The following is a 57671-nucleotide window of genomic DNA, read 5'->3' on the forward strand; positions in this document are numbered from 1 at the left end:
TGAAGGATTAAGAATTTTAAACACAGCAGTGTAATAACATATATAAGAACCGTAGGAACTACGGGGATAGCCTGTGGAGATAATGTAAGACGTGAATTTTGCGCAACTATCTGTGAAACAGGAACCCCGCGACTTTAGTCGTGGGAGGTTCAGAAGGGCTATGATGATTACTTTTCCGCTTACATGGATGCAGATACAATGATTATGAACAGTCCGTTAAAGGGATTGGCTCAGGGAATTATAAAGATGGCTAAGCCATTAGCCGTAAATAATTTAAAAAATGAAATAAATACTTATATAAAAACTGGTAAGTGGGCAAATGAGGAGCAGCCAAAAATAAGTTCGCCAGAACAGCCGTTAATACAAAATGCATCAATAAATGAAAAAATAGGTTTAAAAAATATTAAATTTAAGAATGTTGAATATGTAAAAGAAAATGGTGATACTGCCAATATCGGTCTAAGAATAGCAATGCCTGATGCCAAAAAAGAGATGACAATAGATTTATTAATGAAAAAGTCGGAATCTGGTAATTGGCAGATAGTGCAGATAACTAATGTAAAAGATTATGTAAATAAAATTATTAAATAGTAAAAGGGAATTGAATAGATATGCCGGAAATGCCTGAAGTAGAAACAATAAGAAAAACAATAAATAATAAAATTGCCGGACGCACTATAAAAAACATTGATATATTACTGCCACGGCTTATTAAATATCCTGAGCCGAAAAAATACAAAAAAATGCTTATTGGACAAAAGATAATTGCTATGCAAAGACGTGGTAAATATCTTATAATGAAAATGTCTAATGCAGCTCAAGCTGTTTTTCACTTGCGCATGACAGGCAGGCTTTGTTATAGTAGTAATGATATAAATGAAGATAAATACAAAAGAGTTATTTTCGAACTTGATAATGGTGATAAATTTATTTATGCTGACACCAGAACACTGGGAACACTTCATTGTATAAATAAAGATGAAATCAGTAAAATAAAAGGGTTATATGAATTAGGACCGGAGCCGTTATCAACTGAATTTACCTTAGAATATTTAGAAAAAAAGCTAAAAAATAATAACAGCAAAATCAAATCATTTTTATTAAATCAAAAAAATATTGCTGGTTTAGGTAATATTTATGTTGATGAGGCTTTATTTATAGCTGGTATATATCCGGAAATTAAAGCAAATATGGTGCCTGCTGATAAATTTATTAAATTATACAATGCGGTTAATAAAGTTATTGCTGATGGCATTCGTGATGGGGGGACTACTTTTCGCGATTATGTCGATGGCGATGGCAAAAAGGGTCAGCATCAAAATAATTTATTTGTATATGGCCGGGAAAAAGAAAAATGTCGTAAATGTGGTACAATAATAGAAAAAATTAAAGTGGCTGGACGAGGAACATGTTTTTGTCCTAAATGTCAAAAGTCATAAGATTAAGGATACAGGATGTATAAGATAGGACTTACAGGCGGCATAGCCTGCGGAAAAACAACTATAGGTAAATTTTTACGTGAAGCAGGGGCAGTAATTATTGATGCTGATGCTATTGCCCATGCATTGGCTTTGCCGGGAAAAGCTTTATGGCAGGCTTATTATGAGCACTTTGGACAAAAAATATTATTAAGTGATAATACACTTAATCGGCGAATGATTGGCAATATTGTATTTAATGATAGTAAAGAAAAGGCCTGGATAAATGAAATAAGCCATCCGTTGATTTGGCAGGAAATAGAGCAGCAATTAAAAAATTTACAGCAGCAGGGGGAAAAAATAGTGGTAATAGACGTACCATTATTATTTGAAACCGGCTGGGATAAAAATGTTGATGAAAAATGGGTAGTGTATATAGATAAAAAAACACAGATTAAGCGGTTGCGGCAGAGAAATAATTATACTTATGTTGAAGCCCGTCAGCGTATAAGATCACAGATGTCATTACAGCAAAAAATGCAAATGGCTGATCGGGTAATTGATACAGGAAATGTACTGGCTGTAAACAGAAAAAATACACAAAGATTATGGCGTTCATTAAAAAAACGCTTGGGGTTTTATAATGAATAATAATGTAGAGTCTTCAGTAAGCTATGTGCGGCCTGTAATGCAGGGATTTATTATTCTCATGCTGTTTTTAGCAGTTATTTTTGCAGGAATATATGCTGGATTGCAGACTAAGGTAATAGAATCTATTGAAAAAAAATATTTATACCCTTATCCTTATGCGCAAATAGTCGATAAATATGCTCAAAAATATAATATGGATAATACTTTAGTAGCGGGAATAATTTTAGCTGAAAGTAAATTCGTTCCCAAAGCCAAATCACATCGCGGCGCTATTGGGCTAATGCAGATAATGCCGGAAACAGGTCAATGGATAGCGAAAAATATCAATGATAAATCATATAATGATGCTAAGCTCTATGATCCAGAGACGAATATTCATTATGGTGTATGGTATTTATCCTTTTTAATGAAAGAATTTAATTCTAATGAAATATTAGCAATTGCTGCTTATAATGCCGGTCATGGGCAGATTGAACATTGGCAGGACATATATCATTGGGACAGCAGTTTTAATGACTATAAAAAAATCCCCTATGAGGAAACACGTACTTATGTGCAAAAAGTACTAAAAAATAAGAGCTCTTACAAAAAATTATATGAAAAAGAGCCAAAAGAATAATTTGACAATTAAAGTCTATATGTGCTATTATTTTAGCAACATAATATGACCCTTTAATAAAATCCAGCGAGGTTGAAAGGGAGTTTAAGAGACTTTTTACGGGATAGCTATGCTTTCTTATGCCTTGCGCATGAGAAAGCTTTTTTTGTATATAAAAAAAGAGGAGCGAATAAGTTGGAAAATAAGAATGTTTCGTTGCGAGGAAAAAATATTTTAGGATTAGAATATTTTACACCAGATGAGATTGAACTTGTATTACAAACGGCTAAGGAAATGAAAAATATCATTCATCGTGATATTAAAAAAGTTCCGGCATTACGTGGCAAAGCCATCGTAAACTTATTTTATGAGCCAAGCACCAGAACACGTACTTCCTTTGAATTAGCAGGAAAATACCTTGGTGCTGATGTAATAAATATAACAGCCAGCTCCAGCAGTATTGTTAAAGGTGAAAGCCTGCGCGATACACTTCTAACCGTTGAGGATATGGGAGTAGATGCCATTGTAATGCGCCATAAAGCTGAGGGTGCACCGGAATATGCGTCCAATGTTGTATCACCGGTAATAGTTAATGCTGGTGACGGTGCTCATGCTCATCCTTCGCAGGGATTGCTTAACTTATTTACGATCCAACAGTATAAAGGTAATTTTACAGGTTTAAAATGTGCGATTATCGGTGATGTTTTGCACAGCCGTGTAGCACGCAGCGATATCTGGGGAATGCGAAAAATGGGTATCGAAGTACATTTGGCTGGCCCGCGTACACTTATACCGCGATACCTTTATGAAGAAAAAGGTATTTTCATACATGACCGTATTGAAGATGCTATTGAAAATACTGATGTAATAAATGTACTAAGAATACAGATGGAAAGACAAAAATCAGGCTTATTCCCATCGACAAGAGAATATGCACGCATATTCGGACTTAATGATAAACGACTGGCTCTGGCTAAAAAAGATGTATTGGTAATGCATCCAGGTCCGATGAATAAAGGCTGGGAAATTTCTCCAAGTGTTGCTTACAGCGCTAATTCAGCTATACAGGAACAGGTTAAAAATGGCGTAGCTGTACGAATGGCTCTTTTAACACTTATTTTGACAGGAGGAAAAAATAATGAAATTATTGATTAAAGGCGGACGGATAATTGATCCTGCCAATAAAATGGATAAAGTTGCTGATATATTAATTGAAGATGGTAAAATAAGCAAAATTCGCAAGGATATAAAAGCTGATGATGCCGAAATAATAGATGCTGCCGGAAAAATCGTAACACCAGGACTTATTGATATGCATACGCATATGCGTGAACCTGGTCAGGAAGCCAAAGAAGATTTAGCTTCAGGTTCAAGAGCCGCAGCTGCTGGGGGCTATACTACCATAGCAACTATGCCTAATACCAAACCTGTTATTGATAATGCTATCTTAATAAAAGGTTTACAGGAAAAAGCTAAAGAAGAAGCTGTAGTAAATATAGAAATAATTGGGGCATTAACTAAAGGACAAAAAGGTGAAGAACTGGCTGAAGTAGGCGATATGACTGAGGCTGGAGCCATTGCTTTTTCTGATGATGGTCATTATGTTGATAAAGCTAAAGTATTGCTTAATGGTCTGGATTATTTAAAAACCTTCAATAAAATAATAATTTCTCATGCTGAAGAAACATCGTTAGTAGAAGATGGCGCGATGAATGAAGGTCATAAAAGTGCGATGCTTGGGATGAAGGGTCGTCCGTCCGTTGCCGAAGATATAGCAGTAATGCGTGATATCTTGTTAGCAGAATATGCTCAGGCACCTATCCATATTGCTCATATCAGTACAAAAAATGCCGTTGATTTTGTCCGCCAGGCAAAAAAACGCGGTGTACAGGTGACAGCAGAAGCTACGCCGCATAATTTAACAATGACTGAAGATATGGTTAATTTGGCTGATTCTTCAACTAAAGTAAATCCACCGCTTCGTACTGATAGTGATGTAAATGCTGTACTTAATGGTCTGCTTGATGGAACAATTGATGCGATAGTTACTGACCATGCACCGCATGCAGTTGAAGAAAAAGACCGGGAATATAAATATGCACCAAGTGGTTTTCCGGGACTCGAAACTGCACTGGGCGTGTTATTGACAGATTTATACCATACAGGTAAAGCTGATTTGCCACTTATTATTGAAAAAATGAGCAGTGCGCCGGCTAAGATATTTGGTCTTAACAAGGGAACATTAAGTAAAGATGCTGTTGCTGATATAACGATTATTGACCCTGATTTAGAATGGACAGTGGATAAAGATAAATTTTATACAAAGGGGTCACATTCACCATTTGTCGGCAGAAAATTAAAAGGTAAAGCAATTTCTACAATTGTAGCTGGACGAATAATTATGCAAAATGGTATAATTATAAAATAAAGAAGTAAAAAATATAAATACAGATATAAATTATTATTCATGTACTATATGTTCTTGGTTATGGAGCAGCGAAGCTATATTTATAAAAAGAACAATAGCAAATGAATAGCTAAATCTCGGAGGTGCTCTATTTGAAAGGTAAATTGATTCTGGAAGACGGCAGCGTTTTTACTGGTGAATTATTAGGCGATAGACTGGCTACAGGTGAAGTTGTTTTTAATACAGGCATGACTGGTTATCAGGAAATACTTACAGATCCATCTTATTGCTCACAAATTATAACGCTTACTTATCCGCTTATTGGCAATTATGGTACGGCTGACAAATTTAATCAAAGTCGTAAATGTTTTGCTAATGGTTTTATAATTGGGGAATTATGCGATGTTGGCAGTAATTGGCAAAAAGAAAATGAACTAAGTCAGTTTTTAAATAAAAATGAAATACCATGTCTTTATAATGTTGATACAAGAGCCCTGACTCGTCGCTTGCGCTCAGCTGGCACGATGAAAGGTATTATTGTAGCCGAAGATACCTGTAAGGAAAAATGCGATGAATTAATGGCAGTACCTTTGGATGCCCACACTGTAGCTAAAGTAACTACACCTGAACAATATACAATGGATAATGATGGTTTTCATGTAGTGGCAATGGATTTTGGTGTAAAAAGACATATTTTGGTATCTATGCATGAACGCGGCTGTAAAGTAACAGTAGTTCCGGCAAGCAGCAGTGCGGAAGAAATCATGGCACTTAATCCTGATGGCATCTTTTTATCAAATGGCCCGGGGGATCCTAAGGATGTTCTTGATATAGTAGAAACAATCAAACAATTAATCGGCAAAAAACCTGTATTTGGTATCTGTCTTGGTCATCAGCTTATCGCTTTGGCTAGTGGAGCCGATACTTATAAATTAAAATTCGGTCATCGTGGTTCCAATCAGCCGGTAAAAGATTTACGCAGCGGCCGCGTTTATATATCATCGCAAAATCACGGTTTTGCCGTTGACGAAAAATCGTTGGCAAAATTACCGTTTACGATAACGCATATATCCATGAACGACGAAACAATAGAAGGAATGCACCATAATGAGCTGCCTTTATTTTCAGTGCAGTATCATCCGGAAGCATCACCAGGACCAGATGATAACACCTATTTATTCGATGAATTTATTGCAATGATGAAGAAAGGGGCAAAATAATCGTGCCAAAAAAAGAATATCTAAAAAAAGTAATGGTAATCGGTTCCGGCCCAATAATTATTGGACAGGCGGCAGAATTTGACTATGCCGGTTCACAGGCTTGCCGTGCCCTTAAAGAAGAAGGACTTGAAGTAGTACTCGTAAATAGTAATCCGGCAACAATAATGACAGATACCCATATTGCTGACCGTGTTTATATAGAACCATTGACGGTAAAATTCCTTGAAGAAATCATCAGTAAGGAAAGACCTGATGGTTTATTGGCAACATTAGGCGGACAGGCCGGACTTAATCTGGCTGTGCAGTTACATGAAGCCGGCGTACTCAAAAAATACAATGTGGAATTATTGGGAACACCGCTCGAAGCTATTAAAAAAGCCGAAGACCGTGAATTGTTCAAGGAAACAATGCAAAAACTTGGTGAACCAATTCCTGAAAGTACTATTGTTGAAACTGTAGAAGATGCTGTAAAATTTGCTAATGAAATCGGTTATCCGATAATTGTCAGACCAGCATATACTATGGGCGGAACTGGCGGCGGTATCGCTGATAATGAAGAAGATTTAAGAGAAACAGTTATCCGCGGCTTAAAATACAGTATGATTGGCCAGGTACTTATTGAACGCTCCGTAGCCGGCTGGAAAGAAATTGAATATGAAGTTATGCGTGATGGCAATGATAACTGCATTACTGTCTGCAACATGGAAAACTTTGACCCGGTAGGTGTTCATACCGGTGATAGTATTGTTGTAGCACCATCACAGACACTTACCGACCATGAATACCAAATGCTGCGCTCAGCTTCATTGCGTATTATCAGAGAGCTTGGTATCGAAGGCGGTTGTAATGCCCAATATGCTCTTGATACTAAGACCAATAACTATATAGTTATTGAAGTAAATCCGCGTGTAAGCCGTTCTTCGGCACTTGCTTCTAAGGCCACCGGATATCCAATCGCTAAAGTTTCAGCGAAAATAGCTATCGGCTATACCCTTGATGAAATAACTAATGCGGTAACAGAAAAAACAAAAGCCTGCTTTGAGCCGGCACTTGATTACTGCGTAGTTAAATTCCCACGCTGGCCGTTTGATAAATTTGTATTAGCTGACCATACACTGGGAACCCAGATGAAAGCTACCGGCGAAGTAATGTCAATTGACCGAAATTTTGAAGGGGCAATCTTAAAAGCAATACGCTCTTTGGAAATTGGTGTACATCGTTTATCAATGGAACATATCGACCAGTGGGATAATGAAACAGTAGTAAAAAATCTTGAACTTATAAATGATGAACGTATTTTTGTTATAGCTGAAGCGCTACGCCGTAATATTGCAACGATTGATGAGATAAATACTGTAACTAAAATCGATAAGTGGTTTATCAGAAAGATAAAAAATATAATTGATGTTGAAAATAAATTAAAATCGCAGGAACTTACTAAAAACTTACTGACAGCTGCTAAAAATGTCGGTTTGGCTGACCGTTCAATAGCTGAACTTACCAGTAAGGATATGCTTGATATACGCTATCTGCGCAAATCAATGAAGATACATCCATGCTATAAGATGGTTGATACCTGTGCAGCGGAATTTGAAGCGGCTACACCTTATTATTATTCAACCTTCCATGCGCAGGAAGATGAAGTACAGCCTTCTGATAAAAGAAAAGTAGTAGTACTTGGTTCCGGTCCTATCCGTATCGGGCAAGGGGTAGAATTTGACTACTGTTCGGTACATTCGGTATGGGCTTTGCGTAAAATGGGCATTGAAGCGATTATTATCAATAATAATCCGGAAACAGTAAGTACTGACTTTGATATCTCAGACAGACTTTATTTTGAGCCATTGACACCGGAAGATGTACTTAATATCATCGATAAGGAAAAACCAGAAGGTGTTATTGTCCAGTTTGGTGGTCAGACTGCAATTAATTTAGCCGGAGCATTGCAAAAAGCCGGTGTAAAAATATTAGGTACATCAGTTGATGATATCGACAGAGCTGAAGACAGAGAACGCTTTGATGAATTGCTCGAAGCAACCCATATACCGCGTCCGCGTGGTGAAAGTGTCACCAATGTAGATGCTGCGGTCAAAGCTGGTAATGAAATCGGCTATCCATGTGTAATCCGTCCATCTTATGTATTAGGCGGCCGAGCTATGGAAATTGTCTATAATGAAGATGAACTGCGCGATTATATGGGAAGAGCAGTAAAGGCTTCACCGGAACATCCTGTTCTTATTGACCATTATATGCAGGGACGTGAAGTTGAAGTTGATGCCATCTGTGATGGTACTGATGTAGTAATACCGGGAATCATGGAGCATATTGAACGTGCTGGTATCCATTCCGGTGACAGTATTGCTGTATATCCGCCACAGACTTTATCAGCCCGTGTAATTTATACAATAGTTGATTACACCAAGCGTATGGCTTTGGGACTTAATGTAAAAGGCCTTATGAATGTACAGTATGTAATTGTTGATGAAAAAGTATATGTAATTGAAGTAAATCCACGCTCAAGCCGAACAGTACCATTCTTAAGTAAAGTTACGGATATTAACATGGTAAATGTAGCAACACAGGCAGCATTGGGACATACTTTAAAAGAGATGGGCTACCATTCTGGTCTTGTTACGCCAAAACCATATGTAGCACTTAAAGCGCCGGTATTCTCCTTTGCCAAGATGCAGGATGTTGATATCTCACTCGGACCTGAAATGAAATCAACCGGGGAAGTTATGGGGATTGATTACCATTATTCAAGAGCACTGTATAAAGCAATAACGGGTGCTGGTATGAATATACCAACCGAAGGAACGATATTGTTTACAGTGGCTAATAAAGATAAGGATGAAATGCAGCAATTAGCTAAAGCCTTCTCGGACTTAGGCTTTAAATTGGTAGCAACCAAGGGAACTGCTAAATCCATTGAAAAAATGGGCATTGATGTTGATGTTGTTGGCAAGGTGCATGAAAGTAAGGGCGATATCCTGGAAATGATTAAGGCCGGTCAGATAAATATGGTAATAAATACATTAGAGCCGCGCCAGTCATCAGCTACTGATGGTTTTAAAATACGCCGCTCCACTGTTGAGCATGGCATAGCCTGCCTGACAGCACTTGATACAGCATGGCAGGTACTGCGCGTACTATCATTTATGCGTGAACGTCGTCTTGTCTATACATTAGCATTACAGGATTATGTAGGTGGCGGTGATGACCTTGCCTAAGCATGAATTAATTGATGGCAAAGTGATAAGACATGAGCAGATAGGTTCAAATGATGTTTATCTGCTGGATATAGATATATTTACTGATGCTGAACAATATGCAGCCGGACAATTTGTCCAGCTGCAGGTACCGGACGGCGAAATATTATTGCGCCGCCCTATCAGTATTGCCGATGTAAATGGTACGAGAATTATCTTAATTTATCGGGCTATCGGCAAAGGGACAAAAAGACTGACCCGTGTGCAATGTGGCGATACTGTAAATATATTAGCACCATTAGGTCATGGCTTTAATCTCGATTGTCAAAAACCATTATTAGTTGGCGGTGGACTCGGTATTGCACCATTGATTTTACTGGCTAAAAGATTTAAAGGTAAAGCCGATATATTAATGGGCTGTAAAAATGCGGCTGAAATGGATTGGCCGGTAAAAATGTATGATAATATAACGGCTGAAAATATTATTACGACTGATGATGGCTCCATGGGATTAAAAGGTTTTACAGCACAGCATCTACCGGATGTATTGGCAAAAAAAGCTTATGATAAAATATTTGTCTGTGGGCCGGAAATCATGATGAAAAGCGTGGCTGAAATTGCTAAACAGCATAATATCGCTTGTGAAGTGTCACTGGAAAAACGCATGGCCTGCGGTCTTGGCGCATGTTTATCCTGTACGATAGAAACTACCAGGGGACGGCAGAAAGTCTGCAAGGATGGTCCGGTATTTGTCAGTCAGGAGGTATTTTTTAATGAGTAATATATCATTAAAAACGGAAATTGCCGGTATAAAAATGAATTCACCAATAATGACAGCATCAGGAACCTTTGGCTTTGGTGAAGAATTTGCTGATTTTGTCGATTTTAATAAGCTCGGTGCCAGTGTAGTAAAGGGTACGACATTAAAACCGCGCAGCGGTAATAAAGGTGTCAGAATTACTGAAACACCAGCTGGCATGCTTAATTGTATTGGTTTGGAAAATCCTGGCGTAGAAGCATTTTTACAGGATATTCTGCCAAGAATAAAAAAATATAACTGCCCGGTAATTGTTAATATATCCGGCAATACTGTCGAAGAATACGGTGAGTTGGCAAAAATGCTTGATGTACCTGATGTGGCTGCGGTAGAGCTTAATGTATCGTGTCCTAATGTCAAAGAAGGCGGCATTGCATTTGGTGTGGAACCGGATAGTATGTCACGTGTTATTGAATCAGCCAAAAAAAATACCAATAAACCAGTGATTATAAAATTATCACCGAATGTTACTGATATTGTTATGATGGCTAAAGCAGCGGAAAAAGCCGGAGCCGATGTTATTTCACTGATAAACACACTTATGGGCATGGCGATAGATGTAAATACATGGAAACCGGTATTAGGCAATATAACTGGTGGTTTATCAGGACCTGCTGTTAAGCCGGTAGCTTTGCGGATGGTTTGGCAGGTGCGACAGGCGGTAAAACTGCCAATAATTGGTATGGGCGGCATAATGAATGCGACTGATGCCATCGAATTTATGCTGGCTGGCGCTGATGCTGTAGCTGTAGGTACAGCTAATTTTGTTCAGCCTGATATAATAAATAAGATATATGATGATTTAGAAAAATATCTAAAAGAAAAAAATCTGACCAATATAAAACAAATAGTGGGAAAATTGCAGGCATAAAAAAGGGGCATCCGGAAAAACCGGATGCCCCTTTTTTATATATCAGTTTTCATTATCGATACTGAGTTTTTCAAAGATACCGAAACAGATACTTAATACAATAGCGCAGACTGTTGCCAGACCCATACCTTTTAATTGAACAGGTCCGATTGTCAAAGCAGCACCGCTTAAACCGCTTACCATAGTTACGGCTGTCAGAATCATATTTTTGGATTTAGTATAATCAACTTGTTTTTCGATAAGCATGCGAATACCGGAACAGGCGATAATACCAAATAGTAAAATGCTGACTCCACCCATTACAGGGACAGGAATAGCATGGATAATAGCGGAAACCTTACCAATAAAGGAAAAGACAATAGCAAATACGGCAGCACCACCAATAACCCAGACGCTGTATACACGGGTTATAGCCATTACACCCATGTTTTCACCATAAGTTGTATTAGGGGTGGAGCCGACAAAACCAGAAATAATATTGGAAAGACCATCGGCAAATAAAGAGCGATGTAGTCCGGGATCTTTTATAAGGTCACGATGAACAATACTGCCGGTAACAAACAGATGACCGATATGTTCAGCGAAAACAACGAATAATGCCGGCATTATCATCATTATAGCGCTGGGATTGAATTTAGGTTCATAAAAAGTAGGAACGGCAAACCATGGTGCACTTTGGACGTGTGACCAGTCCACGATGCCTAAGCAAAAAGACATGATATAGCCGGCAACAACACCGATGAGTACAGGAATAATACCAATGAAACCACGGCCTAATACTGAAGCTAAAATGGTCACGAGTAAAGTAAACATTGAAGCAATCATTGCTAAATGCGTCGGAATGGCCGGTGCAGAAGATGGATTAGGGATAAAACCGGACATATTAAGAGCAAGTGGTGCCAGTTCCAAGCCGATGACGGCAACAATTGAGCCCATAGCGGCTGGCGGCAGAATAAAATCAATCCATTTTGTGCCGGTTTTTTTAATTATAAATGATAAGATTACGAAAGATAAACCAAAAGCGATAAAGCCCCCCTGAGCATCACCATAGCTCATATTGCTGGCAGCAAGAACAGCTAATACCGGTGATATAAAAGCAAAGCTTGAGCCCAAATAAGCAGGCAGACGACCTTTACAAATAACAAGGTATAAGATAGTGCCTACACCATTCATAAATAAAGCCGTGGCCGGATTTACTTTTAATAAAAAGGGAACAAGAACGGTAGAGCCAAACATGGCAAACAAATGCTGCAAACTTAGAGGAATGCCTTGCAGTAAAGGAACTTTTTCCTCAACGTCATAGTACTTCTTCATAATCTACTTCCTTTATAAAAATTTTTATCAAGCAAATATATGATTTTAGGCAGATAATAAAAAAAATCAATAATGACATTAGAATTGCCTTGGACTAAGTAGAATAATACTTAAGCCAAGGCAATTCGTATATACTGGTTAAAATCAATGCTATATCAATTAATATATTTGCTCTATATATTTTGCCATAAAGAAACAATAATAACAAGGTTATATAGGAAGATAATTATATAAAGTTACAATACAGCAGCATTTTGGCTGCCCATTTTATAGCCATTTATATCAAAGGTCACAAAGGTAAAGCCTAGTTCATGCAGTTTATTATATATTTGGCTGCGTAGCTCTTCATTTAATAATTTGGGATATTCTGATGGCATTATTTCAATACGGGCAAGATTATCATGATGGCGCACACGAATTTGCCCATCAATATGCTGGCGTAAAAAAGCTTCAGCAGCATCTACTTGTTTAAGTCGTTCGGAATTAAGTTCTAAGCCGTAAGCAAGGCGGGAGGCAAGGCAGGCTTGGCTGGGTTTATTCCAAACTGGTAAATCGTATTTTTTAGCTATCTGGCGAATTTCCTGTTTATTGATATTGGCTTCTAAAAATGGCGATTTAACCATATCATGTAATTCAGCAATGGCTCGCATGCCGGGACGATAATCGCCCTTATCGTCAATATTAGAGCCCTCAATAATAAAGGGGAAGTCATTGTCCTTAGCCCATTGGCACATATTAGTAAAACGAAATTTCTTGCAGTAGTAGCAGCGATTTTTATCATTAGCAGCTATCTGCGGTGAAGCCAGATCATCACTGGGCATAATAATATGTTTTATGCCAATTTTTTTTGCAACAGCAATAGCATCATTTTTTTCATCTTTTTGCAATAGCGGTGAATCAGCGGTTATGGCAAGGGCATTATCACCTAAAGCAATGTAAGCGGCTTGACTTAAGACTGAGCTGTCGACACCACCGGAAAAAGCAACAACAACTTTTTTATAATTTTTTAATATATTGACTAAATTGGTAAATTTATCCATATAACACCTCGATAATAATAAATTCATAATTATTATTGTATAACTAAAATATGATTATTACAATCTATTAATGTTGGCAGTAATAATAAAATTAAGAAAAAATTAACTTTTTTTTAATAAAAAATGAATTACCACTATATATAATATTAGATAAATAATATATTGTAATAGGGGGATTTATGTGGGCATAAAAGTACGATTAGCACTTAGCCTGGCAGTTATAATTTTTTTTACGGCATGTGTGGGCGGTTATGCAGTATTTTGCTTAAAAACAGTAAATAATTATTTGCAGATAGTAGCAACTGATAATCTGCCAGAAATGACGACTATGCAGGAAACAGTACAACTACTCGAAAAATACAAAGCTGATACATATAAATTATTATGGGAACGCAAAAGCGATAAGAGTTCTTCAGCGGTAAAGGAATATATAGTAAAAGATATAGAAGAAAATGGCAAAAAAATAGATAGGCATATATATTTAATGAAACGCTATGCTCATAAAAATCAAGCAGATAAGCTGGGGGATATAGAAAAAATATGGGCTGAGTATAAAAAACTCACCAAACAGGCGGTGGATAATAATTATGATGATAATAAGATGGCAGGAGAATTATCAAATACAGGGAAATTAGGTCAGGCCTATAGTAAATTATTAACTTTAGCAGAAACTTTTAAGCAGTTGAATGAAGGCGCTGTAAATGTAACAGTACAGGCAGGCGAAAAAGAATATAAAAAAGCTGTTATGGCAGTTATTGGCGGTATAACAATAGTATTTATAATTACTATTATTATAGGTATCATATTTGGCAAATACATAAACAAATTTATAAATATATTTTTACATACAACGGAAAAAAATTCGCAGGGAGATTTTACACTGCGTCTGCAGTATGCAGGCAGCGGTGAATTTATGCGAATAACTAATTCATATAATATCATGTTGGATAAAATTGGTAATTTAATAAAAATGATGCAGGCGACAGCATATAAGACGGCACAGACCTCACAGCAGATAGTAGATACATCGGCACATACGGCAGAGTTACTCAGGCAGGTAAACACCGCGGTAGAGTCAGTGTCAGCTTCAGTAAATGAACAGACGGCCGGTATAAGTGATACGGCAGATTTGATAAATAAAATGGCAGATGATATGGAGATAGTAAGCAATAATACAGAGAATATAGTGATAACAGCAGATAAATCAGTGCAAACAGCGCAAATCGGTACAGTAAATATTGATAATTCCATACAGCAAATAAACTCAATAACAACAACAAATAGCAAACTAGCCCAAAAAATTATGCTGTTGGGGGAAAATTCCCAGCAGATAGGTAAAATAATTGATACGATAACAGATATAGCCAATCAGACAGATTTATTGGCATTGAATGCAGCAATAGAAGCGGCACATGCTGGAGAACTTGGTAAGGGATTTGCTGTAGTGGCGGCAGAGGTACGCAAGTTGGCAGAACAGTCACAGCAGGCATCAAGGCAAATTGAAACTATTATAAATAATATAATTTCCGAGACGGATAATGCGATTAATATAATGCAGATAAATACGCAGGAAATAAAACAAGGTGCAGCCGGTATACATAAATCAGGTAAATCATTTGAAATCTTAGCATTGGTAAGCGATGAAATGTCAGAAAATATTGTTAAGACAGCAAAAACTATAAGCAATTTAGCGGCATCATCACAAAATGTGCAAAAAAGTGTAGGGAGAATTAATATGGAAGTCAGTAATGTAAATAATCAAATGGAAATAACGAAAGAAGTAGTAAATAAACAATCATTTTCGCTGGAAAAAATTATTAACTCCAGTAATTCTTTAGCGGAAATGATAGAAGAGCTTAACAGTCAGATTAATATATTTAAAGTATAATAGCGATATTAAAGCAGATTAGTGGGATTTTGCAGGATATAAATATATTATGGCGAAAGTATAATAAAATATGTTTATATGGAGATTTGCTTATGAAGAAGAAAATATTTATATTAACGGCTGTTTTTATGCTGACGCTGCTGAGTACTGGTTTGGCACAGATGCGCTGGCAAAAAATAATTACTACTGACGCCTATCGTTATTATTTTGATAGCAGCACTATTGCTTATGGACAGATGGCAATTTTAAATCAGGAAAAAACAAGCAAAATCGATAAAAATGTAATTGTATTTTTGGCGCAAAAAGTTTATTGGAATCCGCAGGATACAATAACAATACTGCAGCAAATTAATAATAATATTGATTGGACAACGATGACATATTCCGTAGGGCAGTATAAGTATGATATAAATAATAATAATTTATGGCAGGGGGATATATCATTTTTTACCAATGATGGAAGAATGTTGGGAACAGTACATCGCAATATATGGAATGATATTGGAAAAAGCAGTGATGAGGAACGAATCTGCCAATATCTTATGAAATATGCTAAGGAAAATAATCAAAGTTTAAAAGATCATACATAAAAAAACTAGGCCACTGCACAATAAATGTGTAGTGGCCTAGTTTTTTTGAGAGTTAAATTTTAAATACGCCGATAGCCTGTTGTAATTCCTGAGCCATTTGAGCCAAACTCTGGCTGGCAGTGGCTATTTCATCCATAGCAGCTAATTGTTCTTCAGCTGCTGCCGATACCATTTGTGATTCATCGGTATTAGTTTTACTTTCTCTATCAATATCTTTAGTAGCATGATTTAAATTTTCGCTGTGATCAGCAATTATTTTCAAGGACGAATGAATATTTTTAATGCCGCTGCTGCTGGTATGGATCAAGCTGGCAATTGATTTTAGATTTTCACTGACAACATTTACGCTGTCCACTCCGGATTTTACTTTTTCATTGCCGCTGGTCATTGTAGTGACAGCAGTTTGGGTGTCTTGCTGAACCCTGAGAATTTCTTCAGAGATTTCCTGAGCGGCCTGCTGGACTTCTTCAGCCAGTTTACGTACCTCTTCGGCAACAACAGCAAAGCCTTTGCCCTGTTCGCCGGCACGGGCTGCTTCAATAGCAGCATTCAAGGCTAGCAGATTGGTTTGTGAGGCTATGCTGGAAATAGTCTCAGTTATTTGACCAATTTTTTTTGATTGTTCGCCTAATTGGATGATAACATTGGTGGAATTTTGTACTGAGGTTTCAATTTCGCTCATGTTTTTAACCATAAGGTCGACATTAGCACTGCTGTCATTGGCATAATTAGCTACCTTAGAGGATTCATCGGCAACTTTGATGCTGTCACTTACAATTTTTTCAATGGTAGTAGTCATAGCATTTACAGTCTGCGATACCTGGTCGGTGGCAGTCGTCTGTCTGCTGATGCCGCCGGCAACATTGGTAATGGAATCAGCTACCTGATTGGCAGAATCAACTGTTTGATGGGCACTGGCTGTCAATTCTTCCGAAGAAGCAGCAATATGTTCAGAATGTTCCTGTATTTTTTTAATAAGAGTTATTAATTGTTCCCGCATAGTATTAAAGCTGTTACCAAGCAGACCAATTTCATCATTGCTGATTGTTTCTATTTTTTCGGTAAAATCACCATTGGATATTTTTTCAACATGATTGGCTAAAACAGCTATGGGGTCAGTGAATTTTTTTGCTAACAGGCCGGTTATAAAGACTACCAGCAGCAGAGCAATAATAGTTCCGATTACAAATATCCATTTTAATGTATTAAGCGGCGCATAAGCTACGGAAGTAGGGATGTTAATGCCTAAAACCCATTGGGTAGAAGGAATTTTTTCGTATATCAGTAAAAGTTCCTGCCCGTTAATGGTGTAAGTAGTTAATCCACTTTTTTGATTTGTAAAATTAGTGGCATTTAATGCAGCAGTTAATGGTTTTATACTATCTATGGATTTTATATCTTTATTAATTATTTTTTCATCAGGATAGGCCATCAAAGTGCCTTTATTATTTATTAAGAAAGCAAAGCTGCCTTCAAATGGCTTAATTGCATTTACCGTTTTTAGTACTGTATCGATTAATACATCTTCTGATAATACGCCGCGCAGTTGACCATTGCTGTCTTTTACTGGCATACATATTGGAAGGGCTATTTTTTTTGTTACGCCATCAAGATAAGGTTCGCCAAATGTAAGCTTGCCAGCAGTCACAGCATCCTTATACCAGGAACGAGTGCGGGCGTCAAAATCAGCTGGTGGTGTCCAGCCCGATCCATCAACAATAGAACCATCAGCAGCGTTGCCAAAATATAAATCACTGATGTTGTCATCAGCAGATTTAAAACCGCTGACCATAGGAAAAGTTATGGGGCTGTTTAAGGTAAGCTGATTAATAGTGGCGGAGGTTGCTGTTAAAACGGCAGCCTTGCTGGCCAGCCAGCCATCAAGCTTATTGCTGTTGGCGATAACAACTTCCTTGGCATGTGTTTCGATTTGTGTTTTTAGCATTCTTTCCGTATAAAAATATGCTACAGCAGATATAATAATAACAATTAGTGCCATCAATACGGAAATAATCAAGGTCATTTTTCGTTTTAAATTCATAAATATCCCTCACTTTGGTATAAAAAAAAGACTTGGCTATATACTTATACCTAGTCTTCCTTGACTAATAATATTTAGTTATTATCTATATATTATTATAATTTTATGGTAATGTCTATATTCTTACAATAATTTAATGGATTTATCATAAAATACAAAAAAATCTATAGTGAAATATAAATAAAAATAATATAAATCACTATAGATGATGTAAATTTGTTATGTGGGATATTTAAGATTGAGCAAATAGCAACCCAAAATTTTTACAATTATGTAAATCATTTTCAGCAGGTGTATTATGTACAATAAAGCCTTTATTATCAAAGAGAATAGCGTTGGATTCGTTGACAACCTGATTTTGCCATATACGCATCCATTCACCATCGCCCCAATCATACGAACCAAATAGGGCAATTTTTTTATGAGCGAGATGGGGTAGCAATACGTTAAAAAGTGGTTCAAATTCACCACTTTCTAATTCTTCAGCTCCCATAGCCGGACAGCCAAAGGCTATTTTATTAAAATCAGCGATGCGTGAAATTGGGAAATCATTACTACTGAAAACTTCACATGCAGCTGATGTTTCATTGATACCTTCAGCTATAGCCGTGGCCATTTTTTGGGTATTGCCGGTGCCGCTCCAATAAATAATTGCTATTTTTTCCATAATAATCCTCGTTTCTTATAGTTGTTTTTCATAATTAGACAGCCTGGCCGATTATGTCTTCCAGACTGAAGCCATTAGCAAGACATTTACAAAATCTTTGTGAGCATTGGGCATATTGAGAAAATAATTTTTCAGCAGCAGCTAAATCGGCATATACTTTCCAAGGACCGCAACATTTGAAATTCTGCCCGTTATTTTTAATAAAACCCTTAACATCGGCTAAGGGATAGCCTAAAAATATGCCAATCTCATGGGGAAAGCCTTTTTGTAAAAGCATGCGGATTTTAAGGTAACGCAGGCAGGCTAAAATGTTAGTAAAATCTTTATAGCCATAACTTTGTAGAAATTCCTGAATAGATTTTTGGCTGAGCAGCTGTCTTAGTTTATCTTTATTATAGATTAAAAGTAAGCGGTAATTAGTTGAATCAGAGACAGTGAACATATATACATTGCTGCATTTTAGACATTTGGAATATTTTTGTTTAATCTGCTGGAAATTTTTCAATTTCTGTTTATTAATGGATATCAAACTGCCGGTCTTAATACCAGCTAAAGTAGGGGCGGAGTGAAAGGCTAATAACTGTTCAAAGTGCTGAAAATAGTCCATAAAAAGTCCTCCAAAACAATGAGAATAGTTTTCAATTACAATATTATTATAATGGTAATGATAATAATTTGCAATAAAAATAAAAAAACTTATCAACATGTTTTGTATAAAACTTGTTGATAAGTGGATAAATATGTGTATAACTTTACAAAAAGCTGTTATTACAATAGTTAATTTATGAAATAAAAAATAAATACTGTGTATTAAATATTTCTTAACGGGATAATAATTATTAAAAAATAAAAAAAACTAAAAAAAAGTAAATATTTATAATAAAAGTTAAAAATAATAGTATATAGAAGTATTTTATATAAAAATATATAATTATAGCTAAAAATAAAGGTTTTAAAAATAGGTGATACTTATTATAATAATAACTGTTGAAAGCAAGAACAGCTTAGTGATTGATTAAAATAATAAATCACATGCATCTGAAGGAAAGAGAAATTAATGGTAATCTTAGATGCAATAATAGCTAAAATATAATACATAAAATGGAGGAAGTTATTATGAAAAAATGGGTTTGCAGTGTTTGTGGTTATGTTTATGAAGGTGAAAGTGCTCCAGCAGAATGTCCAATCTGTAAAGCTCCAGCTAGTAAATTTGTCGAACAAGCCGGCGAATTAGTATTTGCTGATGAACATCGTGTAGGTGTAGCAAAGGGTGTTGATGAACGTATTGTTGAAGGTCTTCGTCAAAACTTTACTGGTGAATGTTCTGAAGTAGGAATGTATCTAGCAATGAGTCGTGTAGCTGAACGTGAAGGATATCCGGAAATTGCTGAAGCTTATAAACGCTATGCTTTTGAAGAAGCTGAACATGCTTCTAAATTTGCTGAACTCCTTGGTGAAGTTGTTACAGACAGCACCAAGAAAAATCTGGAAATGCGTGTAGCTGCTGAACATGGAGCTTGCCAGGGTAAGCTTGATTTAGCCAAATTGGCTAAAGAATTAAATCTTGATGCAATCCATGATACTGTTCATGAAATGGCTAAAGATGAAGCTCGTCATGGCTGTGGTTTTAACGGTTTGCTTAAACGTTATTTTGATAAATGATTAAATTCTCCAATTTAAATAAATAAATTTTCCCTCTATGCATACAGCATAAAAAATAGACATCATTAAGTGGTGTCTATTTTTTTAGTTAATTTTCAAGGAATTATATATAATAAAATAGAATATAAACACTATTGTAACCTAATATGTTGGATTTCGTTTTTAAAAGTAGTACTGAAATATCAATAATTATTTATTTTTAAGATGAAAGAGTGCATTATTATGGAAATGAGTATAAAAGAAATTTTGGAAAAGGCTCTGAAAGTGGAGTTACGGGCGGTATCCGGTACAAGAAAATACTTTGAAGCTAAAATAGAAGTGATAATGAATAGCGAAATAGACTTTGTTTTGGCACAGGATAAAATTAATGAACTGCCATTTGAAAAAAATGATAGTGTATTTGTTAGGATAAATACAAAGAAGGAAGTATATACTTTTATAGAAAAATGTTCTTATATAAATGTGGGAAAACGTATTACAGTTGGCTTAAAATTTCCTACTAAGATAAACAAAGAACAACAAAGAGAATTTGTGCGTACAAATATGGAACGAGATATTATTGTGTTGCTCATAGATAAAGAAGAAAATCGTGAGATAGAGTCATTGATAAAAAATTTTTTCATTGATTTGCATAAGGTTAAAACGGTTGATATAAGCGGTGGTGGTTTGGCTTTTTATAGTGATATATTCATGGTTCCGGGCCTAAGTATAATGATCGATATGGAATTTGCCTCACCTAAATTACGCCACTATCGCCAAAAAGCTGAGGTCATAAGATGTAAGGAAGTTAATGAAAAATACGGCAAATATATGATTGCCGTTACTTTTACAGCAATGCCTTTTGCGGTACAGGAGAAAATTAATCATTTTGTTTTTAGACAGATGCGGGAAAATCGCAGTCAAAAGAAAAAATTTGATAATATTTAGGAGACAGCTTCAATAAACTGTCTCCTAAAGTATTAATAAATTAATTTTATATTTTTTTTCTTAAAAAATTCAACCCAGTTATCATCAGGGCATTTATCGGTTACTACATACTGAATATCATTAAAGCCAATGGTTTTGGCAAAACCATTATTATTAAATTTGGAATGGTCAATAAGCAGAATTGTTATTCTTGCTTGTTCGACCATTTTTCTTTTTATAATACTTTCTGCTTCATTGGATTCAGTTATACCATGCTCAAGTGAAATACCCTTACAGCCGATTAAAGCGATATCAACACAGTAATTATCAAGTGTTTTTATAGCATCAGCGCCGGTTAAGGCATAGGAATTATTGCGTAAAACACCGCCGGAGGCAATTACTTTGGCATTATTATTAACTAGGGTGTAGACGATTTTTATAGAATTTGTTATCCAAGTTAAATCATCTTTATTTTTTAATAATTCAACTACCTCCAAACAAGTGGTACTGGCATCAACCATTATGGAATCATTGTTATTGATGAGCAGACAGGCTTTTTCTGCGATTTTGTGTTTTTCACTTTGGTTAATATTGCTGCGATGTACAAAGGAAATATCATCATAGGTATGTTTTTTTAGAACAGCACCGCCATAGCTGCGCTGCAATAGGCCTTTTTTTTCAAGCTTTTCCAAGTCACGGCGAACCGTTTCTTCAGTTACATCAAATGTTAAGGCTAATTCATTTACATAGACTTTATGGTTTTGCTGTATTATAGTGAGGATTTTCTCACGGCGTTCTATTCCTAGCATAATTATTCTCCATTTTTCTAGTATGAGATAATATCTTTATTATATAATACTATATTATTATCATCAAATAAAGATTGTTCTAGATAGAATAAAGAAAAAACAACATAAAAACATAAAATAATATTGACAAGTATATTTACGAATGCTATTATTACATTAACAAAGATAAAAGAAGAAAAAACAACATAAAAACATAATAAATTTAACATTTTAGGATGCTGGTCTTTTTTTTATTTATAAAAAAACTGAAAATTTAATATAATGTAAAGGATGTGTAATTTGTGACTGATTATTATTTGGCTGTAGATATTGGTGCTTCCAGTGGACGCCATATTTTAGGCTGGCAGGAAAATGGCAAAATGCGCTTGGAAGAAATCTATCGCTTTACTAATGAATTAGAAAATAAAAATAATCATCTTTGCTGGAATATGGAGCGATTATTTGCTGAAGTAGTAAATGGCATAAAAAAATGTAAAGAACTTAATCGTCTGCCCAAAAGTATTGGTATTGATACCTGGGGAGTTGATTTTGTCCTGCTCGATGAAAATATGCAGATGCTTGGTGATGCTGTTGGTTACCGTGATAGCCGCACTGCTGGGATGGATGAAGAAGTCTATAAAATAATTGATGAAAAACAATTATATGCACGCAATGGCATCCAAAAAATGATTATAAATACAATATATCATTTATATGCCTTAAAAAAACAACAGCCGGAATTATTGGCGGCAGCTAAACATTTTCTTATGATACCGGAATACTTGAATTACCGCTTAACCAATGTAATAAAAAATGAATATACCAATGCCACAACGACCCAATTAGTAAATGCTGATACACGGGATTGGGATTGGGAATTAATCGATATGCTGGGCTTGCCGAAAAATATATTTGGTAAATTATATATGCCTAAAGAAACAGTTGGCAATTTTAGTGAAGCAATGAAAAAACAATTGGGTTTTTCCTGTGAGGTGGTATTGCCTGCTACGCATGATACTGGTTCAGCAGTAATGGCTGTACCGTCAAATAATGAAGATGATATTTATTTGAGTTCCGGTACATGGTCATTGATGGGGATTGAAAGATTAATACCTGATTGTACAGAAAAAAGCAGATTACATAATTTTACCAATGAGGGAGGCTATCACCATCGCTATCGTTATTTAAAAAACATAATGGGAATGTGGATGATGCAGTCGCTGCGTAAGGAATTTAAGCATGCTTATACGTTTGAGGAATTATTTACATTGGCTTATATAGGAAGGTATTTTAAATCGACTGTTGATGTTACTGCTGATTGTTTTTTGGCACCGGCAAGCATGAGTGAGGCAATCCGTAATTACTGCCAGCAGACAAAACAGCCGGTACCGCAGACTGAAGGTGAAATACTGTTTTGTGTATATAACAGCTTGGCTAAATGTTACAGTGATGTAGTACAGGAACTTGAGGAAATGACGGGCAGTTGTCATAAAGATATACATGTTATCGGTGGTGGCTGCCAGGATAGATTTCTTAATGCGCTTACAGCATTTTATACCAAAAAAGATGTTTATGCCGGCCCGGTAGAAGCGACAGCGATAGGCAATATTGCAGCACAAATGCTCAAAGCAGGTGAATTTAGTGATTTGCCGGAAGCACGCAGGGTAATTGCTAAGTCTTTTGCAGTAAAAAAAGTAAACAATAATGAATTTTCATTTGAAGTTAATAATATTAGGAGTGTGGGATAAGATGGCAAAGATTGATGAAGCAAAAGAAATGTATGGGAAAATGGGAGTCGATGTTGATGCAGCTTTGGAAAAATTAAAAAAAGTACGTGTATCAATGCACTGCTGGCAGGGCGATGATGTATTAGGCTTTGATTCTACTGAACTTACTGGTGGTATATCTACTACCGGCAATTATCCGGGACGGGCATCTAATCCGGCAGAACTTATGAGTGATATTAAAGAAGCATTATCACTTATTCCTGGTGATCATAAATTGAACTTGCATGCATCCTATGCTATCACTAAGGAAAAAGTAGATAGGGATAAACTAGAACCAAGACATTTTAAGGATTGGGTCGATTTTGCCAAGGAAAATAACTTAGGACTTGATTTTAACCCGACATTTTTCTCCCATCCTAAAGCAGCAGATAATCTTACATTATCTAATCCCGATAAAAGTATTCGCGATTTTTGGATTGAACATGGCAAGGCCAGCCGCAAAATAGCAGCTTATTTTGGCAAAGAATTATCAATAACAGCTTTAAATAATATCTGGGTGCCAGATGGTTATAAGGATGTACCAGCTGATAAAATTGGTCCACGCCGCCGCTTAAAAGAAGCACTTGATGAAATATTCACGGAAAATTATGATGAAAAATATATGCTTGATAGTATTGAAGGTAAAGTATTTGGTATCGGTGTAGAATCATGTACTGTAGGTTCGCATGAATTTTATATGAATTATGCTGCCAAAAATAATAAGATGTGTCTGCTTGATACAGGTCATTATCATCCAACAGAAGTTGTATCTGATAAAATTTCCACAATGCTTCTGTTTAATGAATATTTGGCATTGCATGTAAGCCGCCCAGTTCGTTGGGACAGTGACCATGTAATTTTATTTGATGATGAACTTAAAGAAATAGGCAAGGAGCTTGTTCGTTGTGATGCCTTAAATCGTGTATTTATAGGTCTTGATTTCTTTGATGCCAGTATTAATCGTGTAGCTGCATGGGTTATTGGTATGCGCAATATGGAAAAAGCGATATTATATGGATCGTTAATGCCACATGCAGCTTTGAGAAAAATGCAGGATAATGCTGATTTCACTGAACTTATGGTGACCTTGGAAGAATTAAAAACCTGTCCGTTTGGCAGTGTTTGGGATTATTATTGTGAAATGCAGAATGTACCACAGGGAAAAGCCTGGTTTGACGAAATAAAAAAATATGAACAAGATGTTTTAGCAAAACGCCAGAAGAAAGTATTACTGGCAGTTTAATAAAAAATGAGGGATAAAATTGGCTATAACAGATAAAGAATTTATGCAGGGCTATATTCGCCTGACTGATGATGCGTTTAAAAAAGGCTGGCATGAAAGAAATGGCGGTAATTTCAGTTATCGTATAAAAAAACAGGAATTGGAAGAAATACTGCCGTCATTAAAACCAGCAGTGGAGTGGCAAGTTATAGGTGCAGCTGTGCCTAATCTGGCCGGAGAATATTTTGTAGTAAGCGGCAGCGGCAAATATATGCGCAATGTTATTTTGGCACCAGAAGATAATATCGCTGTAATAAAAATTGACGAAAAAGGCGAGAATTACAGCATTGTATGGGGATTGGAACATGGTGGACGTCCTACCAGTGAGCTGCCTACTCATTTAATGAACCATGCTATAAAAAAAGAAATTACCAATGGGAAAAACAGGGTTATTTATCATGCTCATCCAATAAATGCAATTGCTTTAACCTTTATATTACCGCTTACTGCTAAAGCTTTTACCCATGAATTATGGGAAATGATGACAGAAGTTCCCGTTATATTTCCCGAAGGAATCGGTGTTGTTCCCTGGATGGTACCAGGCGGCAAAGCAATAGCTGATGCCACTGGTGAACTCATGAAAAAATATAATGCTGTTATTTGGGCGCATCATGGAGTTTTTTGTGCAGGTCAGGATTTTGATGAAGCCTTTGGTTTTATGGACACAGTAGAAAAAGCAGCAGAGATAGCTGTAAAGGTCATATCTATGGGTGGAAAAAAACAAACCATCAGCGATAAGGGTTTTCGTGACTTAGGTCGGGAATTTAATATTGCTTTAAATGAAGAGTTTCTTGATAAATAAAAAAAATATTTGCTGGCCGTAATAATACGGTCAGCAGATAATCGCTATAATACTAAAATAAATATTTACAAAAAAATCAGAAAAAATACTCATATAAAAATTTTATTAATTAAATATATATTATATAAGTGAGGGAGAAATATGGAATATACAGAACCATCACCTTGGAAAAAAACGATATTGGCGGCGATGACAAGTTATATTGATGCAGGTTCTATAGTAGCCGGAGCTGCCGGACTAAGTTTATGGCAGTCTTATCTTGGGATGGATGGCTATCAGATGGGAGCCTTGGCAGCATTATCATCAAATGCTGGCTCGGCAGCTGTCGGGGCACTTATCGGTGGGCGAATTTGCGATAAATACGGTCGTAAATTTGTTTATACGTATGATTTATTGATTTATATAATCGGTATGCTGTTTATTGTTTTTGGCGTTAATTATCCAATGCTTTTGACTGGTTATATTATAGTTGGGCTTGGGGTTGGGGCTGATATTGTGGCATCATGGACACTTATTGCCGAAGAAGCCCCAGCGGAAAACAGGGCTAAGCATTGCGGTTCAGCCCAGTTTGCCTGGGCGCTTGGGCCAGCAGTTGTTTTGCTGATATCAGCATGGATTAATCAGTTTGGTATTATTGGCAATAAGATTGTATTTGCTCATTTGATAGTGGTGGCAGCCTGGGTATGGTATCAGCGCCTTAAAATGCCGGAATCAAAAGATTGGCGCGCTGCCAAGGAAGCGGAAGAAAAACTTATTGCTGATGGAAAGGTAGAAAAAGTTTCTTATAAAACACTTTTATCGGGTATAAATTTAAGAACAGTATTATTTTTATGCGGTGTTTATTCTGTATGGAATTTATGTGCCAGCACTTGGGGCTTTTTCATGCCATATATTTATGAACATGTAGGTCATTTATCCAATAGTATGTCACAGATAATGTCTGTTGGTTCATTTGTAATATCTTTTATTGAAACATATTTTATTTTTATGCAGTTGGGTGACAAGGTAAGCCGTCGCACCTTATATATGATTATTGGTGGTATTTATGTTATTGGCTGGGGTGTATGGGTGTTGCCGCCAACCATGCTCAGTATGTGGATGTTGATTATGTTTACCGTATTTGCCGGGATTAATAATGGTTCAGGTCAGCAGGCTTTTTATCAGTTGTGGTGCTCGGAATTATTCCCCACTAAATACCGGGCTACAGCACAGGGACTTACTTTCTTTATTACACGTATAGCAGCAGCGATTTGGGGCTTTAGTGTACCGATTATCATGCAGACACTGGGCTTTAGATATGCAGCCATGCTGATGGTAGCATTTGCCTTTATCAGCTGGATTATTGGAACTATTGGCGCGCCAAATACCAGTGGCAAAACATTAAAAGATATAGAAATAGAACGTTATGGACATTTAGTTAAATAATAAAGGAAGCTGATAAAATGGAACGATTTGCCTGGAAAGCTATGATAAAAGATGGTAAATTACAGGAATATAAAAAGCGTCATGATAATATCTGGCCGGAAATGAAAATTGTATTAAAAGATGCCGGTATAAAAAACTATACAATTTGGAATGTTGGCAATGAAGTTTTCGGTTATTTTGAATGTGACAAAGGTGTACAATATGCTGAAAAGTATCAGGCAAAAAGCGCAGTTGTCGACAAATGGAATGAATATATGAAGGATGTAATGACAATGGAAATGGATACGGAAACTGGCGCTCAGCCAAAAATGCAGCAGGTATTTTTTCTAGAATAGATAAAATATCCCCTTCAGTTATCCCCAAAAATAACCACAGTCGACATGGCTGTGGTTATTTTATTAGGCAGGGATATATTAGTTATGTTATAATTATATACATATATTTATATAATTTTGTATTTTGAAAAAATAATATAAAGGGGATGAAAAATATGATGTATGAATTAGAAAATGAGTATATAAAAATTCAAATAAATAGTTTAGGAGCAGAATTACGCTCTTTGATTTCTTTAGAAAATGGTCGGGAATATATGTGGTTGGCCGATCCGGCATATTGGAAAAGAACATCACCAATATTATTTCCATTGGTGGGCAGATTTAAAAATAATCATTTTACATATGAGGGTAAAAATTATAATATGAGCCAGCACGGCTTTGCCAGAGATAGGCAGTTTGAATTATTGGATTCTGGTAATAAGCATAAAATAGCATTGGTATTAAATAGTGATAGCCTGACATATGAGAATTATCCGTTTAACTTTAAGCTTATAATTGAATATGAACTGATAGGGCGTAAAGTGCAGGTTCGTTGGCGTGTAATCAATATGGATAATAAAATAATGCATTTTTCAATTGGTGCACATCCGGCATTTATGTGTCCGATTGATGAAGCAGATATGTGTAAATTGCAATTTAATATTAAAGATAATTTGCAATATAAACTATTGGGCAAGGATTCACTGCTGCTGGATAAAGTTTACGATTTGCCTTTGATAGAAGGAAAATGGCAGTTTACAAAAGATGTATTTGCTTATGATGCTTTAGTTTTTGAAGATTATCAGATTAAGGAAGTTGCTATGCTGGACAATAATGATAAGCCGTATCTTACAATGCATTTTGCTGCACCGGTAACAGGTATTTGGTCACCGCCTAATAAAAATGCACCATTTATCTGTATTGAACCATGGTATGGTCGTTGTGACAGTGATAATTTTTCTGGCAATCTAGGTGATAGAGAATATGGCAATAGCATAGCTGGTGGAGCTGAATTTGCTGCTCATTATGATATTGAGATTTATAGTTAAAAAAATCCCGCTGTATTAATTACAGCGGGATTTTTGATTATTTGGCAGTAATATTAGTGGCCTTTTTATAAATAAAAACACACAATAAGAGATAAAGCAATAAGCCAATGTAAGTAGCTGCCGGGCTATTGCTCCAAACTGTTTGAAAATAATTGCAGCCGAAAATACGTAATATGGCACTTAGAAGACTGCCGATAGCACCACCAGCAATAAGGCCGGAAGCAATAGTTTGTCCTTTGCTCAGGCGCAGAGAATTTATGACACTATCTTTGCTGCTGTGCGATACAAGGTAAGAGATAACACCGCCAACCAACAAAGGTGTATTTATTTCCATTGGCAGATATGCGCCTAAAGCAAATGCTAATGGTGGTACTTTCATCATCCATAATACTATAGCCATAAAAGCACCGGCTAAATATAACGGCCAATGAGCGCTACCGCCATCCATTAATGGTTGTATAATTGCAGCCATGGCATTAGCCTGAGGAGCATGCAAAGCACCTTTGCCAACAAAACCATAGGCTTGGTTTAATAAAATGATAACACCAATAGATAATATTGCTGTCATTGTAAGAGAAACAAGCTGCCATTGCTCCATTTTACGCGGTGTAGCACCTAATAAATTAGCTACTTTTAATTCTGACATAAAATTGCCAGATACACCAAGTGATGTACATAAAAAAGCAGCCATCATAAGCACGGCAGTAATGCCGCCGCTGCCATGCATACCAGCCTTGCCTAATACCACAGAGGATATAATAAGCATAAAAATAGTCATGCCTGATACCGGTTCACTGCTAGTAAAGGCAATGGAGCTGATACCTACAATAGAAAATAGCATGGTAAAGGCAGTAATAATAATAAGTGCTAGGATAGTCTGTAATATAGTTTGGGCAAAATATAAATGGAAAAAAGCGGTAAAAAGTATAACGATGGCTATAGCACCACCGACAATGGCGGACATTGGTAAATCCTGCTGTGTACGCAGAAGTTTTGCCGATATTTTATTAGACGATTTAAATAATTCACTGAATACATTTTTTACGACATGCAGCATTACTTTAGACATAGATACAAGACCAATGATGCCAGCCATAGCCAGCATGCCAATCCCAATATGACGGACGTATTCAGAGAAAACAGCAGTAATGGGAGCATTAGCTAACAATATTGTTTTGCCATCAACAAGCATTTGATGGTCACCGCCAAGGTAATAAATAATCGGAATACATACCGACCAAGAGAAAAAAGAACCAGCGGTTATTATAGCCGCATAACGTAGACCAGTAAAATATCCAATACCAAGCAGGGCTGTTTCGGTATCAAGACTAAACATTAATTTTGTTTTAATAGCAAGCTGGGTGCCCCAGCTGGTGGCTGTTGTAGATATTACTTCCTGCCACCAACCGAAGGTATTGAGGATAAAATCGTAAATAAGAGCGATAATACTGCTGCCAATCATTAATTTGACTTTGCTTTTTTCGTTAGAGGTTAAAACTTCAGCAGCGGCCTGTCCAGCAGGAAAGGGATAGATATCAGCTCGTTCTTCACAAAAATAAGAGCGAAAAACTGCGGCAATAAGTACGCCTAAAAGACTGCCGAGTACAATGGGAACGGCCAGCTCAAAATAGCTTAGATTATCATTGCCTAATATGTAAAAAGCAGGTAAGATAAACATGGCGCCGCCAATGCCATTGGTACCAGCACTGGCTATGGCTTGAATATGTATATTTTCCGGAAAGGCATTTTTGCGTTTCAACATAGCGGCAACACCCATGGCCATAGCTGATACAGGGGCAAATGCATCTACGGTCTGACCAATTTTTAGACATAGATAACCAATGGCCAAGGCAAAAATTGCCGCATAGAATAGTCCCCAAAAAATAACATAGGCATTTATTTCCTGATATTCTTTATGGGGAGATAGAAATTTTTTGTTTTCTGACATAAAACTCCTCCAGTATGCAACAGATGCACTATTAGTAAAGTGTACTGTTAATAAAATGTAAAGTATATATTTTATTATACTTTATAAATGCTAATAAAACCATAAAATTATACTATATTAACGGCATATAATATTTAAACGGAGATATTATGAAAAGGAGCTTTTATATTAATCTATATTGATTTTAATTATACATTCTATTATACTGATTTAATAAGATATAGACAGTGATAGCTAAGAAATTTTGTTGAAAAGATATAAAAGATAATGGAGTAGATTACTTAATGATTTTATCTGACGGAAAAATTGCTCATTCCTATATTGTACAGGATATGTATTTGGAAGAAGATATTGAGCGCCGCTTAGAAATGCTGGGAATGACAACAGGAGTAATGCTTACAATTTTAAATAAAAAACGTTGTGGAGCTATTATATTGAAAGTGCGTGGAACACGTTTTGCATTGGGGAGACAAATTGCTGCAGGCATAGAGATTGGAGAAATAAATAATGAAAAATGATGTGCATGTAGCATTTATCGGCAATCCTAATTGTGGTAAAACGACCTTGTTTAATGCTTATACCGGAGCCCATTTGAAAGTTGCTAATTGGCCGGGTGTAACCGTTGAAAAAAAAGAAGGGGCATTAAAGTATCATAACAATCAATATAAATTAGTTGATTTGCCGGGAATATACAGCTTGACCTCATATACGATGGAAGAACGATTGTCGCGGCAATATATACTGGAAGATGAAGTTGATATCATTGTTGATGTAGTCGATGCTTCTTCTTTAGAGCGCAATCTGTATTTAGCCCTGCAATTAATCGAGCTGGGAAAACCGCTTATTATTGCTCTCAATATGATGGATGTAATTGAAGAACGCGGTATGGATATAGATCTGCATCGGCTGCCGGAAATGCTCGGGGTACCGGTTATTCCGGTATGCGCCCGCCGCAAAAAAGGTCTGCAGATTCTATTACATGCAGTAGCTCATCATAAAAATCATCCGCGTAAGGACAGTATTGAACACCAACATGAAATAAAGGAACAAAAAAGCCGACATCGTCATAATCATCATAAGGATACTGTAGTAGTCTATAGTGATTGGTTGGAAGATAAGATTGACGCTATTGAAAATGCCTTATGGGAAAAGTATGGCAGCATAGAAAATCCACGCTGGCATGCCTTGAAGTTATTGGCCTATGATGAAGAAATAATGAATAAATATCCTTTGGAAATACCTGAAATTATTGATAAAAGTTATGAAAAAGAAATTATAAAACAAAAATATGATTTTATTGAAGAAATAATTGAAGAAGTATTATTCAACAAGGACAAAGAATCACAGAGCACTGACAAAATAGATACTGTTTTAACGCACCGTTACTTGGGAATGCCGGTTTTTTTAGCAATAATGGCATTTATATTTTTTCTGACATTTACTATTGGTGATTTTTTCCAAGAGTGGATAGTGCAGGGGATTGATATAACTGCCGGAGTTTTACAAAATTTACTCACAAGCATAAATGTCAGTCCCGTGATAAATTCTTTGCTTATTGATGGGATAATTGCTGGTGTGGGCAGTATATTGGCATTTTTGCCTAATATATTTATTTTGTTTTTGGCGTTAGCCGTACTGGAAGATAGTGGATATATGTCGCGGGTAGCCTATGTAATGGACGGACTTATGGGGAAAGTAGGTTTATCAGGGCGGGCATTTATTCCGTTGTTATTGGGTTTTGGCTGTAGTGTACCAGCAATAATGGCTTCACGGGCGCTGGAAAATCCGCGGGATCGTTTAAAAACAATATTAATCACGCCATTTATGTCCTGTAGTGCGCGTCTGCCAATCTATATTCTATTTTCGGGCATGTTTTTTGGTGACATGGCAATGTATGTGGCTTTTTCATTATATGTAGTTGGTATAATTGTAGCCATTGCTTTAGCGCTGTTATTCTCTCGTATTGATAAAAGTAAGAGCAGTAATACATTGCTTATTGAGCTGCCGGAATATAAGACACCTAATGTTCTATCAATTTTTATTTATGCCTGGGAAAAAGTAAAGTCATATTTATCTAAGGCCGGAACGACTATTTTTGTGGCATCATTATTGATGTGGTTCATTTTACATTTTAATATGAATGGAATGGTCACTAATATTAGTGACAGCTTTGGCGCTTATATTGGCAAAGCCGCAGCACCGTTGTTATCTTTAGCTGGGCTTGATGTATGGCAGCTGGTAGTGGCATTATTGTCAGGGATAGCAGCTAAGGAAGTTGTTGTTTCAAGTGTCAGCATATTATATGGTGTGTCTGATATAAATTCGGTAATGGGCACGAGCAGCGTTGTAAAACAATTGGCTAATGTCGGTTTTACCCAGCTTAACGCTTATGTACTAATGGTTTTTTGTTTGTTATATACGCCTTGTATAGCCAGTATAGTGACAATAAAAAAAGAGACTGGCAAAATAAGATGGGCAGTATTTTCAGTATTTTTTCAACTATTTGTAGCTTGGTTTATAGCTGTTATATTGTATCAGTTTGGAAGATTATTACTTAGATAATAAAAAAGCTGTAAACAATGTCAGAAGGCATTGTTTACAGCTTTTTTTACATAAAACTAAATAACAGCATATATATGGGAATGGTGATAATTGATGCTACAGTGGTTAAAGAAACAATGGTGGTGGCATATTCAACATCGGCTTTATACAGACTTGAGAGAAGTACTGTTTGTATCATTGCTGGCAGCGAAGCCATGATGATAAAATCCTTTAACATAAGTGTTGGTATGGGAAAAAATGAAGCTACAATAAAAGTAATAAGGGGTGCAATAATAAAACGACCAAATAAAACACCGTTTAAATCACGATTAAAAGAGATTTTTCTAAAATTCATTGAATATAATGTAGCCCCAATAAAAATAAGCGCTACCGGCGTGGTCATATTGCCGAGATATTTAGCCGTATCCATTATAAAAGCTGGTAATTTTATATTTAATAGGATAAAAAGGATAGCGAGTAAAAAGCCGCATATGGGGGGTGAAAATATTTTACGCAAGGTAGCAAGTGTTAAATAATCACGCCAGCAGGACTTTTTATTGGCATCAGATTGAATGAGGGCATTACCTAATGACCAGAATAGTGTAGTATTGGCAAAGAAAAATAATAAGGCATAGGGGACAGCGTCCTGACCGAATAAGGCTACTGTAACAGGGATGCCGACAAATATAGAATTGGAATTAGTAAAAGAAGAACAAAAGGTACCGCGGTGATTTTGGCGGATATCTAATAAGCGAACCAGTAAAAAACTGATGAGAAAGCAAATGATCATGGCAATAAAAGGAATAGCTGCCCCGGAAATTAAATGCAGCAGTTTATCTTTGCTGAAAGTAGTAGTCAAATTATATATAAAAAAGAGCGGCAGGGAAATATAATTAACTAATTTAGGCAATAATGATTTATTGTCTGGAGTTATCCATTGTTTATAAGCCATAAAATAACCGGCAAGTCCCATTAAAAGCAGTGTAAGTACGCCGGCAATGGCATGTAAAAAAACAGTCAAAATAATGACCTCCTAATATATTCACTATTATCAATGAAAAATAGTATAACATAATGGGATAGTAGCGTCTAGCTTGATTCATATATACTTTTGGCAAAGTAAATAAAATAATAGCTCCCACTTTAAAAAAGCGGGAGCTATTATTAAGCTGTCCATAAGTCACTAATATGATCAAAGATATTATAGCAAAGAGATTTGATATTAAAACCCTTAGGACTTGGGCTATCAGCAACAACAGGAATTTCTGCCACTTTTTTATTATCATAAAAAAGATCAACAGTTCCTACTTTATCACCGGTTTTTATGGGAGCATCAACGTAGCGGGGAATATTCATTTTTATAGAGTATTCTTTGTTATCCTGACCACTGATAATAGGATAGTTTATATCCTCAATTGGAGTAACATTGATAGTAGCGTTTTTACCATCATGAACATGAACGGTATGCATTAAATCAGTTTTACGATAACCATCTTTTAAAGAAACTTTTTTAAAGCCGTAATCGAGCAATTCCCTGGCAGCGGTAAATCGGTCAGCAGCATCTTCTGTATGCATTACCACAGCAATCAAGGTTACACCATTAACAGTTGCAGAAGCTGCCAGGCAGCCGCCAGCATCGTCGGTATAACCGGTTTTTATGCCGTTAGCGTAAGAATATGTCCATAATAGATGATTAGTATTATCAAAGGTAACAGTTTTATTAGGGGAAATCCAATGAATAGCTTTTTCTTTAGTATTCACTATTTGGCGAAAATCCTTATTGCGATAACAATAGGCAGCTATTTTAGCAATATCACGTGCCGTGGAATAATGCTGGGGATTGGGCAAGCCATTAGGATTGACAAAATGTGTATTTACAGCACCAATTTCCTGGGCTTTTTTATTCATCAAAGCAACAAACGCGGGGACATTGCCGCTTATAGCATCGGCTATAGCTACAGCTGCATCATTGCCGGAAACAAGCATCATGCCTTGGCGTAGTTCATCCATGCGCATAATATCGCCTTTTTCTAAATATAAGGAAGAACCATCAACGGCAGCAGCCTCATTAGAAATATGGACAATATCATCGGGACGGGTCATTTCTAATGATAAAATAGTAGTCATCATTTTAGTCATGCTGGCTGGATATTCACGGGCATCGGCATTTTTTTCAAAGATAACCCGACCAGTAGAGGCTTCAATTAAAATGGCTGATTTAGCAGTAAGACCATATTCGGGTGGTGTATTAATATTAAAAACAGACTGGGCAGAAACCGGAACAATATACAAGCAGAAAAGTAATATGGTGAAACTCAAATAGCGAAAAAAACGCACGAAAATCCCTCTTTTTTAATTATTATCTTGCAGCTGACCTAAAACAAACATAGTAGCACGGCTTTTACAATATAGATTATTCTTATCATCTTCAATAGAACATTCGACAACAATAGTTTGACGTCCATTATGAATAATTTTAGTTTTGGCGTAGATAGTTATGCCAAAAGGAACAGCCTTAAGCATATTGCTGTTAAAGTCAAGTGTTACTACTCGTTTATTTAAACTAAGACAGGCTGCGCCAATAGCAGTATCTGCCAATGACATAATGACGCCGCCATGGGCGATATTATAGACATTGGTATGGCGCTTTTCTATTTTTAGGCTTAATAATATTTTATCAGATGAAATATTATTAATATTTATGCCTAAATCATTGGTAAATGGATTGTCGTTATAAAATGCTTTTATGGCATCTTCCAATGAACAATTATTTAAATGTGAAACGAATTTTGTCATAGTAATTTCTCCAATGAATTTAGTTCTTGTCTGCACAAGCAAATACTAATAATATAGCAAAAATATTTTAACATTATACACCTTAAAAATATAAACCTCAATATAAATATAAAAAAAGTGGGATATTTTTTATTTAATCAATCATTTTTAAACCGCATTTTTCCATGAGTTTTTTTGCTTCAACGTATTCGGCAATACCTTTGGCTACCATTTTCGCATCTTTCATGGCTTTTACTACAGTTGCCGGGCCATTGACAACATCACCACCGGAAAATACGCCGCTGCGCATAGTCATGCCATAAGGATTGGGACGCGTTTTTACATATCCGGCTTTATCTACTTCAATACCCTTAGTAGAACCGATTATACGACTGGCAGGACGTTGCCCGATGGCAATTATTACTTTATTAGCAGGGATAATGGTGGACTTTTCTGTTATTATAAGATTTTTGTCTTTGCCAGGATCGTGGACAATATTACAGCGAAGTCCGGTAACAAAATATTCGCCGATTAATTCCATGGGGCTGCGTAAAGAAATTATATGTACACCTTCATCACAGGCAGCTGATACTTCTGACGGCAAGGCGGCCATTTCTTCAGCGCGATTACGATTTATGATAGTTACCGAAGCTGCTTCGCGGCGTACGGCAGTACGGGCGGCATCAATAGCAGTATTGCCGGCACCGATTACCACGACGTTATCACCACTATGAATAGGAACTTCAATACTGCTGATGCTGCCTTGATTAGCCAAAGAAACCATTTGGAGAAAATAAGTGGCCTGCATTACACCGGGCAGTTTTATTCCCGGCAGAGGCAGAGATTTAGCTAAGGCATTACCTGTTCCAATAAAGACAGCATCAAATCCATCGGCAAATAATTTATCAATAGTAAGACTTGGACCAATCATGGTATTTAATTTAAATTCTACGCCTAGATTGGCTATTTTTTTCACTTCACGACGAACTACCTGTTTGGGAAGACGAAATTCTGGAATACCGTACATCAATACACCGCCAGCTTCCTGTTGGGCATCGAATACAGTTACGGAAAAACCAATTTTGGCTAAATCCCCAGCAACGGTGAGACCAGCTGGACCAGAGCCGATAACGGCTATTTTACCAGCCTCTTTCTTTTTTATTATAGCAGCGGTTAAGGAGAGTTCTCCATCCATATCGGCAATAAAACGCTCAATTTTGCCGATTTTTATGCCCTTGCCGCGTTTATTTAAAATGCAGGCGCCTTCACATTGTTTTTCATGCGGGCAGACGCGGCCACAGACAGCCGGTAAATTACTGCGATGGGCAATAATTGTACTGGCTAGACCTAAATTGCCATTAGCCATGGCCTGAATAAAATCAGGAATTTCATTTTCAATCGGACAACCGGTACGACAAAGAGGTTTATTGCAATTGAGACAGCGTTTTGCTTCTATAATTGCTTCGCGCAGGGTAAAGCCTGTTGGATCATATTCGATAAATCTTCCTAAATTTTCCAAAATACTTCAATCCTCCCTTATTTTTCCAATTGTCTTTATTATAACAGTTTTATTGTTATTTATTTAGTGTTTTCTGGAAAGATAAAACTAAATGTCGTACCTTCATCAAGTTTACTGGCTACCTTTATATCAATGTCATGGCGGGTGGCTATTTGTTGGGCAATGGCCAGACCCAAGCCGGTACCGTTTTTATTGCGTTCATTATTGACTTTATGAAAACGGTCAAATATATGGCCTAATATGGAATCATCTATGCCGCAGCCATGATCCTTTATCTGCAGGCAGATATTATTATCAGCAGTAAGCTGCATCTCGATAATACCATTAGCTGGCGAAAATTTAATGCCGTTATCAAGCACAATAATTATCATTTGGCGTAAACGGCCATAGTCACCGGTAAATTCAGTAGGTGGTATAGCAATATCGTTTTTGATAGCAATTTGTTTGGCTGCGGCAAAAGGACGCATAGCGCGGGCGGCATCATTAATTAAATCATTTAAGATAAATTTTGATTTTTCAGTTTTAAAATCAGGATTTTGCAGTTTGGATAATTCCAGCATATCATTGACCAAACGTTCTAAATAAATGGTTTCTTTGAGCATTTGCTGGTGATACTCTTTTTGTTTTTCGGGGTCTTTAATAACGCCGTTAGTAAGAGCCTCGAGTGATGCCCGTAATACGGCAACAGGTGTGCGTAATTCATGGGAAACATTAGCAGTGAATATACGGCGTGCTTTATCAATGCGGCCGCTTTCTTCAGCAGCGGCGGCCAGTCGTGTACCCATTTGTTCGAGGGAAATGGCCAGATCACCTATTTCATCAGAATGATGTATGTCTGTTTTATTAGTATAATTGCCGTCAGCAATAGCTAAGGCAGTTTGTTTCATTTTACGCAGCGGATTGGTAAAGTAATAGGACAACAGCAGCGAGGCCGGCAGAGATAAAAACATAGCCAGTAAAGAGCTAATGCCAAGCAGTTTTATGACGTAAAAAACCGAGGTATCAAGCTGGCTGATAGGTGCATGCATAAGGACAGCACCAACATAGTTCCCTTGGGCGTCTTTAATTGGGGCAGCAGCTGTGGTAGCAGGAGTGCCTAGTACACTGCTGAAGCTGTTGGCAACAATAGTTTCACCTTTTAACGCTTTATTTATAACATCAATGCCGCCGGTAGGCAGATCATTGTATTCAACAGGTTTATGATGTCGGTTATTGCTTATAAGAAATTGATGGTTATTGTTTATAATCCAGATATCGCACATATCCATCTTATTGAGTAATTTTATATAGTAGCCCAATGCTCGATAATAAGGCAGCTTAGGATCGATAGGGGGGGGGACAGTCATGTTCATATTCGAATTTGAATCCATCATCCCCATATGATTTTGTTGCGAATGCAGATAGGGGGGAGGGGCATTAGCCGGAATATCATCCTGTAAAAATAAGCCGATAGTATTAGCAATCGTAACAACTTTTTCTTTAAGATCATTGCGATGGAGTTCAATTGTTTGTTTATTGAAAAAGAAATAGAAGAAACTATTGATTATAAGCATAAAAATGAATAGGAGAATAGTGAAAAAAGCAAATAATTTATAGACAATTTTAATTTTCATTTTCTGCGGCTTCAAATTTATACCCTACCCCCCAAACTGTTTTTATCATTTTTCCATAAATACTTTTGGTGTTTAATTTGGCACGCAGTCGTTTGATATGGGAATCAACTGTGCGGGTATCACCAAAATAATCATAGCCCCAAATACTGTCAAGCAGATTATCACGCGAAAATACTTTGCCGTAATTTGATGCCAGCAGCCATAATAGCTCAATTTCTTTTTTTGTAAGCGATATATCAGTATCCTTGACACTTACAGCATAACTGTTAAGGTCTACCGTCATATCATCGTATTTTAAGATATGTGTCTTGTCAGAAGACGATGTGTCTAAGCGGCGTAATACGGCACGAACTCTAGCCATTACCTCAGCTGGTGAAAAAGGTTTAACAATATAATCATCAGCACCGATATCAAGTCCCATTATGCGTTCGAAATCTTCGCCGCGTGCTGTTATCATTATTACGGGAACATTAGAAGTTTTTCTGATATCGCGGCAGACGGCAAAGCCATCTTTATGGGGCATCATAATATCAAGTAATACGATATCAAGTTTTTCTTTATTGAATATTTCAGTGGCTTCTAATCCGTCAGCAGCAAAAAAAACATTAAAATCTTCCTGCCGGGCATATTCTCCTAAAACTGTGGCAATTTGTTCATTATCTTCAGCAATCAGCATATTTTTCATAAGTATATCCTTTCTTTTATTAGATAAATTAATAAATATTTCTCGAAATTGTAATATATACCTTAGTAATGTATTTATCTTATACCTTTAATTTAACAGATTCTTTAACAAATAAATAGTAGCAAACAAATATGTTTTTTTTATGGTATGAAATAATGAGTATTTAATGGTATTGTCATTATTTTGTCATAAATAATTGCTAATATAAATTTAGTAATTTATGGAAATGAGGTTTGGTGATGGCTGGAAAAAAAATTATTATAATTTTAGCAGTGGTTTTAGGAATCGTGATGGCATCAATTACAGCATTTGCGGCAACGGCAGCTGAGGTACAGCAGGCACAAATAGTATCGCAGCTGACAAATCGCTCAGTAAATAGTGTTTTGCAGGAAAGCTACCAGACTAATAAAACCTTTGGACAAATTGCCGATGAAGCAGGGAAAAAGGATGCATTTAGAGAAGAATTAACAAGCAATAAGAAAAATATTGAACAGAAAAAAATTCTTAGCGGACAAATTTGGGGAACAAAAGCCCGGTTGCAGGTAAATGAAAACTAAATAAATGATAATCATAATTATTAGTCGTTAGTTTTAATGGTTTATAAACATATAATATTAAAAAGCGTGACAAATAGTAAGTTATGAATTATAATATAGTAAATAATTTATATATATGAGAGGGGGATCTGTCATGGCAATAATTCATGCAGATAAAGAACTTTTTGATAAAATGATGGCGGAAAAGAAAACATTTTTGGTGGACTTTTTTGCAACATGGTGCGGCCCATGCAAAATGCTGGGACGTGTATTTGAATCGATTGAGGCCAAGGGTGAAGTCGATGTCGATATTGTAAAAATCGATATCGATCAGGAAATGGAATTAGCACAAAAATACAATGTGGAAGTTGTACCTACATTATATTTTATAGCTAAAGGTGAAGCCGTAGGTACTATGAGTGGTTTTATTCCTGAGGATGAACTTGTAAAAAAATTAAAAGAACTAAAATGAAATGTTGAGTGATATTATGGAAAATAATAATACTTATGATATTGTCATAATTGGTGGTGGACCTGCTGGTATGACTGCAGCCATATATGCCAGCAGAGCTGGCTTAAAAGCTGTGGTACTTGAAGCTGATGCCCCAGGCGGTAAATTGGTAAAGACTTTTTCTATTGAAAATTGGCCGGGGATAAAAACAGTAAATGGTGCTGATTTAGCATGGTCAATGTATGAACAGACTGTAGCGCTTTGTCCGGAATTTGTCTTTACCGAGGCTGTCGATATTATTGACAAAGGTCAATTTAAGACAGTTATCTGTAAAAATGGCAAGGAGTACCAAGGCCGTGTAGTCATAATTGCGTCAGGTACGATTGAACGCTTGATGAATATTCTTGGTGAACAGGCTTGTATTGGCAAGGGCATAAGCTTTTGTGCTGTTTGTGATTCTGCCTTTTATAAGGATAAGGAAGTTATTGTTGTTGGCGGGGGGAACTCAGCATTAGAGGAGTCAATTTACCTTACGCGTGTAGCAAAGAAAGTTACGATTATTATTCGGCGCGATGTATTTCGTGCTGATGAGTCAGTACAGCAGAAAGTATTAGCTAATGATAAAATAGAAGTTATTAGAAATAAACTGCCACAGGAAGTGCTGATAAAAGATGGTCGGGCTGCAGGCTTAAAAATAAAGGATGCCAATACTGGCGAAATGCAGGACATTTATGCTGATGGTATTTTCCCCTATATTGGCAATGACCCTATAACGAATTTTGCCAAAAATGTTGATATTACCGATGATAAAGGTTATATTGTCGTCGATAATAATATGGCAACTAAAGTTGCCGGCATCTATGGTGCTGGTGATGTCTGCAAAAAATTTCTCCGCCAGATAGTAACTGCTGTTAATGATGGAGCAATTGCTGTTCAGGCAGCAGAAAAATATTTAGAAACATTATAAAGAATGGGGTAGCTATATATAAACTGCCCCCCAATAGTTAGATCTAAAAATCTAACTATTGGGGGGCAGTTTTTTTTACTGATTTATATTTTTTAAGGCTTTATGCAGTCGCTTTAGGGTTTCTTCTAAGACTATAGTTGGGCAGGCAAGATTTATTCTTTCAAAGCAGTCGCCTTCTGTGCCAAAAATATAGCCTTCATCGGCAAAAATATAGGCTTTTTGCTGCATGAATTTTTCCAATTCGTCTTTGTCCATATTAAGGGCATGGCAATCCCACCATTGCAAATAAGTGCCCTCGAGATTAATAACTTTTATCTTTGGAATATATTTTTGCAGAAACTTTTCGCAGAAGTTTTTATTATAAACAATTAATTCAAGAAACTCATCCAGCCATTGTTCACATTCATTATAAGCAAGTTCACAGGCCTTGTAGCCCATGCTGTTCAAAATACCATAGCCGGCTTTTCTGGCAGTCTTTATGAATTTTTTACGCAGTAGGGGATTTTTTATTATTATATTTGATACCTGTAGTCCGGCAATATTAAAAGTTTTGCTTGGGGCTGTACAGATTATGCAATTGTCAGCTATTTGGTTATTTATAGTGGCAAAAACATGATGTTTATAATCAGGCATGATTATATCTGAATGTATCTCATCAGATATAACTAATACATTATGGTGCAGGCAGATATCGGCAATTTTCTCCAGTTCTTCTTTAGTCCAGACACGGCCAACGGGATTATGCGGACTGCATAATAAAAGGACTTTATTGTTGTGATCAGCGGCTTTTTTTTCAAAATCTGCAAAATCGATATAATAATGATTATCTTTGTTAATCAATGATGTTTTTATAATTTGCCGGTTGTTTTTTTGTATGGAATTAAAAAAAGGATAATAAACAGGGGTCATAACGATAACGCCATCATGCTTTTTGGTAAAAGCGCGCACAGCATTAAACAGAGCAGGAATTACTCCTGGGGAAGGGAGAATCCAATCATTTTCAATATGCCAATTGTGACGGCGCTGCATCCAGTTGGATACGGCAGTAAAATAATTATCTGTTGGCAGGCTGTAACCTAATGAAGCCTTATGCAAAAAATCCTGCAGGCCGGTAAGTATTTCTGGTGGAGTAGATAATTCCATATCAGCAACGGACAAGGGCACAATATTATCGGGGATATCAGGATTGGCTTTATTCATCATCAGCCATTTGCTTGACCCAGTAGCTTTTCTATCTATTTTCGCAGTAAAATCATACATAGCAGAACCTTCTTTCGTTTCTTGTGAATAAATGAAATATAATTGTAGTTTACTATTTAAGCAAGAAAAATGCTACTAGGGGATTAGAATATAAATAATAGCAGATAATTGCTTGCATTTATAAATAATAATAACTTAATATAACAAAAAAAATCTATGCAATGATAATTAAAAAATATAATTCGTAAGCAAAAATAATATTAAAACAAGAAAAGTATCTGATTTTTGTTAAATAATTATATACTTTATGTAAATTTTTACTGGTAATTTTCTTGTGTATTCGGTATAATTTAATAAGTGCAGCATAGCTGCAATAACTAAATTATTTTTTTAAAGGGGATAGACTCATGGAAAAAACATTAACTATTGAAAACAAAACAGGATTACATGCTCGTCCAGCATCAATGTTTGTTCAGACTGCTAACAAATTCAAAGCAAAAATTAAATTAACTGCAAAAGGCAAAAGCGTAGATGCAAAAAGCATTCTTATGATTATGAGCCTTGGTCTTCAACAGGGTACTGATGTTACTATCAATGCTGATGGTGAAGATGCACAAGCAGCATTAGATGCATTAACAGACCTCGTTAAATCCAAATTTGGCGAAGAATAATAATATTATTATTTAACGGTAAAAGAGCCCCAAGGAGGTCTACTAATGTCAATAAAATTACGAGGCAAAGGCGTTGTTGCTGGAATTGTCGTAGCGAAAGCTATAACTCTTGAACAAGATTTAGATAAATATATTGCGTTATACGAACCCGGAACTGCTGATGAAGAAATCAGCAAAGTAAAAAAAGCAATTAGCGAAGTTGCCGAAATACTGGCAGAAAACGTAAAAACTCTTACCGAAAAAGAAATGCCAGAACAAGCCGGCATAATGGAAGCACATCGTGTCATGGTACAAGACCCGATGCTTCTTGATAATGCTGTTGCTAAAGCTGGCGAACTTAAATCAGCACCAAAAGCAGCCTTGGCTGCAGCTAAGGAATCAGCAGCTATTTTCGAAAATATGGATGATGCCTATTTCCGTGAACGTGCTGTTGATATCCGTGACGTAGGTAAAAGAGTAGTACGTCAAATATTGGGGCTTAAAGGACCAGATATAGGGTCTGAACCGGTTATACTTTGTGGGCATGAAATAGAACCATCAGTTATTGCTAATGTGCCGGCAGAACTCATAGCTGGTGTTGTATTAGGTCAGGGAAGTACAACCTGTCATGCTGTTATTATTGCCAAAGCCAGAGCAGTTCCTACTGTAGTTGGCTTAGAAGCTAACTTAAAGGATATAAAAACCGGTGATGAATTAATCCTTAATGGGGAAACTGGTGAAGTATACGTAGCACCGACTGAAGAACTTATAGAATCTTTTAATGAACGTATCAAAGAACAGGCTGTAATGAAAAAACGTTATGCCGAGCTTACTTCCCTGCCAGCAGAAACTACTGATGGCCATAAAGTTATGCTTGTTGCTAATATCAGCACACATCTTGACGTGGAAGCTGCTGTTACTAACTTTGGTGCTGAAGGTGTTGGACTTTTCCGCTCAGAATTCTTATTCATGGGTAAAAGCGAAGCACCAGATGAAGAAACTCAGTTCCAGGCCTATAAAGATGCAGTAGAAAAATGCGATGGCAATTTATGTGTTATCCGTACTATGGATATCGGTGGTGATAAACCATTACCATATCTTAATATTCCTAAGGAAGAAAATCCATTTTTAGGCTGGCGTGCACTTCGTATCTGCTTATCACGCCGTGATATCTTTATGCCGCAGGTAAAAGCTATTTTACGTGCAGGTGTATATGGTAAAGCTGCAATAATGCTGCCTATGGTTATCAGACTTAGTGAAATTGATAAGGTTAAACAAATCGTTGCTGAAGCTAAAGTATTATTGGCACAGGAAAATAAACCGTTTTCCGATAGTGTTCAATTAGGGATAATGGTAGAAACTCCAGCAGCTGCTGTAATGACACCAATATTTGCCAAACATGTTGATTTCTTCAGTATCGGGACTAATGACCTTATTCAATATACTCTGGCGGTTGACCGTGTAAATAGTAATGTAAGCTATTTATATGATCCGTTTAATCCTGGTGTATTGGCACTTATCAAACGTACCATTGATTCTGCCAATGAAAATAAAATTTGGGCTGGAATGTGCGGCGAAATGGCCAGTGATCCAATGGCAGCTGTAATACTTATGGCTATGGGGATAACTGAACTCTCAATGAGTGCACCATCTATTCCGCGCGTTAAAGAATTGATTCGTAAAGTAAGTATGGCTGAAGCTAAAGAAGCTATGAATAAAATCATGGAAATGGAACATGCTTCAGATATTAAAGAATACTTGCAGGAAAAATTCGGCAGCAAGAAATAAAATAGTTAAAGTATATGAATGATGAAAATACGCAAATAGCATATGGTAAAGAGCAAAATATAAAAATTGATCTAATGCAGATGATCAATGAAGGGCGCAGTCCTTATGAGATAATATTTCATATCGCCGAATATTTGGAAAAAATATCGGGAGAAGCTGGATATGCTGGCAATGTGCGTGAATGTATTAATTCTATTTATGGACTTGGTTTATCTGATGAAAAACCATTGACTGATGAACTTGAACAGATACATAAACGTTGTAAAAAGCTGGAAATAGCCTTAGATGAAGTGGATAATGAGGAGATTAAAAAGCGCATTGGTTTTGCTGTAGAGCACCATAAAAAGTATGCTGCTTTTTTAGAGGAAAAAATAAAAAAGAATACTATATAATTATTTATATTAATTAACTTAAATAAATGTGAAAAAAGGCAGATTGTTATCTGTCTTTTTTTTATGTTTTTATAGTAAGATAAAGGAAAATAGTCATAAAAAGCGTATTATAATATTAAGATCATAATATTATGATAACAATAACAATAAATAATAATTATTACTTAATAATTCATTGCATTTTTATCCAGAAAAATCTATACTATATGTCAGATATGATATTTTATTTAGATGGGGAGGCTGTACAAATGGATGTTATTACACTATCGCGTTTGCAATTCGCGATAACAACTATCTATCATTATTTATTTATTCCACTGTCTCTGGGGTTATCTTTGCTTGTGGCAATATTGTCAACGCTGTATTTAAAAAATGGCAATGTTGTTTATAAGCAGCTGGCGAAATTATTTGGTAAATTATTTATTGTGTCTTTTGCCATGGGCGTTGTTACCGGTATTGTCCAGGAATTTCACTTTGGGATGAACTGGTCAGAATACTCAAGATTTATGGGCGATATTTTTGGGGCGCCATTAGCCTTAGAAGCTCTGACGGCATTTTTTCTGGAATCAGTATTTTTAGGTGTATGGATTTTTGGAGAAAACCGTCTGCCCAAAAATTTGCATTGTCTGTCAATCTGGCTGGTAGCTTTAGGTAGTAATCTGTCATCTTATTGGATTTTGGTTGCCAATTCTTTTATGCAGCATCCAGTAGGCTATGTTATAAGAAATGGCCGGGCTGAAATGGCAGATTTTACGGCATTATTGACTAATCCGTATGTATTTGGGCAGTTTGCCCATGTTTTTACATCGGGACTAGTTACTGCTGGTGTTTTAGTTGTAGCAGTAAGTGCCTATAAATTGCTTATAGGCCGCAATGTAAATATATATAAAACAGGTATAAAAATTGGTTCACTATATGCGGTAATAGGTTTGTTTGCAGTTATGGGAACAGGTCATTTACATACGCAGTATATTGGGCACAACCAGCCGATGAAGCTGGCTTCGATGGAAGCCTTATGGGAAAATGAAGATCCGGCAGGTTTCACGTTATATGCTAATATTGATGTAACAAATCAAAAAAATACTAATCAGATAGAAATTCCGTATGCTTTATCATTTATGCTTAACAACAAGCCCTCTGGAGAAGTTAAAGGCATAAAAACCCTACAGGCACAAGAAGCTAAAGAATACGGTCAGTCTGATTATGTGCCTAATGTAGAGGCATTATTTTGGAGCTTCCGTATAATGCTGGCCTTGGGTGGTTTGATGCTTTTCTTAATGTTGGTAACGTTATATTTAAGTGTTACTAATCGTCTTACAGAATATAATACCTGCTGGCTTAAAATTCTTGTAGCCAGTATAATTTTACCATTTATTGCTAACAGTACAGGCTGGTATATTGCCGAAGGTGGTCGTCAGCCATGGATGGTTGAAGGACTGCAAAAGGTATCACAGGCTGTTTCACAGAATATAACGACAACAGAAGTTTGGATATCGATGATAGGATTTACTGTAGTATATGCATTATTAGCTGTAGCCGCAGTATTTGTTGCAGTAAAAATCATTAAAAAGGATATTACTGCTGAAGAAAGGAGCGGTTTATAATGGAATTACAGATTATCTGGTTTATTCTTGTAACAGTATTATTCACTGGCTTTTTCTTTTTGGAAGGTTTTGATTATGGTGTAGGCATTCTTTTGCCGTTTGTTGCTAAAAATGATTTAGAACGCCGCATGTTTATCAATAGTATCGGGCCGGTCTGGGATGGCAATGAAGTGTGGATGATAACGGCTGGTGGAGCGATGTTTGCGGCTTTTCCCCATGTATATGCCACGATGTTCAGCATGTTTTATATGGCCTTGTTTTTGATGCTGGTAGGCCTTATTGTACGCGGTGTTTCTTTTGAGTTTCGTGGTCAGCATGATAGTGATTGCTGGCGGAAATTATGGGATAATTTGATCTTTGTGGGCAGCATTTTACCAGCTTTTTTATGGGGCGTAGCTGTAGCAAATCTGATGAAGGGTTTTATGATAAACAGTGATAAGATTTACATGGGAACTTTCTGGGATTTGCTTTCTGTATATACTTTAGTTGGCGGTATAACGTTTGTGCTGGTATTTGCTTTCCATGGTATTACTTATTTGTCATTAAAAATTGATAAAGAATCAGTTTTATTGCCGCGGCTGCGTTTAGTGGGGACATGCTTAGGGGGAACTGCTGCTATTTTTTACCTTATCTGTATGGCGATGACATATGCTGATACTGATATGTATAAATCATCGTTGTCTTTAGGCTTGATGGTATTAGCGGCTATTGTATTTGTTCTGGCGATTATTGCTCGTTATTATAATAGATGTATTTGGGCCTTTACAGGCAGCTCCTTGGCAATTATCTGTACAACAGCTGCTGTATTCGCCGGATTATTTCCACGTATATTGATTTCCACCATGAATCCCGAGTGGAGTCTTACGGTGACAAATGCTTCATCATCACCGTATACTTTGTCGATAATGACAGTGGCGGCATTTATCTTTGTGCCAATAGTGTTGATTTATCAGGGCTGGGTATACTGGATTTTTAGAAAGAGAGTAACAGCCAAGGACTTAAAGTATTAATAATATTAAAGATAAGGGAAATAATAGATGATTGATAAAAAATTGCTGCAAGAATTACAGCCGTATCGGCGAAAAATATATATTATCACTGCAATGAATATAATGAGGGCAGTCGCTGTTATCATACGCTGTTATCTGTTAGCAGACATTATTGATAAAATGTTATTTTCACGAATAAATTTAAGAACAGCAGGGCCATTTTTGGTACTGCTGTTTTTTTCTTTTACCGTAGAAATATTATTTAGTACAGGAATACGGCTGTTAACACATAATATATCAGCAGCAATAAGAAGCAGTCTGCGCCGCCGGATTATTGACCGGCTTATTGGAAGCAGCCCGTTAGCTGCTGTATATAAGACGGACATATTGCAGCTGGCAACTAAGGGGATAGACTCCTTTGATGCTTATTACTCGCGGTTTTTACCGCAACTATTAACAACTGTATGCATACCCGTATTTATTATTATTACAGCTTTTTATAGTGACTTAATTTCGGGCATAGTATTTTTGCTGACATTGCCGCTTATTCCTTTTTTCATGATATTGATAGGAAAAAGGGCACAAGCTGAAAATAAGCAGCAATGGGAAGCATTGACAAGGCTTAGTAATAAGTTTATGGAAATGCTTTCAGGTATAAGTGTAATAAAAATATATAATCAAATTACTGAGCAGTTAAAACAGTTGACGCAGACCGGCAATGAATTTTCTCAGGCAGTATTAAAGGTTTTGCGCATAGCATTTTTGTCGGCATTTTTCCTGGAGTTAATAGCAACTTTAAGTATTGCCGTGATTGCCGTTAATATAGGACTGAGGCTTTTGGCTGGTCATGCGGTATTTTTGCCGGCGTTTTTTATGCTGCTGTTGGCACCGGAATTTTATAAGCCATTGCGCCAGACTGGCAGTATGTTTCATGATGCTATGGGAGCATTGACTAATGCTGCACCCGTTTATACGGCAATCAGCACTATTACTGAAAAAGCTATTATCCCTAAGTTATCTATAGTTACAGCACCACAGATTATTTTGGAAAATATCAGTATGAGTTATAGCGAAAGTAGGGGAAAAGCACTTGATAATATAAGTATGGATTTTCCAGCAGGAAAAATAACAGCATTGGTAGGTGCAAGTGGTGCTGGCAAATCGACAGTATTATCATTGCTGTTGGGTTTTATAAAACCAACGGCAGGACGGATATTGGCTGGTGATCAGGACATAAATAATTATTCAGTAGCAAGCTGGCAGAATAATATTGCCTATATGCCGCAAAATCCCCATATATTTGCGGCCAGTCTGCGGGAAAACATTTGTCTGGGCCGCACTATAACAGAGGAACAGCTGCAATTAGTAGTAAAGCAGGCACAGTTAGCGGAATTAGTGCAAAAATTGCCGGAAGGTATTGATACTGTTATCGGAAACGGCGGCATAGCTTTAAGTATTGGGCAGGTAAGAAGAGTGGCTTTAGCACGTGTGTTTTTAGCGGACGCACCAATACTATTGCTTGATGAACCATTGGAAGGGCTGGATGTAAAAACAGAGGCTGTTGTACAGAAGACCATGCAAAAATTAGTACAAAATAAGACGGTAATAGTAATAGCCCACCGTTTGTACTCGCTGCAAAATGCTGCAAAAATTTATGTATTAAATAATGGCTGTGTAGTCGAGCAGGGTAGTATTAAAGAACTACTGGAGAGTAAGGGTTTTTATTATAAAATGCAGCAGATAACAGGAGGTGCATTGCAGTGAAAATAAATTTATGGACATTAGCAGCACCTGTTAAATATTATATTGCAGCGGCAATTATAACGGGATTTTTCTGTAATTTGTCAGTAATAGGACTTATGGCAGCTGCGGCCTATCTTATAATTAATGCAGCACTGCAGGTACCGCTGTATCAATTGTCATTGGCGATAACTGCTGTGCGGGCCTGTGGTATTTTACGGGCTGTTTTTCGTTATGCCGAACGTTATATATCACATAATGCGGCCTTTTTAATATGGCAGAGGCTGCGTTTGGCTGTTTATAAAAATATTATGATGGCATTGCCGTTTGCGCAGGAAAATATGCATGACGGCGATATATTTATGGCTGTTATTGAGTCGCTTGATGAATTGCGTGATGCGGTACTAAGATTGCTGTTGCCACCGCTTACGGCTGGGTTAATGACAATGGCTTTATTTGCCTTTATTTTGCCGTACAGCATATTGGCAGCTATTATTTTAGCGGCAGGTTTTTTAATTATTATTATAATAATTCCCTATTGTTTTTATAAACACAATAATAGCAGCAAATCATCATTACAGGCGGAATTATGGGAATTTATTGCTGGTGCCCGTGAATTGAAATTATTTGATTATGCAGAAAAACGTCGTCAGCAGGCCTATAAAAAAATAAATGAACGAACTATAGCCGAAAATCATTTATTTACTTTTTCTCTTTGGGCCGAAACATTGGCGCAAATTATCGCTGCGGTGGTGATTGTCAGTATACTGGCATTGTTTATTTTGGTAATGCCGCAAATAACGGCAACGCAGTCAGCTGTTTTGTTGTTGGCGATAATTGCAGCCATGGAAATAATTGTGCCGCTGGCAGCTATCGGTCAACAATTGGAGATAGCCCAAATGGCATTAAAACGACTTGATAAATTATTGCAGCCGCAAAATACGGCGCTGCCTCCGGCTCAAAAAGAATTGATTAATACCAATGAAATTATAGCAGCAAAAAATATAGTGTTTTCGTTTAAACAGCATCGGTTATTTAAAAATATGAATTTTGCTATCGAGAAAAATAAAAAAACAGCGCTGCTGGGGGGCAGTGGCAGCGGTAAAAGTACACTGGTAAATATTTTACTGCGGTTATTAGCTTATGAAGAGGGCACGCTTTTTTATGAGCAGCAGGCATATTCTCAAATAACGCCTGAACAGATAAGAAATAAGATACGGGTAGCATTGCAGGACCAGTATATTTTTGCTATGACAATAAGAGAAAATTTTAAATTACTATATCCGGCGATAAGCGACAAAGAGATCTACGCAGCGCTGGAAAAGGCTGAATTAGCGGACTTTATAATGAACAGCCCAGCCCAACTAGATCTCTATACAGGCAGCAGGGGCTGTTATTTATCAGGCGGCCAAAGTAAAAGATTGTCAATTGCCCTAGCCTTAGCGGCTAAAAGTGATATGCTTATATTAGACGAACCGACAGCAGGACTTGATGCATTGACGGCACATGAGATTATGGAAACAATCATGAACTTAACAGATAAAACGGTGCTGATAATAACACATGACTTAAGTGCAGTGGAAAAATTTGATAAAATAATAATATTACAGGCAGGCGAAATAATTGAAGAGGGGACGCCGGCAGACTTAATTAAACGGCAGGGGCACTTGGTGGATATGCTCAATTACCGCAGTATTATATAAAGTGGCTTGACCAGAAAAACAACGGATACTATAATAGGCACGAAGGTATTATGCTTAAGAATGGAGAATATTTATGCCACAAAATAAAATAAAAGTATTAACGAGCATGTCGATGCTTGCAGCATTATCATTAGTCATGGTAGCAATAATTAATTTTCCGCTGATACCAGCAGCGCCCTACCTCAAGTATGATCCAGCCGATATTCCTATTTTGATTGGAACTTTTTTATTCGGAACGACAGCTGGCCTGATGCTTACAGCTATAACAGTAATTTTGCAGGGATTGCTTATAAGTACGGATGGCGGGCCTATCGGTATTATTATGCATTTTATGGCAACAGGTAGTTTTGTATTGGTGGCGGGACTTATCTATCATCGCAGCCGTACTAAACGGGCCGCGCAGACAGCATTGTTTTGCGGCAGCATAACGATGACAGTAGTTATGATAGCTTTTAATCTGCTGCTGACACCGTTGTTTTTAGGTGCACCCTTGACGAAAGTAATTGAAATGCTCTTGCCAATTATTATTCCGTTTAATTTGGTTAAGGCAGGGATTAATTCTATTTTGACATGGTTCGTTTATAAGCCTGTTAGTAAATTTGTGCATAAGTTATAAAATTGACCGTATTTTGTTTAACATGAAATACGGTTTTTTATTTTGTAATAGGATAAATTAAAAAAAGGGACAGCTGTCCTTTTTTTTATAAAATGATTTATTTAATATAAAGATGTTGTTTGGAAAAAATAAAATTTTCTTTAAATTCAAAAATAGAAAGTAGGACAAACAAAATGAAAATGGATGAAATATTAAAACATGTTGATCATACCTTATTAAAGGCTGATGCGGCATGGACAGAAATTGAGCAGTTATGTGATGAGGCTGTTGAATATAAAACGGCATCAGTTTGTATTCCTCCTTCATATGTTCAAAGAGTCAAAGAGAAATATGGTGATAAGTTAACAATATGTACCGTTATCGGCTTTCCTTTGGGCTATGCCTGTACAGGAGCAAAAATTGCTGAAGCAAAACAGGCTATAGACGATGGAGCTGTTGAAATTGATATGGTAATTAACTTAGGTGACGTTAAAAATAATGATTACGAAAAAATTACAGCAGAAATAAAAGCTATTAAGAAAAATATCGGTGAAAAAATTCTTAAAGTTATTATTGAAACATGTTATTTAGAGGAGCAAGAGAAAATAAAATTATGCCAATGTGTAACAGAGGGGAATGCCGACTATATTAAGACTTCTACGGGATTTGGCTCAGCTGGAGCCAAAATAGAAGATATTAAATTATTTAAACAGTATATTGGTGAAAACGTAAAAATAAAAGCAGCTGGTGGCATTCACAGCAAGGAAGAATTTACGGCATTTTTGCAGGCGGGATGTACTCGTATTGGTGCCAGCAGTGCTGTTAAATTAATTAAACCGCTGTATAAATAATAGCCATAGGGGGGATAATAAATGTTTTTCTTTATTGATTGTTTGGGGATTATGGTATTTTTACTTATAGCAGTATTATTTTCTAAGCAGAGGAAGCAAATTGATTGGCGGTCGGTTGGTATGCTGATTATACTAAATATTTTTATAGCGTGGTTTTTGACAACATTTTCTATTGGTCGTGAAGTAGTAAAAGCGGCAGCTGCTGGTTTTACTTGGCTGCTATCTGTTGCCTATACCGGAATAGGCTTTGCTTTTTCGGATTGGGTAAAAGTACCGCAAATGGACTTTTTTACATCAGCCTTATTGCCAATTTTATTGGTGGTACCATTGTTTGATTTACTTACCTATATTGGCTTTTTACCATTTATAATCAAATGGATAGGAAAAATATTAGCTATTATCAGCAGACAGCCTAAATTTGAATCATTTTTTGCAATTGAGATGATGTTTTTAGGAAATACGGAGGCTTTAGCTGTATCCAAACATCAGCTGCAGGCGATGAAGGGACAACGTAATTTAACATTGGCAATGATGTCAATGAGCTGCGTTACAGCATCATTAATTGGTGTGTATACAACGATGATGCCGGCAGAATTTATTTTAACAGCTATACCACTTAATGTAATAAATGCGCTGTTAGTAACGAGTATTTTGAATCCAGTTATTATAGAGTCTAAAGAAGATATAGTAGCATCAATAGGCAGTAATGAAGAAAATGGTACTAAGGGTAAAAAAGAGCCATTATTTTCATTTTTGGGCAATTCCATTATTGGGGCCGGACGATTGATATTGATAATTGCAGCTAATGTTATTGCTTTTGTAGCATTAGCTGCATTAATAGATAAAGTATTAGGATCAATTTATCCGCAGCTCAGTTTGGAACATATATTAGGTATTATTATGTATCCGTTTGCTTGGCTATTGGGATTAGATACCCATGAGGCCTTTGCTTTTGCCCAGTATATGGGAACTAAAATAGTTACGAATGAATTTGTGGTAATGCTTAATGTTGGACCGCATTTATCTGAATATAGCCGTCATTTACAGGGGACTTTAACAATATTTATTACATCATTTGCTAACTTTTCAACCATCGGTATGATTATTGGCTGTTTTAAATCATTAGTTATTACAGAAAAAAACGAGCTGATTTCTTCTAATGTAAGTTATTTACTGCTTTCGGGAATATTAGTATCTTTATTATCGGCAGGAATTGGCGGTTTGTTTATATGGTAAATAAAAACAACAAACAGCTTATAGTTATAAGCTGTTTTGCAGAAAAATTTGTAAATTAGCGAATTGTATTGATGTAATATATATTTTGCCATGAAACAATGATAAGCAGTCTGCTGCTTTAAATTTAGCCAGACAGCGATTAACTGTTTTGACACTGGTACCAAGCTCGTCAGCAATCTGCTGGCGTCGTTTATTTAAATAAAAGAAGCCGTTATCTTGTGGTGCTTGATAGTGACGCAATAGGTAGTGCAGTAATTTTTCTTTGCTGGACATAAATTTTATTGTGCCATTTTCATTAGAAGTAGGATACATTTTTTTGGCGACGAGATGCGCCATTAATACAGCAAAAGATGAATCATGTTCTAACCATAATAGGAAGGTATTATTATCCATATAAAGAACAGAACAAGTGGTAAGTGCCTGCACAGTGGCAGCATAATTTTTTTGTACGGCTAAGCATTCAACTTCACCAATAAAACTGGGAGATTTGCATTGAGCAAAGGTAAAACGCTGACCGTTAATGAACTCATTGCTGACAGTTACTGTTCCATCGAGCAGGAGGTATACACGATTGGCAGTATAACCTTTTATGACAATATCTTCGCCGGCAGCAATATGTTTTTCTATCATTTTAGTACGTAAAAATTGCGGAATTGTAGGAATCGCATCCAGATCGCTGATAATAGCCATCTCCTTTATTGGGGTCAGATATACTTAATATTAACAAATAGCATAAGTAAAAACAACAAGACATGTGTCCTTTTCATTTTTGCTATTAATGTTGTATTATTAAAGAGAAATATTAATTTTAAGAAAGAGGGAATTATTATGAGTTTACATATCGAAGCAAAAGTGGGAGATATAGCTGAAAGTATTTTATTGCCGGGAGATCCATTGCGAGCTAAGTATATTGCTGAGAATTTTTTGCAGGATGCTAAATGCTATAATAGCATTCGCAACATATTTGGCTATACAGGTACTTATAAAGGGAAAAAAGTTTCAGTACAGGGAACTGGTATGGGAATTCCTTCTATATCAATATATGTAAATGAACTTATTAATGAATATGGTGTAAAAAAATTATTTCGTGTAGGAACCTGCGGGGCAATGCGTGAGGATGTACATGTGCGCGATGTCGTTATTGCTCAAGGAACAACGACAGATTCCGGTATAATAAAAAGCATTTTTGGCAGCAGCATAAATTATGCTCCTTTAGCTGATTTTGAGCTGTTACACAAAGCTTATGAAATATCTAAGCAAAGTGATATGGCTGTTAAAATTGGCAATGTGATATCAGAAGATCGTTTTTATAATGATGAAATCGATAGAAAAAAATTAACTGATTATGGAATTTTAGCCGTAGAAATGGAAGCGGCTGCTTTATATACATTGGCAGCTCGTTATAATGTGCAGGCGTTAGCTATATTTACAGTCAGCAATCATTTGCTTACTGGTGAAGAAACAACTGCTAAGGCACGTGAAACTTCGTTTAACGATATGATAAAAATTGCTCTTGATACAGCAATAGCAGATTAATACATGGAGTAGATATATTTGGCAAGCAAAAATTTATTAAAAAAGGAAATAATAGCAGGTATAACGGCATTTTTTGCTATATCCTATATTATTATAGTCAATCCTTTGATTTTAGCAGATTCCGGTATTCCTATGCAATTGAGTATTTTCGCTACAATATTTATTTCAATTATTGGCTGTCTGGCCGTAGGCTGTTGGGCAGATGCGCCGATTGTATTAGCACCGGGGATGGGGGTTAATGCCTTTTTTACTTATACTATTGTAAAAAATATGGGATTTTCCTGGCAGCAAGGATTGACAGTATCATTATTCGCCGGAATAGTATTCGCACTGATTGCCTGCACGCATTTATCGGACAGGCTGCTGCAGGTTATCCCAGCATCATTAAAATATGGTATTACTGCGGGTATTGGATTATTTCTGGTAGAAATTGGTTTGGAAAAAGGCAGCTTGATAGAAACTGGACACAATACTATTATTGAGCTGGCATCATTGCAAAATCCGGCAGCGTTATTGACAATTTTAGGTTTGATTTTAAGTCTTGTTTTATATTTGCGTAAAATTGATGGCGGTTTTTTTATAGCGATTGTAGCTATTAGTTTTATTGGTTACTACTGGAATATTACGGATAAGACAGTGCTGAATATAAGTATTGCTAACATTAGTGATTATCGGCAATTATTATTTCAGCCTGATTTTACGGTAATGGGAGAAGCTAAGTTTTGGCTGGCGGTATTTTCTATGAGCATGATATTGATTTTTGATACGATAGGAATATTAGAAGGCATATTGCCTAATAAAGATAGACTGAAAAAAGCTTTTGCTGTTTTATCATTAGTGACAATTATTTCCAGTTTGCTGGGTACCTGTCCGACAGTAGCAGCAGCAGAAAGCGCTGCGGGAATTGCCGCAGGTGCCCGCCGGGGCATTATGGCTATTACAGCCGGCTGTTTATTTGCCATAGCGTTATTTTTTATTCCATTGCTGTCCTATGTATCAGCATCAGCAATTGCACCAGTTATCATAATTACTGGCGCAATGATGATGCAGCAATTGCAGTATGTGGAGTTTAATGATTTTACAGAATGGTTTCCCGTTTTTTTGTTAGTTGTAATGATACCGCTTTCTGGCAGTATTTCTACCGGTTTGGCTTTCGGCTTTATCGTTTATCCATTTATGAAAATTTGTATAGGTAAGGCTAAAACAATAAATCCCATAGTATATGGTTTAGGAATATTGTTTTTTATAGATTTATTTTTTAGTGCTTATAAAATATTTTAAAGATAGGGAGAGTTATTATGGCTATAAAAAGGGTTTATACGATTGTGCTGGACAGCTATGGTATTGGTGCCCAGCCTGATGCGGCTGAATTTGGCGATAATGATTGCAATACATTGCGCTCTATTGTATCGTCGCCGCTATATGATACACCTAATATGAAAAAAATCGGGCTTTTTAATATTGATGATGTTGATTATAAAACAAGTGAAGCACAGCCTACAGGCAGCTTTGCTCGTTTACAGGAAAGATCGCGTGGTAAAGATACAACAACAGGGCATTGGGAAATTGCTGGTATTGTTTCCGAGCATCCATTACCGACTTATCCCCAAGGTTTTCCCCAGTCTGT

General features: G+C 36.5%; 53 protein-coding genes (1 of these 53 running past the window's edge). 38 read left to right on the forward strand and 15 right to left on the reverse strand.

Annotated features, from left to right (window positions below; translation table 11 throughout):
• The first annotated feature begins 183 nt into the window (after positions 1–183).
• From HNR32_RS06485 to HNR32_RS06530, 10 genes are all read left to right on the forward strand, one after another.
• The gene (locus HNR32_RS06485; RefSeq protein WP_183860883.1) at positions 184–591 is read left to right on the forward strand and encodes a hypothetical protein; all 408 of its coding nucleotides are present in this window, start codon (positions 184–186) and stop codon (positions 589–591) included.
• A 20-nt stretch (positions 592–611) separates the two neighbouring features.
• Positions 612–1439 carry a DNA-formamidopyrimidine glycosylase gene (gene mutM / locus HNR32_RS06490; protein ID WP_183860885.1) on the forward strand — a complete coding sequence of 276 codons (828 nt, stop codon included), beginning with the start codon at positions 612–614 and terminating at the stop codon, positions 1437–1439.
• A 15-nt stretch (positions 1440–1454) separates the two neighbouring features.
• Entirely contained in the window at positions 1455–2069 is a 615-nt protein-coding gene (coaE, locus tag HNR32_RS06495) for a dephospho-CoA kinase (protein ID WP_183860887.1), read from the forward strand.
• The gene (locus HNR32_RS06500) at positions 2062–2688 is read left to right on the forward strand and encodes a lytic transglycosylase domain-containing protein (RefSeq protein ID WP_231038129.1); all 627 of its coding nucleotides are present in this window, start codon (positions 2062–2064) and stop codon (positions 2686–2688) included. Before coaE ends, HNR32_RS06500 begins: the two co-directional genes overlap by 8 nt.
• 174 nt (positions 2689–2862) lie before the next feature.
• A complete protein-coding gene (locus HNR32_RS06505; RefSeq protein ID WP_183860889.1) occupies positions 2863–3822 on the forward strand; it encodes an aspartate carbamoyltransferase catalytic subunit in 960 nt (319 codons plus the stop codon).
• Positions 3806–5095, forward strand: a complete 1290-nt coding sequence (locus tag HNR32_RS06510; protein ID WP_183860891.1) for a dihydroorotase — start codon at positions 3806–3808, stop codon at positions 5093–5095. The genes HNR32_RS06505 and HNR32_RS06510 overlap by 17 nt, the downstream gene beginning before the upstream one ends.
• A gap of 131 nt (positions 5096–5226) precedes the next feature.
• On the forward strand, positions 5227–6294 hold the full coding sequence (locus tag HNR32_RS06515; protein ID WP_183860893.1) for a carbamoyl phosphate synthase small subunit: 1068 nt from the start codon (positions 5227–5229) through the stop codon (positions 6292–6294).
• A gap of 2 nt (positions 6295–6296) precedes the next feature.
• Positions 6297–9524, forward strand: coding sequence for a carbamoyl-phosphate synthase large subunit (carB, locus tag HNR32_RS06520; protein ID WP_183860895.1), 3228 nt, complete (start codon positions 6297–6299; stop codon positions 9522–9524).
• The gene (locus HNR32_RS06525) at positions 9511–10284 is read left to right on the forward strand and encodes a dihydroorotate dehydrogenase electron transfer subunit (RefSeq protein ID WP_183860897.1); all 774 of its coding nucleotides are present in this window, start codon (positions 9511–9513) and stop codon (positions 10282–10284) included. Before carB ends, HNR32_RS06525 begins: the two co-directional genes overlap by 14 nt.
• Positions 10277–11191, forward strand: coding sequence for a dihydroorotate dehydrogenase (locus tag HNR32_RS06530; protein ID WP_183860899.1), 915 nt, complete (start codon positions 10277–10279; stop codon positions 11189–11191). Before HNR32_RS06525 ends, HNR32_RS06530 begins: the two co-directional genes overlap by 8 nt.
• A 42-nt stretch (positions 11192–11233) precedes the next feature.
• Here the strand turns inward: HNR32_RS06530 and uraA are convergent, their stop codons facing one another.
• Both uraA and larE read right to left on the reverse strand, forming a co-directional pair.
• Positions 11234–12505: a uracil permease gene (gene uraA / locus HNR32_RS06535; protein ID WP_183860901.1), complete on the reverse strand. Its 1272-nt coding sequence runs from the start codon at positions 12503–12505 to the stop codon at positions 11234–11236.
• A 236-nt stretch (positions 12506–12741) separates the two neighbouring features.
• Positions 12742–13545 (reverse strand): ATP-dependent sacrificial sulfur transferase LarE, encoded by an 804-nt coding sequence (gene larE / locus HNR32_RS06540; protein ID WP_183860903.1) that lies wholly within the window; start codon positions 13543–13545, stop codon positions 12742–12744.
• A 181-nt stretch (positions 13546–13726) separates the two neighbouring features.
• On the opposite strand from larE, the gene HNR32_RS14350 reads away from it, so the two are divergent.
• Both HNR32_RS14350 and HNR32_RS06550 read left to right on the forward strand, forming a co-directional pair.
• Positions 13727–15433, forward strand: coding sequence for a methyl-accepting chemotaxis protein (locus HNR32_RS14350; protein WP_183860905.1), 1707 nt, complete (start codon positions 13727–13729; stop codon positions 15431–15433).
• Between the two features lie 92 nt (positions 15434–15525).
• Positions 15526–16023, forward strand: a complete 498-nt coding sequence (locus HNR32_RS06550; RefSeq protein ID WP_183860907.1) for a hypothetical protein — start codon at positions 15526–15528, stop codon at positions 16021–16023.
• A gap of 52 nt (positions 16024–16075) precedes the next feature.
• On the opposite strand, the gene HNR32_RS06555 is transcribed toward HNR32_RS06550, so the two are convergent.
• From HNR32_RS06555 to HNR32_RS06565, 3 genes are all read right to left on the reverse strand, one after another.
• Complete coding sequence (locus tag HNR32_RS06555) at positions 16076–18064, reverse strand: methyl-accepting chemotaxis protein (protein WP_183860909.1); 1989 nt, start codon at positions 18062–18064, stop codon at positions 16076–16078.
• 232 nt (positions 18065–18296) lie between these two features.
• The gene (locus HNR32_RS06560) at positions 18297–18731 is read right to left on the reverse strand and encodes a flavodoxin domain-containing protein (protein WP_183860911.1); all 435 of its coding nucleotides are present in this window, start codon (positions 18729–18731) and stop codon (positions 18297–18299) included.
• A 34-nt stretch (positions 18732–18765) separates the two neighbouring features.
• Positions 18766–19338 carry a DUF3793 family protein gene (locus HNR32_RS06565; protein WP_183860913.1) on the reverse strand — a complete coding sequence of 191 codons (573 nt, stop codon included), beginning with the start codon at positions 19336–19338 and terminating at the stop codon, positions 18766–18768.
• A gap of 509 nt (positions 19339–19847) precedes the next feature.
• Here HNR32_RS06565 and HNR32_RS06570 point away from each other — a divergent pair.
• Both HNR32_RS06570 and HNR32_RS06575 read left to right on the forward strand, forming a co-directional pair.
• Positions 19848–20393 carry an NADH peroxidase gene (locus HNR32_RS06570; protein WP_183860915.1) on the forward strand — a complete coding sequence of 182 codons (546 nt, stop codon included), beginning with the start codon at positions 19848–19850 and terminating at the stop codon, positions 20391–20393.
• Between the two features lie 222 nt (positions 20394–20615).
• On the forward strand, positions 20616–21320 hold the full coding sequence (locus HNR32_RS06575) for a flagellar brake protein (RefSeq protein ID WP_183860917.1): 705 nt from the start codon (positions 20616–20618) through the stop codon (positions 21318–21320).
• Positions 21321–21352: 32 nt separating this feature from the next.
• On the opposite strand, the gene HNR32_RS06580 is transcribed toward HNR32_RS06575, so the two are convergent.
• On the reverse strand, positions 21353–22108 hold the full coding sequence (locus HNR32_RS06580) for a DeoR/GlpR family DNA-binding transcription regulator (RefSeq protein WP_183860919.1): 756 nt from the start codon (positions 22106–22108) through the stop codon (positions 21353–21355).
• Positions 22109–22389: 281 nt separating this feature from the next.
• On the opposite strand from HNR32_RS06580, the gene rhaB reads away from it, so the two are divergent.
• From rhaB to HNR32_RS06610, 6 genes are all read left to right on the forward strand, one after another.
• A complete protein-coding gene (rhaB, locus tag HNR32_RS06585; protein WP_183860921.1) occupies positions 22390–23835 on the forward strand; it encodes a rhamnulokinase in 1446 nt (481 codons plus the stop codon).
• A gap of 1 nt (position 23836) precedes the next feature.
• Positions 23837–25096, forward strand: a complete 1260-nt coding sequence (locus HNR32_RS06590) for an L-rhamnose isomerase (protein WP_183860923.1) — start codon at positions 23837–23839, stop codon at positions 25094–25096.
• 19 nt (positions 25097–25115) lie between these two features.
• On the forward strand, positions 25116–25937 hold the full coding sequence (gene rhaD / locus HNR32_RS06595; protein WP_183860925.1) for a rhamnulose-1-phosphate aldolase: 822 nt from the start codon (positions 25116–25118) through the stop codon (positions 25935–25937).
• A gap of 141 nt (positions 25938–26078) precedes the next feature.
• Entirely contained in the window at positions 26079–27362 is a 1284-nt protein-coding gene (locus HNR32_RS06600; protein ID WP_183860927.1) for an MFS transporter, read from the forward strand.
• Between the two features lie 17 nt (positions 27363–27379).
• Entirely contained in the window at positions 27380–27697 is a 318-nt protein-coding gene (locus HNR32_RS06605; RefSeq protein WP_183860929.1) for an L-rhamnose mutarotase, read from the forward strand.
• Between the two features lie 155 nt (positions 27698–27852).
• Entirely contained in the window at positions 27853–28725 is an 873-nt protein-coding gene (locus HNR32_RS06610) for an aldose 1-epimerase family protein (protein WP_183860931.1), read from the forward strand.
• A gap of 37 nt (positions 28726–28762) precedes the next feature.
• Here the strand turns inward: HNR32_RS06610 and HNR32_RS06615 are convergent, their stop codons facing one another.
• Positions 28763–30673: an OPT family oligopeptide transporter gene (locus HNR32_RS06615; RefSeq protein ID WP_183860933.1), complete on the reverse strand. Its 1911-nt coding sequence runs from the start codon at positions 30671–30673 to the stop codon at positions 28763–28765.
• A 284-nt stretch (positions 30674–30957) separates the two neighbouring features.
• Here HNR32_RS06615 and HNR32_RS06620 point away from each other — a divergent pair, with 284 nt between their 5' ends.
• Both HNR32_RS06620 and feoB read left to right on the forward strand, forming a co-directional pair.
• Positions 30958–31191 (forward strand): FeoA family protein, encoded by a 234-nt coding sequence (locus HNR32_RS06620; RefSeq protein ID WP_183860935.1) that lies wholly within the window; start codon positions 30958–30960, stop codon positions 31189–31191.
• Complete coding sequence (feoB, locus tag HNR32_RS06625) at positions 31181–33235, forward strand: ferrous iron transport protein B (RefSeq protein WP_183860937.1); 2055 nt, start codon at positions 31181–31183, stop codon at positions 33233–33235. The genes HNR32_RS06620 and feoB overlap by 11 nt, the downstream gene beginning before the upstream one ends.
• 46 nt (positions 33236–33281) lie before the next feature.
• On the opposite strand, the gene HNR32_RS06630 is transcribed toward feoB, so the two are convergent.
• The 6 genes from HNR32_RS06630 to HNR32_RS06655 all read right to left on the reverse strand — a co-directional run bounded on the left by HNR32_RS06630 (position 33282) and on the right by HNR32_RS06655 (position 39806).
• A complete protein-coding gene (locus HNR32_RS06630) occupies positions 33282–34235 on the reverse strand; it encodes an AEC family transporter (RefSeq protein ID WP_183860940.1) in 954 nt (317 codons plus the stop codon).
• A gap of 143 nt (positions 34236–34378) precedes the next feature.
• Positions 34379–35551, reverse strand: a complete 1173-nt coding sequence (locus HNR32_RS06635) for a D-alanyl-D-alanine carboxypeptidase family protein (protein WP_183860942.1) — start codon at positions 35549–35551, stop codon at positions 34379–34381.
• A 15-nt stretch (positions 35552–35566) separates the two neighbouring features.
• Complete coding sequence (locus HNR32_RS06640; RefSeq protein ID WP_183860944.1) at positions 35567–36010, reverse strand: PaaI family thioesterase; 444 nt, start codon at positions 36008–36010, stop codon at positions 35567–35569.
• Positions 36011–36143: 133 nt separating this feature from the next.
• Positions 36144–37508 (reverse strand): NAD(P)-dependent oxidoreductase, encoded by a 1365-nt coding sequence (locus HNR32_RS06645; RefSeq protein ID WP_183860946.1) that lies wholly within the window; start codon positions 37506–37508, stop codon positions 36144–36146.
• Between the two features lie 59 nt (positions 37509–37567).
• The gene (locus HNR32_RS06650) at positions 37568–39136 is read right to left on the reverse strand and encodes a sensor histidine kinase (RefSeq protein WP_183860948.1); all 1569 of its coding nucleotides are present in this window, start codon (positions 39134–39136) and stop codon (positions 37568–37570) included.
• The gene (locus tag HNR32_RS06655; protein WP_183860950.1) at positions 39111–39806 is read right to left on the reverse strand and encodes a response regulator transcription factor; all 696 of its coding nucleotides are present in this window, start codon (positions 39804–39806) and stop codon (positions 39111–39113) included. The genes HNR32_RS06650 and HNR32_RS06655 overlap by 26 nt, the downstream gene beginning before the upstream one ends.
• A gap of 239 nt (positions 39807–40045) precedes the next feature.
• Between HNR32_RS06655 and HNR32_RS06660 the strand changes: the two genes are divergently transcribed.
• The 3 genes from HNR32_RS06660 to HNR32_RS06670 all read left to right on the forward strand — a co-directional run bounded on the left by HNR32_RS06660 (position 40046) and on the right by HNR32_RS06670 (position 41760).
• A complete protein-coding gene (locus HNR32_RS06660; RefSeq protein ID WP_183860952.1) occupies positions 40046–40363 on the forward strand; it encodes a hypothetical protein in 318 nt (105 codons plus the stop codon).
• A gap of 133 nt (positions 40364–40496) precedes the next feature.
• The gene (trxA, locus tag HNR32_RS06665) at positions 40497–40814 is read left to right on the forward strand and encodes a thioredoxin (protein ID WP_183860954.1); all 318 of its coding nucleotides are present in this window, start codon (positions 40497–40499) and stop codon (positions 40812–40814) included.
• A 1-nt stretch (position 40815) separates the two neighbouring features.
• The gene (locus tag HNR32_RS06670; RefSeq protein WP_221300577.1) at positions 40816–41760 is read left to right on the forward strand and encodes an NAD(P)/FAD-dependent oxidoreductase; all 945 of its coding nucleotides are present in this window, start codon (positions 40816–40818) and stop codon (positions 41758–41760) included.
• 75 nt (positions 41761–41835) lie between these two features.
• Here the strand turns inward: HNR32_RS06670 and HNR32_RS06675 are convergent, their stop codons facing one another.
• Complete coding sequence (locus tag HNR32_RS06675) at positions 41836–43020, reverse strand: MalY/PatB family protein (protein ID WP_183860956.1); 1185 nt, start codon at positions 43018–43020, stop codon at positions 41836–41838.
• Between the two features lie 347 nt (positions 43021–43367).
• Here HNR32_RS06675 and HNR32_RS06680 point away from each other — a divergent pair, with 347 nt between their 5' ends.
• From HNR32_RS06680 to HNR32_RS06725, 10 genes are all read left to right on the forward strand, one after another.
• Positions 43368–43631 (forward strand): HPr family phosphocarrier protein, encoded by a 264-nt coding sequence (locus HNR32_RS06680; RefSeq protein ID WP_183860958.1) that lies wholly within the window; start codon positions 43368–43370, stop codon positions 43629–43631.
• A 45-nt stretch (positions 43632–43676) separates the two neighbouring features.
• On the forward strand, positions 43677–45398 hold the full coding sequence (gene ptsP, locus HNR32_RS06685; RefSeq protein ID WP_183860962.1) for a phosphoenolpyruvate--protein phosphotransferase: 1722 nt from the start codon (positions 43677–43679) through the stop codon (positions 45396–45398).
• Positions 45399–45412: 14 nt separating this feature from the next.
• Positions 45413–45790, forward strand: a complete 378-nt coding sequence (locus HNR32_RS06690) for a hypothetical protein (protein WP_183860964.1) — start codon at positions 45413–45415, stop codon at positions 45788–45790.
• Between the two features lie 248 nt (positions 45791–46038).
• A complete protein-coding gene (locus HNR32_RS06695; RefSeq protein WP_183860967.1) occupies positions 46039–47394 on the forward strand; it encodes a cytochrome ubiquinol oxidase subunit I in 1356 nt (451 codons plus the stop codon).
• A complete protein-coding gene (gene cydB / locus HNR32_RS06700) occupies positions 47394–48404 on the forward strand; it encodes a cytochrome d ubiquinol oxidase subunit II (protein ID WP_183860969.1) in 1011 nt (336 codons plus the stop codon). The genes HNR32_RS06695 and cydB overlap by 1 nt, the downstream gene beginning before the upstream one ends.
• Before the next feature lie 27 nt (positions 48405–48431).
• The gene (cydD, locus tag HNR32_RS06705; RefSeq protein WP_183860971.1) at positions 48432–50147 is read left to right on the forward strand and encodes a thiol reductant ABC exporter subunit CydD; all 1716 of its coding nucleotides are present in this window, start codon (positions 48432–48434) and stop codon (positions 50145–50147) included.
• A complete protein-coding gene (gene cydC, locus HNR32_RS06710; RefSeq protein ID WP_183860973.1) occupies positions 50144–51826 on the forward strand; it encodes a thiol reductant ABC exporter subunit CydC in 1683 nt (560 codons plus the stop codon). Before cydD ends, cydC begins: the two co-directional genes overlap by 4 nt.
• Before the next feature lie 73 nt (positions 51827–51899).
• On the forward strand, positions 51900–52442 hold the full coding sequence (locus HNR32_RS06715) for an ECF transporter S component (RefSeq protein ID WP_183860975.1): 543 nt from the start codon (positions 51900–51902) through the stop codon (positions 52440–52442).
• A gap of 173 nt (positions 52443–52615) precedes the next feature.
• A complete protein-coding gene (deoC, locus tag HNR32_RS06720; protein WP_183860977.1) occupies positions 52616–53272 on the forward strand; it encodes a deoxyribose-phosphate aldolase in 657 nt (218 codons plus the stop codon).
• Between the two features lie 21 nt (positions 53273–53293).
• Positions 53294–54508, forward strand: coding sequence for a NupC/NupG family nucleoside CNT transporter (locus HNR32_RS06725; RefSeq protein ID WP_183860979.1), 1215 nt, complete (start codon positions 53294–53296; stop codon positions 54506–54508).
• 24 nt (positions 54509–54532) lie between these two features.
• Here HNR32_RS06725 and HNR32_RS06730 read toward each other — a convergent pair whose 3' ends face one another.
• Positions 54533–55198 carry a Crp/Fnr family transcriptional regulator gene (locus HNR32_RS06730; RefSeq protein WP_183860981.1) on the reverse strand — a complete coding sequence of 222 codons (666 nt, stop codon included), beginning with the start codon at positions 55196–55198 and terminating at the stop codon, positions 54533–54535.
• A 138-nt stretch (positions 55199–55336) separates the two neighbouring features.
• Here HNR32_RS06730 and deoD point away from each other — a divergent pair, with 138 nt between their 5' ends.
• The 3 genes in view from deoD to HNR32_RS06745 are tightly spaced (at most 18 nt apart) and all read left to right on the forward strand, a layout consistent with a single transcriptional unit that may run on beyond the window.
• The gene (gene deoD / locus HNR32_RS06735; protein ID WP_183860983.1) at positions 55337–56044 is read left to right on the forward strand and encodes a purine-nucleoside phosphorylase; all 708 of its coding nucleotides are present in this window, start codon (positions 55337–55339) and stop codon (positions 56042–56044) included.
• 18 nt (positions 56045–56062) lie between these two features.
• The gene (locus HNR32_RS06740; RefSeq protein ID WP_183860985.1) at positions 56063–57325 is read left to right on the forward strand and encodes an NCS2 family permease; all 1263 of its coding nucleotides are present in this window, start codon (positions 56063–56065) and stop codon (positions 57323–57325) included.
• A 14-nt stretch (positions 57326–57339) separates the two neighbouring features.
• A protein-coding gene (locus HNR32_RS06745; RefSeq protein ID WP_196611223.1) for a phosphopentomutase crosses the window boundary here: on the forward strand, positions 57340–57671 show its 5' portion. It continues 841 nt past the right edge of the window; 332 of the gene's 1173 nt are visible here — the first part of the coding sequence; its start codon is at positions 57340–57342; its stop codon lies off the right edge, out of view.

Origin of the sequence: Pectinatus brassicae (genome assembly GCF_014201835.1) — a bacterium.
Classification (GTDB): Bacteria; Bacillota; Negativicutes; order Selenomonadales; family Selenomonadaceae; genus Pectinatus; species Pectinatus brassicae.

Excerpts from the sequence above, each read along its gene's own strand:
- HNR32_RS06485 (WP_183860883.1), top strand. The coding sequence starts at position 184 with ATGGATGCAGATACAATGATTATGAACAGTCCGTTAAAGGGATTGGCT.
- mutM (WP_183860885.1), top strand. The coding sequence starts at position 612 with ATGCCGGAAATGCCTGAAGTAGAAACAATAAGAAAAACAATAAATAAT.
- coaE (WP_183860887.1), top strand. The coding sequence starts at position 1,455 with ATGTATAAGATAGGACTTACAGGCGGCATAGCCTGCGGAAAAACAACT.
- HNR32_RS06500 (WP_231038129.1), top strand. The coding sequence starts at position 2,062 with ATGAATAATAATGTAGAGTCTTCAGTAAGCTATGTGCGGCCTGTAATG.
- HNR32_RS06510 (WP_183860891.1), top strand. The coding sequence starts at position 3,806 with ATGAAATTATTGATTAAAGGCGGACGGATAATTGATCCTGCCAATAAA.
- HNR32_RS06525 (WP_183860897.1), top strand. The coding sequence starts at position 9,511 with ATGACCTTGCCTAAGCATGAATTAATTGATGGCAAAGTGATAAGACAT.
- HNR32_RS06530 (WP_183860899.1), top strand. The coding sequence starts at position 10,277 with ATGAGTAATATATCATTAAAAACGGAAATTGCCGGTATAAAAATGAAT.
- uraA (WP_183860901.1), bottom strand. The coding sequence starts at position 12,505 with ATGAAGAAGTACTATGACGTTGAGGAAAAAGTTCCTTTACTGCAAGGC.
- larE (WP_183860903.1), bottom strand. The coding sequence starts at position 13,545 with ATGGATAAATTTACCAATTTAGTCAATATATTAAAAAATTATAAAAAA.
- HNR32_RS06550 (WP_183860907.1), top strand. The coding sequence starts at position 15,526 with ATGAAGAAGAAAATATTTATATTAACGGCTGTTTTTATGCTGACGCTG.
- HNR32_RS06555 (WP_183860909.1), bottom strand. The coding sequence starts at position 18,064 with ATGAATTTAAAACGAAAAATGACCTTGATTATTTCCGTATTGATGGCA.
- HNR32_RS06560 (WP_183860911.1), bottom strand. The coding sequence starts at position 18,731 with ATGGAAAAAATAGCAATTATTTATTGGAGCGGCACCGGCAATACCCAA.
- HNR32_RS06565 (WP_183860913.1), bottom strand. The coding sequence starts at position 19,338 with ATGGACTATTTTCAGCACTTTGAACAGTTATTAGCCTTTCACTCCGCC.
- HNR32_RS06570 (WP_183860915.1), top strand. The coding sequence starts at position 19,848 with ATGAAAAAATGGGTTTGCAGTGTTTGTGGTTATGTTTATGAAGGTGAA.
- HNR32_RS06575 (WP_183860917.1), top strand. The coding sequence starts at position 20,616 with ATGGAAATGAGTATAAAAGAAATTTTGGAAAAGGCTCTGAAAGTGGAG.
- HNR32_RS06580 (WP_183860919.1), bottom strand. The coding sequence starts at position 22,108 with ATGCTAGGAATAGAACGCCGTGAGAAAATCCTCACTATAATACAGCAA.
- HNR32_RS06590 (WP_183860923.1), top strand. The coding sequence starts at position 23,837 with ATGGCAAAGATTGATGAAGCAAAAGAAATGTATGGGAAAATGGGAGTC.
- HNR32_RS06600 (WP_183860927.1), top strand. The coding sequence starts at position 26,079 with ATGGAATATACAGAACCATCACCTTGGAAAAAAACGATATTGGCGGCG.
- HNR32_RS06605 (WP_183860929.1), top strand. The coding sequence starts at position 27,380 with ATGGAACGATTTGCCTGGAAAGCTATGATAAAAGATGGTAAATTACAG.
- HNR32_RS06610 (WP_183860931.1), top strand. The coding sequence starts at position 27,853 with ATGATGTATGAATTAGAAAATGAGTATATAAAAATTCAAATAAATAGT.
- HNR32_RS06615 (WP_183860933.1), bottom strand. The coding sequence starts at position 30,673 with ATGTCAGAAAACAAAAAATTTCTATCTCCCCATAAAGAATATCAGGAA.
- HNR32_RS06620 (WP_183860935.1), top strand. The coding sequence starts at position 30,958 with ATGATTTTATCTGACGGAAAAATTGCTCATTCCTATATTGTACAGGAT.
- feoB (WP_183860937.1), top strand. The coding sequence starts at position 31,181 with ATGAAAAATGATGTGCATGTAGCATTTATCGGCAATCCTAATTGTGGT.
- HNR32_RS06640 (WP_183860944.1), bottom strand. The coding sequence starts at position 36,010 with ATGACAAAATTCGTTTCACATTTAAATAATTGTTCATTGGAAGATGCC.
- HNR32_RS06655 (WP_183860950.1), bottom strand. The coding sequence starts at position 39,806 with ATGAAAAATATGCTGATTGCTGAAGATAATGAACAAATTGCCACAGTT.
- HNR32_RS06660 (WP_183860952.1), top strand. The coding sequence starts at position 40,046 with ATGGCTGGAAAAAAAATTATTATAATTTTAGCAGTGGTTTTAGGAATC.
- trxA (WP_183860954.1), top strand. The coding sequence starts at position 40,497 with ATGGCAATAATTCATGCAGATAAAGAACTTTTTGATAAAATGATGGCG.
- HNR32_RS06670 (WP_221300577.1), top strand. The coding sequence starts at position 40,816 with ATGTTGAGTGATATTATGGAAAATAATAATACTTATGATATTGTCATA.
- HNR32_RS06675 (WP_183860956.1), bottom strand. The coding sequence starts at position 43,020 with ATGTATGATTTTACTGCGAAAATAGATAGAAAAGCTACTGGGTCAAGC.
- HNR32_RS06680 (WP_183860958.1), top strand. The coding sequence starts at position 43,368 with ATGGAAAAAACATTAACTATTGAAAACAAAACAGGATTACATGCTCGT.
- ptsP (WP_183860962.1), top strand. The coding sequence starts at position 43,677 with ATGTCAATAAAATTACGAGGCAAAGGCGTTGTTGCTGGAATTGTCGTA.
- HNR32_RS06690 (WP_183860964.1), top strand. The coding sequence starts at position 45,413 with ATGAATGATGAAAATACGCAAATAGCATATGGTAAAGAGCAAAATATA.
- HNR32_RS06695 (WP_183860967.1), top strand. The coding sequence starts at position 46,039 with ATGGATGTTATTACACTATCGCGTTTGCAATTCGCGATAACAACTATC.
- cydB (WP_183860969.1), top strand. The coding sequence starts at position 47,394 with ATGGAATTACAGATTATCTGGTTTATTCTTGTAACAGTATTATTCACT.
- cydD (WP_183860971.1), top strand. The coding sequence starts at position 48,432 with ATGATTGATAAAAAATTGCTGCAAGAATTACAGCCGTATCGGCGAAAA.
- HNR32_RS06715 (WP_183860975.1), top strand. The coding sequence starts at position 51,900 with ATGCCACAAAATAAAATAAAAGTATTAACGAGCATGTCGATGCTTGCA.
- deoC (WP_183860977.1), top strand. The coding sequence starts at position 52,616 with ATGAAAATGGATGAAATATTAAAACATGTTGATCATACCTTATTAAAG.
- HNR32_RS06725 (WP_183860979.1), top strand. The coding sequence starts at position 53,294 with ATGTTTTTCTTTATTGATTGTTTGGGGATTATGGTATTTTTACTTATA.
- HNR32_RS06730 (WP_183860981.1), bottom strand. The coding sequence starts at position 55,198 with ATGGCTATTATCAGCGATCTGGATGCGATTCCTACAATTCCGCAATTT.
- deoD (WP_183860983.1), top strand. The coding sequence starts at position 55,337 with ATGAGTTTACATATCGAAGCAAAAGTGGGAGATATAGCTGAAAGTATT.